Origin of the sequence: Pseudofrankia coriaricola (assembly GCF_032027725.1) — a bacterium.
Lineage (GTDB): Bacteria > Actinomycetota > Actinomycetes > Frankiales > Frankiaceae > Pseudofrankia.
Genome location: NZ_JASNFO010000027.1, coordinates 1 through 57,671 on the forward strand (window position 1 = coordinate 1; position 57,671 = coordinate 57,671).

At 73.2% G+C, this 57,671-nt stretch carries 41 protein-coding genes and 1 pseudogene; 22 read left to right on the forward strand and 20 right to left on the reverse strand.

What is annotated here, in order from left to right; genetic code table 11:
• The 4 genes from QOZ89_RS15170 to QOZ89_RS15185 form a co-directional block, all read left to right on the forward strand.
• Nucleotides 1-1,728: cholesterol oxidase substrate-binding domain-containing protein (locus tag QOZ89_RS15170; protein ID WP_312624073.1), on the forward strand; the 1,728-nt coding region annotated here is incomplete at its 5' end.
• Nucleotides 1,729-1,847: 119 nt separating this feature from the next.
• Nucleotides 1,848-3,107 (forward strand): DUF445 domain-containing protein, encoded by a 1,260-nt coding sequence (locus QOZ89_RS15175; RefSeq protein WP_312624074.1) that lies wholly within the window; start codon nt 1,848-1,850, stop codon nt 3,105-3,107.
• A 281-nt stretch (nt 3,108-3,388) separates the two neighbouring features.
• On the forward strand, nt 3,389-4,807 hold the full coding sequence (locus tag QOZ89_RS15180) for a glycosyltransferase 87 family protein (RefSeq protein WP_312624075.1): 1,419 nt from the start codon (nt 3,389-3,391) through the stop codon (nt 4,805-4,807).
• 520 nt (nt 4,808-5,327) lie between these two features.
• The gene (locus QOZ89_RS15185) at nt 5,328-7,067 is read left to right on the forward strand and encodes a DEAD/DEAH box helicase (protein ID WP_116271776.1); all 1,740 of its coding nucleotides are present in this window, start codon (nt 5,328-5,330) and stop codon (nt 7,065-7,067) included.
• A 102-nt stretch (nt 7,068-7,169) separates the two neighbouring features.
• On the opposite strand, the gene QOZ89_RS15190 is transcribed toward QOZ89_RS15185, so the two are convergent.
• The 3 genes from QOZ89_RS15190 to QOZ89_RS15200 all read right to left on the reverse strand — a co-directional run bounded on the left by QOZ89_RS15190 (nt 7,170) and on the right by QOZ89_RS15200 (nt 12,421).
• Nucleotides 7,170-7,406 (reverse strand): hypothetical protein, encoded by a 237-nt coding sequence (locus QOZ89_RS15190; protein ID WP_071052774.1) that lies wholly within the window; start codon nt 7,404-7,406, stop codon nt 7,170-7,172.
• A gap of 225 nt (nt 7,407-7,631) precedes the next feature.
• The gene (gene dnaE, locus QOZ89_RS15195) at nt 7,632-11,153 is read right to left on the reverse strand and encodes a DNA polymerase III subunit alpha (protein ID WP_312624076.1); all 3,522 of its coding nucleotides are present in this window, start codon (nt 11,151-11,153) and stop codon (nt 7,632-7,634) included.
• 239 nt (nt 11,154-11,392) lie between these two features.
• The gene (locus tag QOZ89_RS15200; protein WP_312624077.1) at nt 11,393-12,421 is read right to left on the reverse strand and encodes an alpha/beta fold hydrolase; all 1,029 of its coding nucleotides are present in this window, start codon (nt 12,419-12,421) and stop codon (nt 11,393-11,395) included.
• Between the two features lie 215 nt (nt 12,422-12,636).
• Here QOZ89_RS15200 and QOZ89_RS15205 point away from each other — a divergent pair, with 215 nt between their 5' ends.
• The 6 genes from QOZ89_RS15205 (at nt 12,637) to QOZ89_RS15230 (ending at nt 20,723) form a co-directional block, all read left to right on the forward strand.
• Nucleotides 12,637-12,810: a hypothetical protein gene (locus QOZ89_RS15205; RefSeq protein WP_198543526.1), complete on the forward strand. Its 174-nt coding sequence runs from the start codon at nt 12,637-12,639 to the stop codon at nt 12,808-12,810.
• A 213-nt stretch (nt 12,811-13,023) separates the two neighbouring features.
• The gene (locus QOZ89_RS15210; RefSeq protein WP_232794154.1) at nt 13,024-13,239 is read left to right on the forward strand and encodes a hypothetical protein; all 216 of its coding nucleotides are present in this window, start codon (nt 13,024-13,026) and stop codon (nt 13,237-13,239) included.
• 338 nt (nt 13,240-13,577) lie between these two features.
• Nucleotides 13,578-14,468, forward strand: a complete 891-nt coding sequence (gene ypfJ / locus QOZ89_RS15215) for a KPN_02809 family neutral zinc metallopeptidase (RefSeq protein ID WP_071052772.1) — start codon at nt 13,578-13,580, stop codon at nt 14,466-14,468.
• A gap of 330 nt (nt 14,469-14,798) precedes the next feature.
• Nucleotides 14,799-16,808, forward strand: a complete 2,010-nt coding sequence (gene ftsH, locus QOZ89_RS15220) for an ATP-dependent zinc metalloprotease FtsH (protein WP_071052771.1) — start codon at nt 14,799-14,801, stop codon at nt 16,806-16,808.
• A 108-nt stretch (nt 16,809-16,916) separates the two neighbouring features.
• Nucleotides 16,917-18,836, forward strand: a complete 1,920-nt coding sequence (locus tag QOZ89_RS15225) for a RecQ family ATP-dependent DNA helicase (protein ID WP_241842248.1) — start codon at nt 16,917-16,919, stop codon at nt 18,834-18,836.
• A gap of 210 nt (nt 18,837-19,046) precedes the next feature.
• A complete protein-coding gene (locus QOZ89_RS15230; RefSeq protein WP_312624078.1) occupies nt 19,047-20,723 on the forward strand; it encodes a serine/threonine-protein kinase in 1,677 nt (558 codons plus the stop codon).
• 89 nt (nt 20,724-20,812) lie between these two features.
• Here the strand turns inward: QOZ89_RS15230 and QOZ89_RS15235 are convergent.
• Nucleotides 20,813-21,430: pseudogene (locus QOZ89_RS15235) on the reverse strand (pectate lyase); the annotation flags it as partial.
• Nucleotides 21,431-21,443: 13 nt separating this feature from the next.
• Between QOZ89_RS15235 and QOZ89_RS15240 the strand changes: the two are divergent.
• Nucleotides 21,444-21,704 carry a hypothetical protein gene (locus QOZ89_RS15240; protein ID WP_241842261.1) on the forward strand — a complete coding sequence of 87 codons (261 nt, stop codon included), beginning with the start codon at nt 21,444-21,446 and terminating at the stop codon, nt 21,702-21,704.
• Nucleotides 21,705-22,066: 362 nt separating this feature from the next.
• On the opposite strand, the gene QOZ89_RS15245 is transcribed toward QOZ89_RS15240, so the two are convergent.
• From QOZ89_RS15245 to QOZ89_RS15260, 4 genes are all read right to left on the reverse strand, one after another.
• Complete coding sequence (locus tag QOZ89_RS15245; RefSeq protein WP_312624079.1) at nt 22,067-23,626, reverse strand: aldehyde dehydrogenase family protein; 1,560 nt, start codon at nt 23,624-23,626, stop codon at nt 22,067-22,069.
• A gap of 2 nt (nt 23,627-23,628) precedes the next feature.
• Nucleotides 23,629-25,194: an L-lysine 6-transaminase gene (gene lat, locus QOZ89_RS15250; RefSeq protein WP_397428778.1), complete on the reverse strand. Its 1,566-nt coding sequence runs from the start codon at nt 25,192-25,194 to the stop codon at nt 23,629-23,631.
• A gap of 225 nt (nt 25,195-25,419) precedes the next feature.
• Entirely contained in the window at nt 25,420-27,195 is a 1,776-nt protein-coding gene (locus QOZ89_RS15255) for a serine/threonine-protein kinase (RefSeq protein WP_071052767.1), read from the reverse strand.
• Between the two features lie 357 nt (nt 27,196-27,552).
• Entirely contained in the window at nt 27,553-29,379 is a 1,827-nt protein-coding gene (locus QOZ89_RS15260) for a protein kinase domain-containing protein (protein ID WP_071052766.1), read from the reverse strand.
• Nucleotides 29,380-29,860: 481 nt separating this feature from the next.
• Here QOZ89_RS15260 and QOZ89_RS15265 point away from each other — a divergent pair, with 481 nt between their 5' ends.
• Nucleotides 29,861-30,550, forward strand: a complete 690-nt coding sequence (locus tag QOZ89_RS15265; RefSeq protein ID WP_071052765.1) for a hypothetical protein — start codon at nt 29,861-29,863, stop codon at nt 30,548-30,550.
• Nucleotides 30,551-30,554: 4 nt separating this feature from the next.
• A complete protein-coding gene (locus QOZ89_RS15270) occupies nt 30,555-35,498 on the forward strand; it encodes a helicase HerA domain-containing protein (protein WP_312624080.1) in 4,944 nt (1,647 codons plus the stop codon).
• Between the two features lie 345 nt (nt 35,499-35,843).
• Here the strand turns inward: QOZ89_RS15270 and QOZ89_RS15275 are convergent, their stop codons facing one another.
• Entirely contained in the window at nt 35,844-37,496 is a 1,653-nt protein-coding gene (locus tag QOZ89_RS15275) for an HNH endonuclease signature motif containing protein (protein ID WP_312624081.1), read from the reverse strand.
• Nucleotides 37,497-38,347: 851 nt separating this feature from the next.
• Here QOZ89_RS15275 and QOZ89_RS15280 point away from each other — a divergent pair.
• Together QOZ89_RS15280 and QOZ89_RS15285 are read left to right on the forward strand one after the other, a co-directional pair.
• Complete coding sequence (locus QOZ89_RS15280; RefSeq protein ID WP_071052683.1) at nt 38,348-38,797, forward strand: SRPBCC family protein; 450 nt, start codon at nt 38,348-38,350, stop codon at nt 38,795-38,797.
• A 178-nt stretch (nt 38,798-38,975) separates the two neighbouring features.
• A complete protein-coding gene (locus QOZ89_RS15285; RefSeq protein WP_071052682.1) occupies nt 38,976-39,416 on the forward strand; it encodes a MarR family winged helix-turn-helix transcriptional regulator in 441 nt (146 codons plus the stop codon).
• 185 nt (nt 39,417-39,601) lie between these two features.
• Here QOZ89_RS15285 and QOZ89_RS15290 read toward each other — a convergent pair whose 3' ends face one another.
• Together QOZ89_RS15290 and QOZ89_RS15295 are read right to left on the reverse strand one after the other, a co-directional pair.
• Nucleotides 39,602-40,381: a MerR family transcriptional regulator gene (locus QOZ89_RS15290; RefSeq protein WP_312624082.1), complete on the reverse strand. Its 780-nt coding sequence runs from the start codon at nt 40,379-40,381 to the stop codon at nt 39,602-39,604.
• A 217-nt stretch (nt 40,382-40,598) separates the two neighbouring features.
• Nucleotides 40,599-41,360 (reverse strand): SDR family NAD(P)-dependent oxidoreductase, encoded by a 762-nt coding sequence (locus tag QOZ89_RS15295; protein WP_071052681.1) that lies wholly within the window; start codon nt 41,358-41,360, stop codon nt 40,599-40,601.
• On the opposite strand from QOZ89_RS15295, the gene QOZ89_RS15300 reads away from it, so the two are divergent.
• The gene (locus QOZ89_RS15300) at nt 41,359-42,333 is read left to right on the forward strand and encodes an MmyB family transcriptional regulator (RefSeq protein WP_312624083.1); all 975 of its coding nucleotides are present in this window, start codon (nt 41,359-41,361) and stop codon (nt 42,331-42,333) included. The genes QOZ89_RS15295 and QOZ89_RS15300 overlap by 2 nt on opposite strands.
• Nucleotides 42,334-42,410: 77 nt before the next feature.
• Here QOZ89_RS15300 and QOZ89_RS15305 read toward each other — a convergent pair whose 3' ends face one another.
• Both QOZ89_RS15305 and QOZ89_RS15310 read right to left on the reverse strand, forming a co-directional pair.
• Entirely contained in the window at nt 42,411-44,993 is a 2,583-nt protein-coding gene (locus tag QOZ89_RS15305) for an ABC transporter permease (protein ID WP_312624084.1), read from the reverse strand.
• Nucleotides 44,990-45,679: an ATP-binding cassette domain-containing protein gene (locus tag QOZ89_RS15310; protein ID WP_312624085.1), complete on the reverse strand. Its 690-nt coding sequence runs from the start codon at nt 45,677-45,679 to the stop codon at nt 44,990-44,992. Before QOZ89_RS15310 ends, QOZ89_RS15305 begins: the two co-directional genes overlap by 4 nt.
• 219 nt (nt 45,680-45,898) lie before the next feature.
• On the opposite strand from QOZ89_RS15310, the gene QOZ89_RS15315 reads away from it, so the two are divergent.
• Nucleotides 45,899-47,386, forward strand: coding sequence for a sensor histidine kinase (locus QOZ89_RS15315; protein WP_241842232.1), 1,488 nt, complete (start codon nt 45,899-45,901; stop codon nt 47,384-47,386).
• The gene (locus tag QOZ89_RS15320; protein WP_071052677.1) at nt 47,383-48,099 is read left to right on the forward strand and encodes a response regulator; all 717 of its coding nucleotides are present in this window, start codon (nt 47,383-47,385) and stop codon (nt 48,097-48,099) included. Before QOZ89_RS15315 ends, QOZ89_RS15320 begins: the two co-directional genes overlap by 4 nt.
• Nucleotides 48,100-48,148: 49 nt before the next feature.
• On the opposite strand, the gene QOZ89_RS15325 is transcribed toward QOZ89_RS15320, so the two are convergent.
• Nucleotides 48,149-48,712 (reverse strand): NADPH-dependent FMN reductase, encoded by a 564-nt coding sequence (locus QOZ89_RS15325; protein ID WP_071052676.1) that lies wholly within the window; start codon nt 48,710-48,712, stop codon nt 48,149-48,151.
• 294 nt (nt 48,713-49,006) lie between these two features.
• Here QOZ89_RS15325 and QOZ89_RS15330 point away from each other — a divergent pair, with 294 nt between their 5' ends.
• Complete coding sequence (locus QOZ89_RS15330) at nt 49,007-49,966, forward strand: expansin EXLX1 family cellulose-binding protein (RefSeq protein ID WP_071052675.1); 960 nt, start codon at nt 49,007-49,009, stop codon at nt 49,964-49,966.
• 88 nt (nt 49,967-50,054) lie between these two features.
• On the opposite strand, the gene QOZ89_RS15335 is transcribed toward QOZ89_RS15330, so the two are convergent.
• Nucleotides 50,055-50,777 carry a Clp protease N-terminal domain-containing protein gene (locus tag QOZ89_RS15335; RefSeq protein WP_071052674.1) on the reverse strand — a complete coding sequence of 241 codons (723 nt, stop codon included), beginning with the start codon at nt 50,775-50,777 and terminating at the stop codon, nt 50,055-50,057.
• 179 nt (nt 50,778-50,956) lie between these two features.
• Here QOZ89_RS15335 and QOZ89_RS15340 point away from each other — a divergent pair, with 179 nt between their 5' ends.
• Nucleotides 50,957-51,859, forward strand: coding sequence for an SCO6745 family protein (locus tag QOZ89_RS15340; protein WP_071052687.1), 903 nt, complete (start codon nt 50,957-50,959; stop codon nt 51,857-51,859).
• A gap of 179 nt (nt 51,860-52,038) precedes the next feature.
• Here QOZ89_RS15340 and QOZ89_RS15345 read toward each other — a convergent pair whose 3' ends face one another.
• The 3 genes from QOZ89_RS15345 to QOZ89_RS15355 form a co-directional block, all read right to left on the reverse strand.
• The gene (locus QOZ89_RS15345) at nt 52,039-53,514 is read right to left on the reverse strand and encodes an acyltransferase family protein (RefSeq protein ID WP_312624086.1); all 1,476 of its coding nucleotides are present in this window, start codon (nt 53,512-53,514) and stop codon (nt 52,039-52,041) included.
• An 808-nt stretch (nt 53,515-54,322) separates the two neighbouring features.
• Entirely contained in the window at nt 54,323-54,568 is a 246-nt protein-coding gene (locus QOZ89_RS15350; RefSeq protein ID WP_312624087.1) for a hypothetical protein, read from the reverse strand.
• A gap of 55 nt (nt 54,569-54,623) precedes the next feature.
• Nucleotides 54,624-54,929 (reverse strand): hypothetical protein, encoded by a 306-nt coding sequence (locus tag QOZ89_RS15355; protein ID WP_312624088.1) that lies wholly within the window; start codon nt 54,927-54,929, stop codon nt 54,624-54,626.
• On the opposite strand from QOZ89_RS15355, the gene QOZ89_RS15360 reads away from it, so the two are divergent.
• Nucleotides 54,922-55,866 carry an LLM class flavin-dependent oxidoreductase gene (locus QOZ89_RS15360; protein WP_312624089.1) on the forward strand — a complete coding sequence of 315 codons (945 nt, stop codon included), beginning with the start codon at nt 54,922-54,924 and terminating at the stop codon, nt 55,864-55,866. The two genes, QOZ89_RS15355 and QOZ89_RS15360, sit on opposite strands and share 8 nt — an antisense overlap.
• A gap of 2 nt (nt 55,867-55,868) precedes the next feature.
• Here QOZ89_RS15360 and QOZ89_RS15365 read toward each other — a convergent pair whose 3' ends face one another.
• Entirely contained in the window at nt 55,869-56,189 is a 321-nt protein-coding gene (locus QOZ89_RS15365) for an MBL fold metallo-hydrolase (RefSeq protein WP_312624134.1), read from the reverse strand.
• A 33-nt stretch (nt 56,190-56,222) separates the two neighbouring features.
• Here QOZ89_RS15365 and QOZ89_RS15370 point away from each other — a divergent pair, with 33 nt between their 5' ends.
• A complete protein-coding gene (locus tag QOZ89_RS15370) occupies nt 56,223-56,414 on the forward strand; it encodes a winged helix-turn-helix transcriptional regulator (protein ID WP_312624090.1) in 192 nt (63 codons plus the stop codon).
• A 35-nt stretch (nt 56,415-56,449) separates the two neighbouring features.
• On the opposite strand, the gene QOZ89_RS15375 is transcribed toward QOZ89_RS15370, so the two are convergent.
• The gene (locus QOZ89_RS15375; RefSeq protein WP_312624091.1) at nt 56,450-57,589 is read right to left on the reverse strand and encodes a Fic family protein; all 1,140 of its coding nucleotides are present in this window, start codon (nt 57,587-57,589) and stop codon (nt 56,450-56,452) included.
• Nucleotides 57,590-57,671: the final 82 nt, after the last annotated feature.

Genomic DNA, 57,671 nt, shown 5'->3' on the forward strand with positions numbered 1-57,671 from the left:
GGCGGCGGGACCCGGCGCACGGTCCTGGCGGGGGCGCTCGGTGCGGCGGCGGTGACCGCCGTCGGCTGGACGCCGGTCGCGCGGGTGGCCGTGGCCCACGCCGACCCGCCGGCGCCGCCGAACTTCCCGGCGTCGATCCCGCTGTACCGGCAGACATTCCAGAACTGGTCGCGGGAGATCAACGTCACCGGCGTGTGGACCTGCGCGCCGGCGACGCCCGCGGACGTGGTGACCCTCGCCAACTGGGCGCGGGCGAACAACTACAAGATCCGTCCCCGCGGCATGGCGCACGGCTGGTCACCACTGAGCGTCGCCGTCGGGTCGTCCGGCAACAACGTCATCTTCGTCGACACCACCCAGCACCTCACCGCCGTCACGATCACCGGGCCGTCCGGGTCGACCCCGGCGACCGTCCGGGCGCAGACCGGCGTGACGATGGACAGCCTGCTCACCCAGCTGCAGGCCGCTGGCTACGGCCTGACCGCCACCCCCGCTCCCGGTGACCTCACCGTCGGCGGCGTGCTCGCGATCGACGCGCACGGCACCGCCGTCCCCGCCAGTGGCGAGACCCGGGTCCCCGGCACCACCTACGGGTCGCTGTCGAACCTGATCACGTCACTGACGGCCGTCGTCTGGGACTCCGCCACCAGTCAGTACGTGCTGCGCACGTTCAGCCGGTCCGATGCGGCGTCGAAGGCGTTCCTGGCACACCTGGGCCGCGCTTTCCTCACCGAGGTGACGCTGCAGGTCGGCGCCAACCAGCGGCTGCGCTGCCAGAGCTGGTTCAACGTTCCCTGGACGGAGCTGTTCGCGACGCAGGGCTCCAGCGGGCGCACGTTCGCCAGCTACGTCAACTCCGCCGGCCGGGTCGAGGCGATCTGGTTCCCGTTCACCGACACCCCGTGGCTGAAGGTGTGGAGCCGCAGCCCGAACAAGCCACTGCTGTCGCGGCAGGTCTCCAGCCCCTACAACTACTCGTTCTCCGACAGCCTGCCGTCGTCGATCACCGACCTGGTCGGCCAGATCTCGGCCGGCCATCCCGAGCTCGCCCCGACGCTCGGCGGGACGCAGATCGCCGTCGTCGGCGCAGGCCTGATCACCACCTCGACCTGGGACATATGGGGCTGGTCGAAGGACCTGCTCCTCTATGTCCGGCCGACGACGCTGCGCGTCACCGCCAACGGCTACGCGATCCTGACCAGCCGGTCGAACATCCAGCGCGTCATCAACGAGTTCTGCACGTACTACAACAACAAGCTGAACACGTACCGGAACAACGGCCAGTACCCGATGAACGGGCCCGTCGAGATCCGGGTCACCGGGCTCGACGCCGCCGGCGACGTCGGCGTCCCGAGCGCCGGTTCGCCGCAGCTGTCCGCGCTGCGGCCACGGCCCGACCATCCGGAATGGGACGTCGCGGTCTGGCTGGACATTCTCACCGTGCCCGGTACGCCGTACGCGAACCAGTTCTACCGTGAGGTCGAGGCCTGGGTCTTCTCGAACTATTCCGGCAGCTATGCCTCGGCCCGGGTGGAATGGTCCAAGGGCTGGGGCTACACGAACAGCGCCGCATGGGCCGACAGCACCGCCATCGGCACGACGGTGCCGAACTCGCTGCGGACCGGCCAGCCGGGCGGGGACAACTTCGACACGGCGGTCGCGACCCTGAACACCTACGACCCGAACCGCGTCTTCTCCAGCCCCCTGCTCGACGCCCTTCTGCCCTGAGCCAGCCGCCGTGACGGACGCGCCGCGTCCGTCACGGCGACCGCCGTATCGTGGCCCGAGACGACCATGGTGTCCGGCGCGGCGCATCCAGCGGCCGCGGGGGACGAGCTGGGGGGCGAGTGGACGGCGGGCCGGACGACCGGGAGCAGGCGGCGCTGCGCTCCGGGCTGCGCCGGATGCGGACGGTCGCCACCTGCCTGCTGGCGTTCGCCGTCGCGGTCTACATCGCGACCTCGCTGTGGCGTGACGCGCCCTCCTCGGTGGGCTACGTGCGCGCCGCCGCCGAGGCGGGCACGGTCGGCGCGCTGGCCGACTGGTTCGCGGTGACGGCCCTGTTCCGCCACCCGTTGGGCCTGCCCATCCCGCACACCGCGATCATCCGCAAGCGCAAGGACGACCTCGGCCGCGGCCTGCAGTCGTTCGTCTCCACCCATTTCCTCACCGAGGCCATCGTCCGCGACAAGGTCAACCAGATCGAGGTCGCGAACCGGGTGGGCGCCTGGCTGTGCCAGCCCGATCACGCCGACCGGGTCAGCGCCGAGGTCGCCGGCCGGCTCGCGTCCGTCCTGCGCAAGGCGAACGACGAGCTGATCGTCGAGCTGGTCGAGAAGTCGGTCGTGCCCCGGCTGGTGAACGTGCCGCTGGCGCCGGTGCTCGGCGTCCTGCTCGAGCGGGCGCTGGAGGACGGGCTGCAGCACCGCGCCGTCGACGTGCTCCTGGAACAGGCCGAGGACTGGCTGATCAAGAACCCGCATGCGGTGCACGAGGCCGTGCTCGACCGCGCCCCCGGCTTCGCGCCGAAGTGGCTCAACGAGGCGGTCGCGGCCAAGGTCTACGCCGAGGCGGTGAAGCTCGTCGGCGCGCTGCGCGCGGACCGTGACCACCGGATGCGCCAGAGCCTCGACAGCTTCCTCGCCGACCTGGCCGGCAAGCTCAGGTCCGACCCGGACCTGCGTGCCAGGGTCGAGGACCTCAAGGCGCGGGCGCTCGCCTCCCCCGTCGCCGGCGACGCGATCTCCCGGATGTGGGAGACGGCGAAGGGCCTCCTGCTGGACCTGACCACCGACGAGCGCGGCGTGGCCCGCCGCGCGGCGACCACGCACCTGGCCAGCCTCGGCTTCAAGCTCACGGCCGACCCGGAGCTGGCGACCTCCGTCAACCGGACGGCCGCGGACCTCGCGACGCGGGCCGTCGCCCGGTACAAGGGCGACATCGCGGCCATCATCGGCGACACCGTCGCCCGCTGGGAGCCGGCCGAGGCGTCCCGGCGCATCGAGCTGCAGGTCGGCCGTGACCTGCAGTTCATCCGGATCAACGGCACCGTCGTCGGCGCGCTCGCCGGTGTCCTGATTCATCTCATCACCGAGCTCGCCCTGTAGGGCGGTCGGCTCAAGGTCGCTGGCGCGACCCGGACCTCCCAGATCGCTTCGCGATCCGGCAGGTCCGGGAGCTTGCGTAGCCGATCTGGGAGGTCCGGGGCGCGGGGCGCCCTCCCCCCGCCTAGTCTCGGGCTGAGGCATATGACGGTGGTCGGTCGATCTCGGACCATCGAGGTGGCCAGGTTGACACCGCGCCGTCACCAACACCACCAACAGTCGCGACTGGCCGCTCCGGGAGGTGGCCGAGTCACCGCGCGGGCCGTCTGGCAGCATGAGCACGCGTGACGACCGAGCAGGCGCCGGCCGCGTCGTCGCGACGGATCCCGCCGGTCCTCGCCCGGCGGGTGGTACCGGCGGGGTGGCCGGCCTTCGCGCCGGTGGCGCTGGCCGGGCTGGTCGCGGTCATCTGGGTGGCCTACGTCCATCCGCTGGTCCATTTCGACATCGACGTGTTCCTGCGGGCCGGCACCGCCGTCGCCGCCGGGCGCGACCCCTACCCGCGGCCCGGCACCGCGGACGTCTACTCCGGGTTCGCGTTCGTCTACCCGTACCTGGTGGCGTTCCCGTTCGCCCTGCTCGCCTGGCTGCCACGGGGCGGCGCGGCGGCGCTGTTCATCGGGCTGTCGGTGCTGGCGGTGCTCGCCGGCTGCCGGCTGGCCGGGGCGCGACGCTTCCGCCTGTACGCACTGGTGCTGGCGGCGTCGTGCACGATCATCGGGCTGCAGATGGGCACGCTGAACGCGGCGCTGTTCGCCGGGCTCGCGGCACTGTGGCGGCTGCGGGACCGGCCGGTGGCCGCCGGCGGGCTCGCGGCGCTGCTCGTCTACAGCAAGCTCTTCCTGGTACCGCTGCCGCTGTGGCTGCTGCTCACCGGGCGTTGGCGAGCCGCGGCGGTCGCCGCCTGCGCGCTCGGCGCGCTGTTCGGCGTCGGCGAGCTGGCCAGCCCGGTGGACATCGCGGCCTACAGCGACATGCTGGGCGTTCTCGCCCGCGCGGAGGCACCCGCCGGCCTGGGCCTGACCGGGCTGCTGATGAACGTGGGCCTGGGCCTCACGCCGGCGACCTGGGTGGCACGCGCGGTGGCCGCCGCGCTGCTGGCCTCCTGCTGGGCCGTCGGGCGGTGCGCGGCGCGGGCGCAGGCGCGGGCCTGGGGCGCGGGCGACGACGGGCTGCTGTTCGCCGCCACGGTCGCGGCGGCGCTGCTCGCGTCGCCGATCGTGTGGAGCCACTACCTGCTGCTGCTCGCGGCGCCGCTGCTGGTGCTCGAGGGCGGCGAGCGGGCCGGGGCGCTGGCCACGGCGACCGTGGTGAGCTGGCTGCTGGTCACCCCGCACCTGAGCACCCCGCCGGACCTCGTCGTGTCGGCCCTCGTCCTGGCCGCGCTCGCCGCCCGCCCCCTCGCGGGCGCCGCCCGCCGGGCCGCGGGCGAACGCGGGATCGGCCGGCTGGCCACGCTCGCGGTACCCGCGGCGGCGATCGCGGTGCCCGCGTTGGCCGGGCTGGAGCTGTGCTGGGCGCTGGCGCGCGCGCACCACGGTGGCGACGCGGTGACCGGCGCCTACCTGGTGACGCTCGGCCTGCTCGCGCTGCCCGCCTGGGGTGCCCGCCAGGTCCACGGCCGGCCCACGTCCCCGTCGCGGGATCCGCGGACGCCGTACCTAGCCGTAAGCGGGGTCGAGCCGCAAGTGGACGACGAATAGCTCACGGTCGCGCCACCCATCCGGCGCAAGGCCGGTCGGGCATGTACGGTGATAACCCTGACGGCCTCTCACGCCGTCATACGTCCGCGCCACCCGCGAGCCACGCGGTCCCGGCCGGGCGTTAGGTCGGTGCGAGCACGCGCTGGCTCATCCTGTTCGCTGGCCCTTCGGGTCAGCTTCCCGGAGGCCGCGATGTCTGCCCGGGGGGACGACCCCCCGGACCCCCCGATGTCGAGCTTCGCTCGACCGGGGACACAGGCAGCGCGGATCACCGAGAAGCCGACCATTCGGGCCAGCTTCCTGGCAGTCACGAAGTCTTGCCTCGTCCCGTCTGGCGGAGTCCGTCGAACGGGTGGGGAGGGCGGAGTGGTCGGCCGGCGCGGTCCCTGACGGGTCGGCGCCTGGGTGGGTGGTGCGGTCGGCCCGGGGGGTTCCCTCGGTTTCTCTCGCGATGCCGGCCTGCGCGCACACCGGCCGCCGGCACGTGTTGACACATGGGCAGGTGGCCCCGACCTGATCGGTGGATCCACTGTCTCACCCCAGCAACTCCAAAGCTTCTTCCACATACACCACGAGCTCCTCCGCGGGCTCGTTCGGCGGTTCGGCGACGGGTGCCCGGCCGGCCCGGTCGGGCGGACGGTCCCGTTCCGGCGGCGGCTATAGCGGCCATGGCCGCCCGAGCGGCCCGCGCCGTGGTGGCAATGGCGGTGGCGGCGGTATCGGGCGTCGCCCGGCGCCGGTCCGCCCGGCACTGCCGACCCGCGAGCCGCGCCCGCCGGTCGAGTCGTTCGAGGCCGCCGGCCTGCCGGCCCGGCTCGTCCGGGCGCTGGCCGAACGCGGCATCGCCTCGCCGTTCCCGGTCCAGGCAGCGGCGCTGCCGGACGTCCTGGCCGGCGAGAACGTGCTCGGCCGGGCCAAGACCGGCTCCGGCAAGACCCTCGGCTTCGGCCTGCCGATGCTGACCAAGCTCGCCGGGCGCGGCGCCGCCACCCCGCTGCGCCCCCGGGGCCTGATCCTCGTCCCGACCAGGGAGCTCGCCCAGCAGGTCAGCGACGCGCTCGACCCGCTGTCGCGGGCGGTCGGCCTGTGGCTTCGCCCGGTCTACGGAGGAACGTCGATCTCCCGGCAGATCTCCGCCATGCGCCGCGGGGTCCACATCGTCGTCGCCACCCCGGGCCGGCTGCTGGACCTGGTCGAGCGCGGCGCCTGCCAGCTCGACGACGTCGAGATCACGGTCCTCGACGAGGCCGACTACATGTGCGACCTGGGCTTCCTGCCGGCGGTCCGGCAGATCCTGGACGCCACCTCCCCCAACGGCCAGCGGCTGATGTTCAGCGCCACGCTGGACCGCGAGGTCGAGGTGCTCGTCCGGGACTACCTGCCCGATCCGGTGCTGGTCGCCGTCGACCCGGAGAGCAGCCAGGTCACGACGCTGACCCGGCACGCTCTGGAGGCCTCCGACAAGACGAGCCAGCTGGAGGTCGTCACGGCGCTCGCCGGCGGACAGGGCCGCACCCTGGTCTTCGTCCGCACCCAGCGCGACGCCGACCATGTCGCCAGGGACCTGACCCGCGCCGGCGTGCCCGCCGAGCCGATCCACGGTGGCCTGCCGCAGGGCGCGCGCACCCGGGCGCTCGCCGGCTTCGCCGACGGCACCCGCCGGGTGCTGGTCGCCACCGACGTCGCCGCCCGCGGCATCCACGTCGACGACGTCCGCCTGGTCGTGCATCTCGGCCCGCCGGAGGACGCCAAGACCTACCAGCACCGCGGCGGGCGCACCGCCCGGGCCGGCGCCGACGGCGCGGACGTGCTCGTCACCGTCGCCGCCGACCGCGGCAAGGTCCGCGCGATGCTGCGCACGGCTGGCGTCGACGCCCACGTCACACCGGTCGGTGCTGGCGACCCGCTGGTCGCCGAGATCGCCGGCCCGCCGGCGCCCAGGATCGAGCCGGGCTCGATCCCGCCGCCGCGGCAGGCGGTCGACGGCCGACGCCGCGACGGCCGCCCCGGTGAGGGTCGGCAGGGCGAGGGCCGCCAGGGCGCCAGCCGGCAGGCGGGCACCCGCTTCGGCGAGGGCCGGGGCGGCGGTGACCATGCGGGCCGCGCCGGCTTCGGCGGCTATCGCGGTACGGCCGGAAGCGGCCGGACGTCCCGCGACGGCCGCGGCGCCCCCCGCCGAGGCCCCCGCCTCGACCGGCCCCACCACACCGACCACCCCACGCGCGACAGCGGCCCCACCTCCGACACCGCGGCGTCCTGACCTCGCGGCGTCCTGATCTCGCGGCGCCCCGGCAACGGGGCGTCCCGAGGACCAGGCGCTGACGACGTCCTGGTAGGCCGCCGGCTCCGGGAGACCGGCGGCCTACCAGGCTTTGCGCTTCGCTCCCGGCATCGAGCGCTTGCCGCGCAGTGCGGCGCTGATCCTGGCATCCAGGCGCTGCTGGCTGTGGCCGACGTGCCACAGCCCGCACACGCACAGGTAGGCGACAAGATCCGACGAACCGTCGCGACGGAAGCGAAGGTCGTTGCGATGGCGCAGCGCGGCCTGCTCGGTCGGGTACGCCTGCTTTTCCGGACGTGGGCACTTCTTCAAGGTCATGTCCGTTCCCCCCGGCGGATACGCCCAGACGGCCGCCCAACCGGCAAAGCCGCGAATCAAGCGTAGCCGTGCCCGTTCGGCACGAATCCGCCGCGGTTGCGTCGATGACCGGGCAGCGTCGCCGTCCGCAGCGCGCAGTCATTCATCGCCACGCCCGGTCAACCGGCGTGTGGCGCGCGGCAAGCCGCGGCGCCGCACGCCATCGCTCGCTCGCGCGAGCTGGGGCTAGGCGACGGCTGACGCGCCGAGCAGGGCCTTGAGGTCGCCCATGAGGGCGGGGGTGCGGCGGACCTTGTAGGAGTCGTCGAGGCGCAGCAGGGTCGTGCGGTGCGGTGACTGCAGGTGCAGGTGCACCTCCGTCGTGCCGGGGTGGGTGGCGAGCACCTCGCGCAGGCGGTCGACCGTCGGCGCGTTGACGCGCGACGTCGGCAACGTGATCACGATCGGTGGGGTGAGCGCGTGCTCGGACAGGTCGGGCACGGACAGCTCGGAGGCGACCAGGCGGGGCGCGTCCTCCCGCTTGTCGAGCCTGCCCTTGACGATGACGATCGCGTCCTCGGACAGCTGGGTCGCGCAGGTCTCGTAGGTCTGGGGGAAGAACATGACCTCGAGGCCGCCCTCCAGGTCCTCGATGGTCGTGAGCGCCCAGACCTTGCCCTGCTTGGTGACCTTGCGCTGCAGGCTGGAGATGATCCCGCCGATCGTGACGACGGCGCCGTCCGGATAGTCGGCGAGGGCGGGGACTGTGCAGTCCGCCTTCGCCGTCAGGATGTGCGCGACCTCGGACAGCGGGTGGTCGGAGACGTAGAGGCCGAGCATGTCGCGCTCGTGCGCGAGCTTGACGGTCTTCTCCCACTCCTTGTCGGAGAACTCCATGGCGCCGAAGGCGGACGTGGTCGGGTCGTCCTCTACCTCGCCGAACAGGCTCTCCTGGCCCAGGGCGCTCTGCTTCTTCGCCGCCATCACGGCGTCGACCGCCTGCTCGTGCCGCTCGACCAGCCCGCGGCGGGTGTGCCCGAAGCTGTCGAACGCGCCCGCCTTGATCAGCGACTCGATCGTCCTCTTGTTGCAGACGACGGCCTCGACCTTCTCGAGGAAGTCGGGGAACGAGGTGAAGTCGCCCTTCGTCCCGCGGGTGCGCGTGATCGACTCGACGACGTTCGCGCCGACGTTGCGGATCGCGGCCAGCCCGACTCGGATCTCGCTGTCGCCGTGGGGGGTGTAGTCGGCGTCGGAATAGTTCACGTCGGGCGGTAGCACCTTGATGCCCATCCGGCGGCACTCGTTCAGGTAGACCGCGCTCTTGTCCTTGTCGTCGCGCACGGACGTCAGCAGCGCTGACATGTACTCGGCCGGGTAGTTCGCCTTCAGGTAGCCGGTCCAGTAGGACACCAGCCCGTAGGCGGCGCTGTGCGCCTTGTTGAACGCGTAGTCGGAGAACGGGACGAGGATGTCCCACAGCGTCTTGATCGCCGCGTCCGAGTATCCGTTCGCCTTCATCCCCGCGGAGAAGGGGGCGAACTCCTTGTCGAGGATCTCCTTCTTCTTCTTGCCCATCGCGCGGCGCAGCAGGTCGGCCTGGCCGAGCGTGTACCCGCCGACCGCCTGCGCGATCGCCATGACCTGCTCCTGGTAGACGATCAGGCCGTAGGTCGTGCCGAGGATCTCGTCGAGCGAGGTGCCGAGGTCCGGATGGATCGGGGTGATCTCCTGCTGGCCGTTCTTGCGCAGCGCGTAGTTGGTGTGCGAGTTCGCGCCCATCGGGCCGGGCCGGTAGAGCGCGATGACGGCGGAGATGTCCTCGAAGTTGTCCGGGCGCATGAGCCGCAGCAGCGACCGCAGCGGCCCGCCGTCGAGCTGGAACACCCCGAGCGTGTCACCGCGGGCGAGCAGCTCGTAGGTGGTCTTGTCGTCGAGCCCCAGCCCGAGCAGGTCGATCGTGATCCCGCGGTTGCGCTCGACGTTGCGGACGGCGTCGTCCATGACCGTCAGGTTGCGCAGCCCGAGGAAGTCCATCTTCAGCAGGCCGAGGTTCTCGCAGGTCGGGTAGTCGAACTGCGTGATGATCGACCCGTCGGCGTCCCGGCGCCACACCGGGATGTGGTCGATGATCGGCTCGGCCGACATGATGACGCCGGCGGCATGCACGCCGGCCTGGCGGATCAGCCCCTCCAGGCCCTTGGCCGTGTCGATGACCTTGCGGACGTCCGCGTCGGACTCGTAGAGCGACCGGATCTCGCCGGCCTCGCTGTAGCGCTGGTGATTCGGGTCGAAGATCCCGGACAGCGGGATGTCCTTGCCCATCACCATCGGCGGCATGGCCTTGGTGATCCGGTCGCCGACGGCGTACGGGTAGCCGAGGACCCGGGCCGAGTCCTTGATGGCGGCCTTCGCCTTGATCGTGCCGTAGGTGACGATCTGGGCGATCCGGTCGTCGCCCCACTTCTCCGTCACGTACCGGATGACGTCCGAGCGGCGACGGTCGTCGAAGTCGATGTCGATGTCCGGCATCGACACGCGGTCGGGGTTCAGGAACCGTTCGAAGATCAGGCCGTGCGGGAGCGGGTCAAGGTCGGTGATGCCGAGCGCGTAGGCGATCAGCGAGCCGGCGGCGCTGCCGCGGCCCGGGCCGACCGCGATGCCGTTGCGCTTCGCCCACATGATGAAGTCCGCGACGACCAGGAAGTACGACGGGAACCCCATCTGGAGGATCACGCCGATCTCGTACTCGACCTGCTTGCGGTGCCGCTCGTCGATGCCGTCCGGGAAGCGGCGCTCCATCCCCCGCAGCACCTCGGCGCGGAAGAACGACTCCTCGGTCTCACCATCCGGGACCGGGAACAGCGGCATGAGGTTGTGCTTCTTGAACATGCCGGACGTGTCGACCCGCTCGGCGATGAGCAGGGTGGTGTCGCACCCCTCGAGCCAGGCGTCGCTGGTGTCGATCGCCCGCATCTGGTCGGCGCTCTTGAGGAAGTAGCCCGAGCCCTCGAACTGGAACGACGGGTTCGCCACCGTCGAGGCGGTCTGTACGCACAGCAGGGCCGAGTGCGTCTCCCGCTCGGACTCGTAGGTGTAGTGCGAGTCGTTCGTCACGACGAGCTTCATGTTCAGCTTGCGGGCGATGTCGATCAGCCCGTCGCGGACCCGGCGCTCGATCTCGATGCCGTGGTCCATGATCTCGCAGAAGTAGTTCTCCGGGCCGAAGATCTCCTGGTAGGTGGCCGCGGCCTTCAGCGCGAGGTCGGGGTGGCCCAGGCGCAGCCGGGTCTGCACCTCGCCGGACGGGCAGCCGGTCGTCGCCATCAGGCCGGCCGAGTGCTCGGCGATGATGTCCCGGTCCATCCGGGGCCACTTGATGTAGTGGCCCTCGATCGAGGCCCGCGAGTTCAGCCGGAACAGGTTGTGCAGCCCCTCGGCGTTGCGCGCCCACATGGTCATGTGGGTGTAGGAGCCACCACCGGAGACGTCGTCGCTCTTCTGGTGCGGCTCGCCCCAGCGGACCCGCTGCTTGAGCAGCCGGGACTCGGGGGCGACGTAGGCCTCACAGCCGATGATCGGCTTGACGCCCGCGGCGGTCGCCTGCTTGTGGAAGTCGTACGCCCCGTACATGTAGCCGTGGTCCGTGATCGCCACAGCGGGCATCTTCTGCCGCCCGACCTCGGCGAACATGTCCTTGAGCCGGGCGGCCCCGTCGAGCATCGAGTACTCGGTGTGGACATGCAGGTGCACGAACGAGTCGGACACGGCGGGCCTTCCATCCGAGGTCCGGGCCATGGGCCAGGGCGCGGGCCGAGGGCGGGTACGGGACGAGGCACACAGCAGACAGGACACCCAACGCGGGCATCATGCTGATGTCCGGCGATCGGGGTGATGTCGGGGCGGTGCCAGCAGCCTAGCCCCCGGGTCTGACAACCCCGCGGCCGACACGAACACCAGTTCATGATCACCTCGGCCCGGCCGGCCAGGGGGCGTCAGCGGGCCCGTCAGGACAGGGCGAGCTCGCCGTCGTCGCGCGCGGCGGGCACCGTGACCTCGGTGTCCCCGACGCCTCCGGCGGCCCCGGCGCTCCCGGCCCGCGCGGCCGTCGCGGCGGCGGCGCCTGGGCCGTCGAGCCAGCTGTCGATCAGCGCGGTGGTCTGGTCGACCGCCTCCAGCTGCGGCAGGTGGCCGCAGTCGTCGAGCAGCTCCACCTGCCAGTCGGGCCGGCGGGCGGCCGCGTGCCGGGCGGCCGCGACCGGCACCAGCCGGTCCTGGCGCCCGTGGACGAGCAGCGTCGGCGCGGCCACGGCCGCCACCGCCGCGGCCAGCCGCCCGGGCCGCGCGATCTGGCCGATGACCGACCGGGTGGCCGCGACCAGCGCCGTGTCGCTCGCCAGGCCCGCACCGGGCGCCGCCGCCCGTTCGGCCGACAGCGCCACCATCGCCGCGACCGCGTCCGCCGGCACCCGCCGCGGGTCGACGGTCGTGCGTTTCAACGCCTGGCCGACCAGCTCCTCGGTCGTGTAGCGGACCCGCCGCCGCGCGAGCACCAGCGAGCCGACCTTGGGCAGCACCATCCCGGTGAACATCCCGAGGATCGAGGGGTCCGGCGGCCTCAGCCGCGGGATCGGCAACGCCGGCGAGATCAGCACCAGCCCGGCGACCGAGCCTGGGTCGGCCGCGGCCTGCAGGACGCTGATCATCCCGCCCATCGAGTTGCCGACCAGCAGCGTCGGCGCGCCGCCGGACACCGCGGCGAGGAACCCGGCCAGCAGCCGGGTGTTGGCCGCGACATCGCTTCCCCGCTCCCCCACCGGCGTGCGGCCGAAGCCGGCGAGGTCCAGCGCGAGCACCCTGGACCGCTTCGCCAGCCGCGGCGCGAGCGACCACCAGCTGGTGTGCGAGGCACCCAGCCCGTGCACGCAGACCACCAGGGGCCCGTCCGCCGGCCCGCCGAAGTCGGCGTAGTGAACCGGCCCATCCACGTCCGCCCAGCGTGCCTCGCGCCCGGCGGCCTGATCGATATCCTTCATCGGCCCTCCCGCTGCCCGCCCAACCCGCGCCCTCCTGCCTAGCAAAGGACGACGGCGGCGGCCCCGACTGTGACGCAGCTATCTCCCGCCCCGGACATCCGGGGCTCGGCCTCGCCACGCCCGCTCGATACCGTTTTGGCACGGACGTCATGACGCGTCCGTATCGGCACGACCTGCGCGGTACTGATTGTCAGCGAACAGAGGGGGTCTCGCGGATGGAACTGAACGAAGCGGCCGTGTCGGCCGGCGCGTGGGCGCCGCCGGGCCAGCGCGACGCCGGCGCCGAGCAGGTACCGGCCGAGACCGCCCCGGCCGAGTCGGACGTCATCGCGGTGGGCCCCGTGGCCAACCCGAAGCGCCTGCGTCTGGGAGTGCCCGCCTCGGCCTGACCCCTGGCTGACCCTCAGCCAAGGGCCTCAGGCCAGCCGAGGCGCACGCCCGCGGGACGTGCTCGGCCCGCTCCGGTCGCCGGAGCGGGCCGTCGTGCTTTCCGGGACCGGCGCCCGCCGCGTGACCAGCGGCGGCCCCGTAGTGGGGTTCTCTGGACGAGACCACGGCCAGCCCCATTGGCAGGGTGTCGAGAGCACCTTAAGTTTTTGATCATGAGACCCGCTGGGCGCCGCCAGGGCGACATGAGGTTCGGCCGCGAGGAGAAGCGCGGCGGCGCCAAGTACGGTCCCCCTCCCGAGGACGAGCACTCCGACCAGGGGCCGCTCACCTGCGGCGGCTGCGGCGGCACCGGCTACGTCCAGCGCGAGCACCGCGGCGCGCACGCCGTCGACGTCTGTGTCTCCTGCGACGGCCGGGGCCGGATATGAGCGGCCACGACCAGCACGCGCCCCGGGCCCCGCGCCAGACCTGCGCCCGCCCCCGAGAGCAGCCGCCCGCGGCCGCCGGGCCGGCGCCGAGCGACGGGCGGTCCTCCGGCCAGCGCTGCGCCGCCTGGACGCACGGTGACACCGGCGCGGCCCGCCACCAGCCCGGCACGCGGTCCCGCGGCACCGAGCCGCCCGTGTAGATCGATCCAAGGCGGATACGTCCGCCGCCTGTCGGTTTCACCAGCTTCGCGCGGCCATCGGCCGGGTTGGCACAATCGGTGCTCCGGCCGAGCCCAGTGCCGACGCAGGGTCGGGACGGGCGGCGCGAGAGGCAGGCCATGGATTTCGACGACGATCGGGTCGACACCTCCCAGCTCGAGGACCAACGCGGCGGGCGCGGCGCTGGCGGCAAGATCGCGCTGGGTGGCGGGGGCGCCGGCGTCATCGGCGTGGTCATCTACCTGCTGGTGACGCTCCTCGGCGGCGGCGACGGCACGTCGTCCCCCGCGGGCGGGACGGGCGGCGGCGGGACCGAGGCCGGTGCCTCGGCCGCGGCCGACCTGGCCGCCCGCTGCAACGCCTCGGGCGCGATCGACCAGTACGACGACTGCTTCGTGCTGAAGGTCTTCAACGAAGTCAACGAGGTCTGGACCGGCTATTTCCAGCAGCAGGGCCAGACCTACACGCGCCCGACGCTGGTCTACTTCGAGCAGGCCGTCTCGACCGGCTGCGGACAGGCCTCGTCGGAGGTCGGCCCGTTCTACTGCCCGAACGGCCAGCGGGTGTACATCGACCTCGGGTTCCTGCGCCAGCTGCAGGACCAGTTCGGCGCCCAGGGCCGCTACGCGCAGGCCTACATCGTCGCGCACGAGGTCGGCCATCACATCCAGACGCTCACCGGCACGGAGGAGCGGCTGCGCGAGGCACAGCAGGCCGACCCCTCGCAGGAGAACGCGCTGTCGGTGCAGCTGGAGCTGCAGGCCGACTGCTACGCCGGAGTCTGGAGCACGCTGGCCAACAAGGCCGGCAACGTCACCATCGGCCCGTCCGACCTCGACGAGGCGCTGAACGCCGCCGAGGCCGTCGGCGACGACCGCATCGAGCAGAAGGCCGGCGTCGACGTCAACCCGGAGACCTGGACCCACGGCTCCGCCGAGCAGCGCAGGACCGCGTTCCAGACCGGCTCGAGCGGCGCGACCCTCGAGTCCTGCGGCACCGTCCCGCACTGACCTTCGACAGCGCCGCCGGGCGCGTGGCCTCGCCGCCGTCGCGCGCCCGGCCTGTCCGGTGCGGTGCGGGCGTACCGGTCGCAGTCACCTGACTGATGGCGCCCGGGGCCGCCGCGGAAATGATCGGACCGCCGGGGCGCGCCCGCCGGGGCGCGCCCCGGCGGGGCTTGCCGGGCCGGGTGCGCGGGAAGTGCTCGGGCCGCACGGCTGTCATACCGCCTCATTACTCTGAAGTACGTGCTGGCCCGCGGAAGTTCCGCGGGCACCGGAGCGCGCCGGTGCCAGATGCCGCGCGGGCCGGGGCCGCGGCCGCTGTGACGGGAGTCTGACGTGATCTCACGAGTCCGCCTGCCGGGCGTGCACCACTCGGCGCCGGCGAGGTCCGGGCCGCCGCGGGACCCGGCGCCCAAGCCCGCGCCGCCGAAGCCGCCGTTCTGGCGGAGCTGGCTGCTGCCGCTCGGGCTGCTGATCACGGCGCTGCTGCTGTTCGTCCCCAGCATGTCCGGCGGCGGCACGAAGTCGTTCGACTACTCGGACATGCTGGGGCGCGTCAACGCCGGGACCGTCGCCTCGGTGACGATCAACGACAAGGGCGCCGTCGACGGAAAGCTGAAGGACGGCACCGAGTTCACCAGCCAGATCCCCACCGCGCTGGACACGACCGTCCTCTCCACCCAGCTTCAGTCCAAGGGCGTGGCGGTCAAGGGCACGCAGACGGGCGGCTCCTGGATCTCGGTCCTGCTGAGCTTCCTGCCGCTGCTGCTGCTCGTCGGCTTCTTCGTCTGGACGGGACGGCAGGCACGACGGCAGCTGTCCGGCGGCGGTCCTCTCGGCGCCATCGGCCGGTCCAAGGCAAAGATCACCGACTCGGAGCGCCCGGAGACCCGGTTCGCCGACGTCGCCGGCTACGAGGGCGCCAAGCAGGAGATCAGCGAGGTCGTGGACTTCCTGCGGCACCCTGACCGCTACCACCGAGCCGGCGCGAAGGGCCCACGCGGGGTGCTGATGGTCGGCCCTCCCGGCACCGGCAAGACGCTGCTCGCCCGGGCCGTCGCCGGCGAGGCCGAGGTGCCTTTCCTGTCGATCTCCGGCTCCGGCTTCGTCGAGATGTTCGTCGGCGTCGGCGCCTCCCGGGTGCGCGACCTGTTCGCCGAGGCCCGCAAGCGGTCGCCGTCGATCATCTTCATCGACGAGATCGACTCGATCGGTGGCCGGCGCGGCGGCTCGGTGATCGGCGGCGCGAACGACGAGCGGGAGCAGACGCTCAACCAGTTGCTCGCCGAGATGGACGGCTTCGACTCCAGCAGCGGCGTCGTGGTGCTCGCCGCGACCAACCGCCCGGAGACGCTCGACGCGGCGCTGCTGCGCGCCGGCCGGTTCGACCGGCAGGTGACCGTCCCGCTGCCGACCCAGGCGGAGCGGGCGGCGATCCTCGCGGTGCACGCCCGCGGCAAGCAGCTCGGCGACGACGTCGACTTCGACGTCGTCGCCCGCGGCACCCCCGGCTTCTCCGGCGCGGATCTCGCGAACCTGGTGAACGAGGCCGCGATCCACGCGGTGCGCGGCGGCCGGGACATCGTCACCGCCGCCGACCTGGACGCCGCCCGCGACCGGATCCTGCTCGGCCAGCGGGACGCGTCGAACGCGCTGCTGCCCGACGAGAAGCGCTCGGTCGCCTACCACGAGTCCGGGCACGCGCTGGTCGCGGCGCTGTCCGAGCATGCCGACCCGGTCGCGAAGGTGACGATCCTGCCGTCCGGAATGGCGCTCGGCGTCACCCAACAGCTACCCGAGGCGGAACGCCACCTCTACACCGAGGCCTACCTGCTCGACAGCCTGGCCGTCCGCCTCGGCGGCCGGGCGGCGGAACTGGTCGCCTTCGGCTACGGCTCCACCGGCGCGTCCAGCGACCTGGCCGGGGCGACGCAGCTGGCGACGCGGATGGTGCGCGAGTTCGGTCTCTCCCCCGCGCTCGGGCCAGTCGGCTACGGCGGGCGCGAGCAGCAGTTCCTAGGCGGCGAGGAGCTCGTCAGCCGGCCCTACTCGGAAGGCACCCAGCGCGTCGTCGACGACGAGGTCGCCCGCCTGCTGCGCGAGGCAGAGGCCCGGGCCGTCGACCTCCTGCGCACGCACCACGACGCCCTCGACCACCTCGCCGCGCTCCTCCTGGAGAAGGAGACCGTGGACGGCGCCGCCGTCACCGACATCCTGCGCCTGACCTCTCCTCTCCCCCAGAGCGTGGCGGTCGAGGCCGACGGCGAGCCGAGCCTGGTCCTGGCCCAGCAGGCCACGAGTACCTCCGCGGATCTGCCCGCGCAGCAGGCGGCCCCCCAGGCCTGACCGGTTCATCCGCCCATCCCGATGACGATCCCCGAGGGGACGCGGACCCGGCCTAACGGCCGTGATCGCGAGACGGTACGAACAAAATGGACAAAAGGGACGGTAAGAGTGCGGCTCGGACGGCTGTTGTGGTGGCGTCGCGGCGGTGGGACCGCTGGGACGGTGACGCCCGGCGCGCCGTCTCGGGTGCCCGCGCCACGGGCGGCGGGGACAGCGCCAGGGGCATCAGCGCCGGCGCCGCGGACACCGGCACCCGTCGAGAGCGCCGCCGGTGAGGCGGCTGACGAGACCGACGACCTGCTCGACGCGGTGGCCTCGGCCGCGTTCGGGTTCAACGCCCTGCGCCCCGGGCAGCGCGCGGCGATGCGCACGATCGTCGACCGCCGCGACACCCTGTGCGTGCTGCCGACCGGTGCCGGCAAGTCAGCCGTCTACCAGATCCCGGCACTGCTGCTCGAAGGGCCGACGATCGTCGTCTCGCCACTGATCGCCTTGCAGCGCGACCAGGTCCGCGGGCTGACGGAACGTCTGGGCGGGCTCGACGCCTTCGGCGGTGGGAACGGGAAGCCCGGCTCTCCGGGCGCCGCGGTGGTGGCGAACTCGCAGGTCGGCACGCGGGCGCTGGCCCAGGCGTTCGGCGCGATCCGGCACGGCGCCAGCGAGTTCCTCTTCCTCGCCCCGGAACAACTGGCCAAGCCCGAGGTCCGGACGCTGCTACGCGAAGCCGCGCCTTCCCTGTTCGTGATCGACGAGGCGCACTGCATCTCGTCCTGGGGACACGACTTCCGCCCTGACTACCTGCGCCTCGGCGAGGTCATCGACGACCTGGGGCACCCGACCGTCGTCGCCCTCACCGCGACCGCCGCGCCACCGGTGCGCCGCGAGATCATCGAACGGCTGCGGATGCGCGACCCGGCCGAGACCGTCTCGGGTTTCGACCGGCCGAACATCCATCTCGCCGTCCGGACCTTCACCGACGACGCCGACAAGCGCGCCGCGCTCGTCGAGTACGCGGCCGTCGAGGCCAAGCCGGGCATCGTCTACGCGGCCACCCGTCGCGCCACCGAGGAGATCGCCACCGAGATTGCCGCGCTGGGGCTGTCGGCCGAGCCCTACCACGCCGGGCTGGGCGGGGCCCGGCGGCGCCAGACCGAGACGGCGTTCCTCGCGGGCGACCTGGACGTCGTCGTCGCGACCACCGCGTTCGGCATGGGCATCGACAAGCCCGACGTCCGCTTCGTCGCGCACGCCGACGTCGCCGACTCCCTCGACTCCTACTACCAGGAGATCGGGCGGGCGGGCCGGGACGGCGACCAGGCCAACGCGTGCCTGTTCTTCCGCCCCGAGGATCTGGGCCTGCGCCGGTTCTTCATTGCCGGCCCACCCGACCCGGTCCAGGTGCGCCGGGTCGCGGTACTGATGTCGCACGCCGATGGGCCGGTCGCCCTGTCCCGGCTCGCCCAGGAGGCGGATCTCAGCGAGTCGGCGCTGATCCGGCTCGTCGACCTGCTCGCGGCGGCCGGCGCGCTGGCCGTGAACGACGACGGCAGCGTCGAACAACGTCCCGACGCCCCGGACGCGGCGACCGCCGCGGACCGCGCCGCCGCGCGCGCCGAGGCCCGCCGCACGGTCGACAGGTCCCGGGTCGACGAGATCCGCGGCTTCGCCGAGAGCCGTGGGTGCCGCCGCCGCTACCTGCTGACCTACTTCGGCGAGCCCTATGAAGCCGACTGCGGCAACTGCGACCGCTGTGAGGCCGCCGCGGCGGCCCGGCCGGACGGACCGCCGAGTCCGGAGACGGCCGCGCGCGCGGCGGCCGAGCAGGCAATGGCCGGGCACGCGTTCCCGGTCAGCACCAAGGTCCGCCACCAGCAGTGGGGCACCGGTCAGGTCGTCCGGGACGAGGGCGACCGCCTCACCGTCCTGTTCGACGACGCCGGCTACCGCACCCTCGCCCTGGCCGCCATCCTGGCCCGCGACCTCCTCGTCCCCCTCGACCAGGACGGCGTGCCGGCGGCGAACAACTGAGCGGATGCGCGGATGGTCCGCTCCGCACCCGATCGGGTCACCGATCATCCGACTGTGCGCCGTGGCGGTGACGCGGTATGGTCGGACGGCTGGGAATGCCGGGCGTTCGACGGTTCGCGGAGGACGACGGTTCGCGGAGGACGTCGGTGCAGTGGGTGAAGCGCCTGCCAATGCCAGGCCGGCGGCGGCCTGGGCGGGTCGGGCCGCTCGGTGCTGAAGCCGCTCCTGCCGCATGATCCGATGCGGATCGGCCAGTTCGCTCTGGAGGGCCGGCTCGGCGCAGGCGGTATGGGGGCCGTCTACCTCGGCCGGTCCCTGAGCGGACGCGCGGCGGTCAAGGTCATCCTTTCGGAGTACGCGGATAATCCCGCCTTCCGGGAAATGTTCGAGCACGAGGTCCGCCTCGCGCGGCGGGTGGCGGGCATCGGCACCGTACGAGTACTCGACTCCGGTAACGACGCCGGCCGGTTGTACTACGCCACCGAGTTCATCGACGGTCCCACGCTCGAGGAGGAGATTCGCCGCAACGGCCCGATGGAGCCGGCGCGGCTGGAACGGCTCGCGGTCGCCGTGGCAACCGCGCTGACAGCGATTCACCAGGCCCGGACGGTGCATCTGGACCTGAAGCCATCCAACGTACTGCTGTCCGCCGAAGGCCCGCTCGTCATCGACTTCGGCATCGCACGCTCGTTCACCACACTGGACGTCGCCCGTCCGAAGCCGGGGACGCCCGCCTTCATGGCCCCGGAACAGGCACGAGGCAACGCCGCCGAACCGGTCGGCTCGGCGACGGACATCTTCGCCTGGGGCGGACTGGTGATCTACGCGGCCACGGGCCGCCCACCCTTCGGCGACGGCAGCACCCGGGCGCAGGTCTACCGCGTGGTCCACGAGGTACCCGACTGCGCCGGTGTCCCCGAGCCACTGCGCTCGCTCGTCGCCGCCGCCATGGACAAGGATCCGCACCGCCGGCCGTCCGCCACGCAGCTGTACGGCAGTCTGATCGCGACGGCGGGATCCCGAGCAGTCACCGGCGAGGAGGATGACGACAGGGCCGCATCCCGTCTCGACGCATGGCCGCCGATGGCCGAACTGGACCGACCGCGGGACGTCTCCGGACCAGTCGAGGCAGCATCGCCCGACGGTCTCGCCGAGCGCCAGCCCGAGCTGACGCCCCCGCCGTCAGGCAGCGACAAGGTCGCTCGGGGCATGGGGCAGGAGCAGCCGTCATCGCCTGTTCCTTCAGCGGCGGTAACGGTTTCGCGACCACCGCGGCTGGGCGGCCGAGAGGCGCGCGGCCACGGGCGGCCGCCCCGCTGGCTGCTCGCGCTCGCGGGAGTCGTCGTCCTGCTCGCGGTGACGATCATGGCGGTGTTGCTGAGCGCCTCGAACGGCGGGACGCCCGACGAGAAGGGAGCGCCCGGGCCGGGCGCAGCCGCCTTGACGAGCGGAGCCACTCCGACAGCCACACCGACGGCAACGGCAACGGCAAGCCAACCGTCGGAGGAGGTGTGGGCGACGACGCTCGCCGACCTGGACGCGGCCAGGGGACGGGCCTTCGAGCGGGTCGACGAGTCCGCGCTCGCGGATGTCTACGAGGTTGGCAGCGCGGTCTACGCCGCCGACCTCGCCCTGCTGCGCCAGGTCGCCAGCGGGGGCGGGCACGTCCCGGACCTGTCGTACCACTTCCTCGACGTCCAGATCCGCGAGCAGATCCAGGACCGGGTCGTGCTACGGGTCACCTACCAGCTGAACGCCTACGAAATCCTGGACGCGAGCGGCAATGTGCTCGTTCACCAGGACCAGGCCGCACCAGAACACGTCGACATCACGCTGGTCCGGACACCGGCCGGCTGGCGCATCTCCCAGCGAGTCCCGGCCTCCTGATGCGGGCTACCGACGGCCCGGCAACCGCACCGTTCCTGGCCGGCCCAGGGCCGAGTGGACCTCGGCGCCGGACCGGCCCCGCTGCGGGCTTAGCGGTAGGTGAGGTCCGATGGCGAGTAGCGGCAGTAGGTCCCGTCGGCGCCGGTGCCAAGCTTCACCGGTTCGTCGCCGACGTCGTTGCCCTCGTACCGGTCACAGATGCTGATCTTCTTCTTGGTGTCGCCGACAATCGTGATTCCGGAAAGCGTCGCGGTGTCGCCGTAGTTCGAGTTGATTCCGGCGAGCGTCTTCCCCGGCGCGGTGACGGTGACGTTCTGGATGACGACAGCGCGCTGGTACTGGGCCTTGCAGTTCCCGCACGACCGGTACAGCTTCCCGAAGTCCTCCACCTGGAAGTTCCGGATGACCATGGTGCCTGGCCCGTTGTGCTGGAACACCTTGTCGGCCGCGTGCCGGGCGCCGCCGCCGTCGATCGTCATCGTCTGCGCCGCGGACGTGCCCTTGAAGGTCGCCGCGTCCTCGCCGACGTCCTCCCACCAGACGTTGCGCAAGGTGCACGTCCCCAGGCAGTGGATGCCGTCGCCCGCCGGCGTACCGATGATCACGTTCTGCACGGTGCCGCCGTTCGCCACCTCGAACATGGCCGGCTGGCTCTCCCCCTGCCCACCGTCGCCGACGCCGCGATAGCGCCGAAGCCCACCGTCGAAGGTGCCGGAGACCTTGGTGGTGGTGCTGGAGCTGACCTCGCCGGTGGCCTTCGGCCACGCCGCGAGCGCGCCGGTGGTGGAGGTCGCCGCGGCTGACGCCGCCGGCGCCGGCGGCCTCGTGGTGCCGACGGTCGTGGTCGCGGCCGGGGTGGTCCTCACGGGGGTCGAGGACGCGCTGGTCGTCGCCGTCGTGCCGGGTGACGTGCCGGATGGGCCGGTTGGAGGGGCCACCACCGTGCCACCGCCGGTACCCGTCGTGGGTGTGACCGGCTGACACCCTGTCAGGAGGGCGGCTCCACCCAACACGGCCAGGGCGGCGAGCGCCACCGCGCCCTTCGACGCGTTCCGCGTGCGGGCAGGTCCCGCCAGGAGGGCACCCGCCAGGCGAGGCTCGGAGTGCCGGAGCAGATGATCTTTCAGTCGTCGTTGCAAGGCTGACCTCTCGGTCGGCGACCGGCCGATCCCCTCATACTCCCGACCGGCCGCGACGGATCCCCTCCCGCCTATTAGTCGTATTTGCGTGCCGATTGGTTGCCTCTGCGTCGATCTGCGTGGAATCGGCGCGCAGAACCTGGGCGTTCCGTGCCGCTGCTGGCCGGCCGGTGGTCGGCGCGTATCTCACCGAGACTCCGGCGATCAGCCGTTCAGGCGGAATCCCAGGTCGGCGTCGGGGATGGTGGTGTCCATCTGGGCCTTCTGGAGGCGGCCGGAGTAATCCCAGTTCACGGACTGCCAGCGGGTGACCTGGTCCAGGACCCAGCGGCCGGACTGGCGGGAGCCGTTGCCGGAGCGGCCGTTTCCCCCGAAGGGCAGATGGGCCTCGGCGCCGGAGGTGGAGTTGTTGACGCTGACCATGCCGGCGGACACGCCGCGGCGGAACCTGAAGACCGTCGCCGGGTCATTGGTGTAGATCGCGCTCGACAGGCCGTAACCGGGGAGGTTGGCCAGCTCGATGGCCTCCTCCAGGGTGCGGTAGGTGGTCAGGCCGACGATCGGGCCGAACGTCTCCTCGCGGAACAGCTCGTCGTCGGGAAGCAGGCCGTCGACGACGACCGGGTGGTAATAGAGACCCTCGGCCGGGTCTCCGACGAACCCGCGCCGCGGGGCGCCGACGCTGATCCGGCCGACGGCGGTCGAGCCGAATGTCGAGTGGTGGCCGCGGACCAGTTCCAGGTGGCGCTCGTAGCCGGTGGCGAACCTGGTGTCGAGCAGCGGGCCGTACAGGACATCGCGGGTGGGGTCGCCGATCCTCGCGTTCTCGACGGCGGCGGCGAGCCGGCGGCGGAAACCCACGTAGACGGACTCGTGGACGATCAGCGTGCCGAGCGACGTGCACCGCTGCCCGGCGGTCCCGAACCCGCCGAACAGGGCGCCGTCCACGGTCAGGTCGATGTCGGCGTCCGGCGCGACGACCATCGGGTTCTTACCGCCGAGCTCCAGGCACGGCGTCTGCAGGTGCCGGCCGCACAGCTCGCCGATCTGGCGGCCGACCGCCGTCGAGCCGGTGAAGCCAACCTTGTCGACGACCCCGGCCTCGAGCGCCCGCGCGAGGCCGTCGGCGGTCGCCTCCCCGGAGGCCGGGACCATCGAGAGCACACCCGCGGGCAGGCCGGCGTGCTGGGCGAGCTCGGTGAGCGCCCGGGCGCAGGCGGCCGCGTACTCGGCCGGCTTCCAGACGACCGCGTTGCCGCACAGCAGCGCCGGCACGATGTACCAGCTCGGCACCGCGACCGGGAAGTTCCCCGCGGTGATCACCATCATGACGCCGACCGGCTCGCGGAACGTGAACAACTGCTTGTCGGGCATCTCCGACGGCACGGTCTCGCCGTAGAGCCGCCGTCCCTCGCCCAGGAAGAACCGGCAGGTGTCGACGATCTCCTGCACCTCGCCGCGGGCCTCGCCGAGTGGCTTGCCGATCTCCCTCGTCACCAGCCGGGCGAGGGCGTCCGCGTTGTCCTCAACGAGCCGGCCGAAGTTGCCGATCACGGTGCCACGCACCGGCGCCGGCACGTCCGCCCAGCCGCGCTGGGCCACTCTCGCGACCCGCGCCGCGGCGACCAGCACCTCCGGCCCGCCGAGGCGGACCTCCGCGACAACGTCGCCGTGGCGCGCCGGGTTCGTCGACGCGACGGTCGGGCCCTCGGTCTCGATGCCCTCGATCATGGGCGCCACCAGTGGCGGGTGCACCAGGGTCATCGTCAGCTCCCGTCTCCCGTCATGTCCGCGCACGCGGCCAGCCGCCCGCCCCCACCGCCACCGTAAGCGGGCGACGACTCGGTCGCAGGCCGATGGGCCGGGGTCGCCCTGCCCGCCGCCACACCGGCCTCGCCAGCTCCACCGGCCAGGGCCGCCGCCACCCGGCCGAAGGCGGCGAGGGCCGCGCCGATCTCGTCGCCGGTGATCGTGAGCGCCGGACGCACCCGGACCGTGACGTCGCCGGCGGGCAGGGTGAGCACGTGCTCGTCGACGCGCAGCCGGCGCAGGGCCTCGTCGCGGGTGGCGCGGTCGGGCAGGTCGAACGCGCAGAGCAGGCCCAGGCCACGCGGGTTGGACAGCAGCCGAGGATGACCGGCGGCGAGCGCCGTGAGCCCGGCCAGCAGCCGCTCGCCGGCGCGCGCGGCGGCGTCGAAGAGCCGGCCGCGCTCGATGACCTCCAGCATCCGGGTCGAGCGGACCATGTCGACGAGGCCGCCGCCCCAGGTGGAGTTGATCCGGCCAGGCACCCGGAACACGTTGTCGGGCACCTCGTCGACCCGGCCGCCGGCCATCACCCCGCCGACCTGCGCCTTCTTCGCGAACGCGACGACATCGGGCCGCAGGCCCAGGCGCTGGTAGCACCAGGCAGCGCCGGTGGCGCCGACGCCGGTCTGCACCTCGTCAAGGACGAACAGGGCGTCGTGGGCATGCGCGAGCTCGCCCAGGGCGGCCAGGAACTCCGGCCGCAGGTGCCGGTCGCCGCCCTCGCACTGGATCGGCTCGGCGAGGACGCAGGCGATGTCGTGCGAGTGGCGCGCGAACGCCTCCTCGGCCTGGTCGAGGGCCCGCCGCTCGGCGGCGCGCACGGTCGCGAGGCTCGCCGCCGTCACCGGGAACGTCTGCGCCGGGCTGTCGATCCGCGGCCAGTCGAACGTGGGGAAACGGGCGGTCTTGTTCGGGTCGGTGTTGGTGACCGAGAGGGTGTAGCCGCTGCGGCCGTGGAAGGCGTGCCGCAGGTGCAGGACCCGGGTGCCGAGCTCTGGCGGGCGGCCGTGCGCCTCGTTGTGGCGGCTCTTCCAGTCGAAGGCGCATTTCAGGGCGTTCTCGACGGCGAGCGCCCCGCCCTCGACGAAGAACAGGTGCGGCAGGCGCGGGTCGCCGAGCACGCGGGCGAAGGTCGCGACGAACTCGGCGTAGGCGACGGTCGCGACGTCCGGGTTCGCCGGCTTGTTGAGCGCGGCCCGGCCGAGCTCGGCCACGACGTCGGGGTCGTCGGCCAGCTCCGGCGGGTTGACGCCGAGCGGGGCGGAGGCGAAGAAGCTGTACAGGTCGAGGTAGCGCTCGCCGGTGCGGGCGTCGACGAGCGTGCGCCCGCGGCTGGCGGCCAGGTCGACGACCAGGTCCAGACCGTCCACCAGCACGTGGCGCCCCAGCACCGCCGGCACGTCCCGCGGCGCCACGATCACCCGGCCCGTCCCGGTCACACCCGTGCCGCCGCCGTCCGACGAGCGCGGCGCGACGGGCTCGCGGCGGACAGCGCTACCAGTCACGAACGCGGGCACGGCCACGGGACCTCCCCGGATCGCAGAATCGCGAACTCGGCGATACGGCGTCGGGCCCGCAATGCGGGATATCCGCCGCTGCATCCGCCGCTACACAGGAGATCCTTATTCAGATCACCAATTTTGACAAATTTTTTGCGCCGCACGCCCTCGAGTACCCAGCCGCGACCGTGATGGACGGCCCGCCGCCGGGCGGCGGGGCGGCACGGGCACCAGTGCCAGGGGCGGGGGCTACGGGGTCGGGGTGACCCCGGTGGTCGGGGACGAGCCAGGTGTGGTGGGCGCGGTGGCCGTGTCGGTGATCTTCGGCGTGGTCGGCGTCGTCGGGGGCGTCTGGGTGTCGGTGACCGGGGAGGTCGGGGTGGTCGGCGGGTTGCTGGTGGGACGCTGGGAGGGGGGTCGGGTGGTGCGCCGCGGTGACGGCTTGGCGGAGGTGGGTTCGGCGGACGCGGACGCGGACGGGGAAGCGGACGCGGACGCGGACGGGGAGGATGAGTCGGGCGCGGACGTGGCGACGGCGGGCGAGGTCTCGCTGACCGACAGGCCAGGGTCGCCGTCGCCGCCGCCGGCGTTGGCCAGGAGCAGGGCGATGGCGACGCCGCCGCCGAGGAGCAGCACCACCATGGTCGCCAGCAGCGCCTTCATCGTCGTCGACGGCCCGGTCCGCCTCACGTCGCCCGGCCGTCCCCGCCCGTCAGACCAGCCCGCGCCCTCCCCGGCGGCCGCCCCGAAGGCGTCCGTTCCGGCCCCGCCGCGCCCACGGGGCAGGGGACCTGTGGGAGGGCGTACGTAGGTCGGCACGTCGGACCCATCGGTCCAGTCGTCACCCTGGCGGCCCGGCCCGCCGCCGGCCGGCAACGGGCCGGTGACATAGCCCGGGCGGGCGCCGTCACGGCCGGCGGGAGGGTACCGGTCGCCGCGTGGCGGCCCCGACGGCTCACCCGGGCGGCCTGGCCGCGGCTGGCCAGCGAGTCCCTGGGTGGATCGCAGGTTCAACGTCTGCCCGGCAGAGGTCCCCCTGAGCGCGTCCGCCTCCGCGGCCGCCCGCGAGCGGGCCGACGGGGCAGACGGGGCGGACGGGGCGGACGACTTGGACGGCGGCAGGGCCAGGGGCGGCGCCGGGGTCGGCGGCTGCTCGACCCACGTCACCAGCGCGGTCTCGACCGCCTGGTCCGACTCCAGGGGAGTGCGGATCTCACGGTGCAGCAGGCCGCTGACGAGAACCGTCGCGGACGGACGCGCTCGCGGGTCCTTCGCCAGCGCCGCCCGCACCAAGTCGACCAGCTCGGGCGGGACGCCGGCGAGGTCCGGCTCGGCGTGCTGGATGAGCCCGACGGCCTCGAGCGGGCGCGAGCCACGGAACGGCGAATGCCCGGTGGTGGCGTAGGTGACGCAGGCGCCCCAGGCGAACACGTCCGCCGGCGGGCCGACCGCCTCGCCGCGCAGCTGCTCGGGCGCCATCCAGACGAGGGTGCCGATGCGTTGGCCGAACTGGGTCTTGGCCTGGGTGAGGTCGGGGTCGGAGTCAGTGGTCGAGCCGCCTAGCAGGGGCTGGGTGGTCAGCGCGACCCCGAAGTCGATGATCTTCGGCCCTTCCCAGCCGAGGATCACGTTGGCCGGCTTGAGGTCGCGGTGCACGACGCCGACCGCGTGCATCGCGACCAGCCCGTCGGCGAGGCCGGCGGCGAAGCCCACGACGAGCCTCGGCGCGAGCGGCCCGCGGCCGGCGACCGCGTCGAGGAGGGTCGCGCCCTCGACGTACTCGGTGGCCAGCCACGGCGACTCGGCCTCGGTGTCCGCGGCGACGACGGTCGCAACCGAGCTGCTGCCGATCATCCGGACCGCGTCGACCTCACGCCGGAAGCGTGCGCGGAACCGCGGGTCGCCGGCGAGCTCGGGCGTGGGGACCTTCACCGCGACCGGGCGGTCGTCCGGCCCGAACCCGAGGTAGACCGTGCCCATGCCGCCCGAGCCGAGCCGGCCGGTCATCCGGAACGGGCCGATCATGCGCGGATCGGCGTCGCCAAGTGGTGCCAGCACAATTCCCCCAAGCCCCGAGGTGGCGCCGCGTCCGAATCAGAGCCGCCGCCGACCTCAGGAAGGTGGCACCACCAGTGCCCATCACCCTCTCAACAGTCGACCCGCCGCGCCGCACCTTTGCCCGACATCACAGATGTCGGTGTTGGGACACACCCATCCGTGCCAGCGGGGCCCGGTGGAGAAGGCGCCGCACGGCGCCGTGAATCCGTGCGCTGTGAATCCGTGACGCCGTGACGCCGTGCGCCAGCGAATCCGTGCCACCGCGAATCCGTGCCGCCGTGACACCGTGCCGCCGTGACGGCCTGACGGCCTGACGCCGCGAGGTCAGCGGCGGCTGCCGTCGACGCTGGGGTCGGAGGTCGGGATGTCGGACTCGTTCTGGGGGCGGAAGGACTTGCCGTCCCAGTTGTAGCGAATCTGGACGGTGCTGCTCGGGCAGCAGTCGCCGTCGGGGACGTCGTAGACGCCGTACTCGAGGACGACGTAGCTGGGCGTCTGCTGGACCACCTCGATGTGGCGGCTGGGGTCTTTCAAATCGGTGCCGATGTACTCGCCATTCGCGAAGACAAACGCGAGCTGCTCCGTCGTGTCGTTCCCGTTGACGTCGCCGCCGGGCACGTCCCTGGTGCCGATGACGACGTTGAGGTCGCGGTTCCGGTCGAAGGTGTTCATTTCGGCCCGGTAGCCCTCGCCGTCGACGATCCCGCTGACCTCCTGCGCGGTCAGCAGATGACGGGTCGGGGACGGGCCGCCGGGCGTCGTGCCCTGCCCGCCCGTGGACGGCCCGCCGCTCGTCGACGGCCCGGTGGGCGCGCCCGAGTCCGCCGGGGTGGTGACACCGGCCGTGGAGGCGGACACGTCCGGCGAGCCGCCGTCGCCGCGGTTCGCGAGCGCCAGGGCGACGGCGGCCGCGCCACCGAGCAGCAGGACGAACGCGACCACGAGCACGACGGTGCCGGCGGACCGGCGGCGCGGCGGCGGCACGGGAGCGGGCCGGGCCGGCTGCCGGGCCCAGCTGCCCGCCGGCGCGCCGCCGGCCGGGTAGCCGGGGTCGCGATACCCCGACCCCCCATAGCCACCGCCATACCCGCTGGTGCCGTAGCCGGCGCCGGGCGGTCCGCCATAGGCCGGCGGCGGGGTCGACGGGCCATAGGCCGGCCGCGGCGGCGGCGAATGCTGGTACCCAGCCAGCGGGTACGGGCCGGGCGGGGTCTGGTACGGCGCGCCGGGCTGTCCGGGCGGTGGGCTGGGCTGGCCAGGCGGCGGGCTCGGGAGCTCCCAGAGCCTGGCGAGCGCGGTCGCGTAGCGGTCGTCGCCGACGGCTCTGGTCGCCGTGTCGGCGGCGGCGACGCCGCGCAGCAGCCGGTCGCGCAGCTCGGCGGCCGACGGCCGGCTCGCCGCGTTCTTGTCCAGCGCGGCGCGCACCATCGGCAGCAGCGACGCGGGCACGCCGGACAGGTCCGGCGGCTCGTTCATGATCTTGAGGGCGATCGCCTGCGGGTTGTCGGCGTGGAACGGCGCCCGGCCGGCCGCCGCGTAGGCGACGCAGGCACCCCAGGCGAAGATGTCGGCCGCGGGGCCTGCGCGCTCGCCGCGCAGCTGTTCGGGGGCCATCCAGACGATCGTGCCGACGAGCATGCCGGTGCTGGTGTGCTGCGTCGCCCCGCTGGCGCTCGCGACCCCGAAGTCGATGACGCGGGGGCCGTCCCAGGACAGCAGAATGTTGGCCGGCTTGAGGTCGCGGTGGACGACACCGGCGGCGTGGATCGCGACCAGCGCCTCCGCGAGGCCGACGGCGAGCCCAGCGACGAGCCGCTCGTCGAGGCGGCCCCGGCCGGCGACCGCCTCGGCCAGGCTCGCGCCCTCGACGTACTCCGTCGCCATCCAGGGACGCTCGTCGTCGGTATCAGCGTCGAGGACGGCGGCGACGGCGCGGCCGTGCACCCGGCGGGCGGCGTCGACCTCGCGGCGGAACCGGCCGCGGAACTCGTCGTCGCGCGCCAACGCCGGCGAGGGCACCTTCACCGCGACCGCCTTGTCGGCGGGTGAGAACCCGAGGTAGACGGCGCCCATGCCGCCTCTGCCGATCAGACTCTGGATGCGGTAGGGCCCGATCTCGCTCGGGTCGTCCCTGCCCAGCGGCGTCAGCACGCGTGCTCGTCTCCTCCCCGGAACGCTCGGTCGCGCGGCGCCCGGTGCCTTCGGCGCGCCCCGCGCTCTCCCGGCTCCGGCGGTTCGGCGGTGGTGTCATGTCGTGAGGTCGGTGCGGTGGTACCCAGGTGGTGCCTATGTGGTGGTTCCTCGACATCGGGTGCGGTATGCCTCCCCACGGGCACGCCGGCGGGTCGCCAGCGCGCACGGCCGGTCACCCGGACACGTCGCCTTCGTATGCATTCTCGCCTGACGCCGGATTCGCCTGCCTCGAAGGTCTGGCCGACAGTGGAGGGCGCGGCCGGCGCCCCCGTGGCGATGTGCCAACCTAGAACGCTGAAGTGGCGTTTCGCGCCCCTCGACCGCGCCCCGCACCGGGTGCACCCGCCGGCCACGCTCGCACGCGCCCGGCGCGGGGCTGGCACTCCGGTGTAGGGACGGGCTGGGGCGCGGGTCGAGGCACGCAGAGAGGGTCTGGCGGATGTCGGGGGAGAAGCCGGTCGAGCGCGACGGCGGGCGGCCCGGTGACCAGCTCACGGGCGGCCAGGTTGGCATCCTGCTTACACTCATGGCCGAGGCCCGGCCCGTGCCCAACCCGGAGCTGGCCGCCCGTTTCCGGCTCTCGCTCGACGGTGCCGACCGCCGCCGGCTGAACGGCCTCGGGCTCGTCACCAGCCGCCGGGCGGGCCGGTCCTACGTCCACGAGCTGACCGCCGCCGGCTGGGCCCGCTGCCGCCGCGAGCTCGCCACACCGCCGGCCGGGCGAGCCGGGAGCATCCCATCTGGAGCCGTCCACGCGCTGCTCGCCGCGCTCGCCGGCCACCTCGACCGCACCGGCCTCACCCTGGCGGACCTCTTCCGCCCCCCGCCGGCCGGTGGGGCCGAGGCTGGGGCCGGCGAGGCCGGGCATGAGGTCGACCAGCGGATCAGGACGGTGTACGGGACGCTTGCCCGGTGGCCAGGGGACTGGGTGCGGCTCGCGGACCTGCGGCCGCGCCTCGGCGCGGATCTCACCCGCGCCGACGTCGACGCCGCGCTGCGGCGGATGAACCGCGGGCCGGGAGTGACCGTCGCGCCGGACGAGGACCAGAAGGCGCTGACGGGTGCCGACCAGCGTGAGGCAGTCGAGATCGGCGGCCAGGCCAAGCATCTGATCATGGTCGAGGGCTGAGCGTATGCCGGCACCCACCGAGCGCGACGCCTTCGCCGCCCTCAACCTGAACTGGATCCGCACCGCCGACGGGGTGTGGACGCCGTCACCCGTGCATGTGGACGGGCTGCACGCGGACACCGTCCGTTCGCTGCTCGACGCGATCCGCGACGCCGCGGCGAGTCCCGAGGACAACCCGCCGGGCCTCGTCGTCCAGGGGCAGGCGGGCGCGGGCAAGACGCACCTGCTCGGCTGGGTCCGTGAGCAGGTGCACGAGGCCGGTGGCTACTTCTTCCTCGTCGGCCCGCTGGGTGGCGCGGCGCCGTTCTGGGAGAGCGTCATCGGTGCGATCGTCGACGGCCTGACCCGCCCAGCCGAGGGCGGCCAGACCCAGCTGCGGCTGTTCCTGCGTCGCCTCGCCGACGTCGTCGGTGCCTCGCCCTCGATCGTCGGCGCGGTCACCGGCCGGATCCCGCTGGAACCTGTCCACCTGAAGGACTTCGTCGTGGCGCTGCGCAGCTACGACCGCCGCCTCGGCGGCGACTGCCAGGACACGCTGCGGGCGCTGGTGCTCTTCGGCTCGGACGACCTCGACGACGAGGACGTCGGGCGCGGCTACCTGCAGTCGATGGAGGAGCAGTTCCCGAACGAGCGCGCCGAGCGCGGCATGCGCTCGCCCGCCAAGCCCGCCACCGAGATCGTCCGCGAGTTGTCCCGGCTGCTCGCGATCACCGGCCCGACCGTCATCGCCGTCGACCAGATCGACACCGCCACCGCCGAGACCCACCTCCCCCACGACCACCCCGACCCCGCCGACGCGCCGAACGACGACGCGCCCGGTCCACGCGGACCGGGCGGACCGGGCAGTCAGGGCGGTCAGGGCGCACTGAGTGGTCAGGGAGGGCCGGGCGGCCCCTGGGTCAGCCCGATCGTCAACGAGGTCGCCGACGGCCTGCTGGGTCTGCGCGACCTGACCACCAGGACGCTGTGCCTGCTCGCCTGCCTGCCGATCACCTGGGACCTGGTGGCTACCCAGGCGGTCCGCTCGGTGCGCGACCGGTTCCGGGTGGTCAGCCCGCTCGGCGTCATCGGCGCGGGAGAACTCGCCGAGCAGCTCGTCGCCCGCCGGTTCGACCAGCGCTACCGGACGATCGGGTTCACCCCGCCGTACCCGACCTGGCCGGTGCGCCCGGAGGCGCTGCTCACCGCGGGCGATTACACCCCGCGGGCGCTGCTACAGCGCATTGACGCCCACGTGCGCGCCTGCCTCGCCTCGGGCACCCACACCGAGCTGCGCTCCTTCGACGACGTCGCCGTCGAGGATGCCATCGGCGTGCCCGTCCTTGGCGCGGCGCCCACGGCCGGGGCGCGGGCGGCCGGCGGGGGGCCGATCTCCGTCGGCGGCGGCACGATCATGGTCAACGGCGCGGCCGAGGAGGAGGAGTTCGACCTCGACGGGCCGGCCGGTCGGCGGCTGGTCGTCGGCTTCGCCGAGCTGGACGTGGCCTGGGCCCGGCTGCGCGCCGGCGCGCCGGGGCTCGAGGCGCTGGCCGACCGCGACGAGGACGACGCCGTCCCGGACCTGCTCGCCGCCGGCCTGGACGCCTGGATCGCCGAACTCGGCCCGGCCGGCCGCGCGTTCAGCCGGGACGCGCGGCCGAGCGCCAAACCAGCGCTGCACGCCCGGCTGCGCCGCGTCCTCGATGAGACGACCGGCGACGAGGCGCACTGGTCGTTCCGGGCGATCCTGACCACCCACCCGGGCACGGCGCTGACCAGGCTGAACAACGCCTGCACGATGGCCGGGATCGCCACCGGGATCGGCGCGGGCGAGGGCGGCCGCATCCGCCGCCGCGACCGGGGCCTCGCCGGGCTCGACGGCGCCGCGGCGGCCGGGCGGCGGGCGCTGGTGGTGCTGCGCTCCGCCGAGTGGAGCAAGGGCGTGAAGACGCAGGACGCCCTCGAGGCGTTCGAGCGGGCCGGCGGCATCACCCACTTCCTCTCCGACGAGGACCTGCGGACGTTCGCCGCGCTGCGCCAGCTGCTCGACGGCCGGCACCCGACGCTTCAGACCTGGCTGCTCGCCCGCCGCCCGGCGAGCTCCACTCCCCTGCTCACGGCGGCGCTCGACGCCGTCTACCGCGAGCTTGCTCCCGAGCCGGGCCACTACCCCCCGGTGGTCGCCGCCCCGGCGACCCCACCCGCCCCGAACCCGTTCGTGGTGATGACCGCCCAGCCGCCCCGCCGCACGCCCTTCGCTCCCGTTCCCGCCCCGGTCCCGACGACGCTCGTCCTCGCGTCCCTACCCCGGACCGCCGATGCCGCCGCCACGCACCCGCGGCCGGCCGTCTCACCGGCGCAGGGTTCCGCGCCAGCGCGGGTCCAGGCGCCGGCGCCGACCACGGTGACGCCGTCGGCCCTTCCGGTGACGTCGTCGGCCCCCCTTGCTCCGCGGTCACCCGCGGTGCCGGTTCCAGTGCCTGTGTCTACGCCGACGCCGACGCGCGACCCGGCGAGACCGCCGTCCCCCTGGGCGCCGCTGCCGCCGCCGGCCGCGCGGCGGGCGGAGTCGTCGGAACCGGCCGTGGCATCGCCGGAACCGCCAACGGCGCCGCCTGTTCCATCCGTCCCGGCGCCCGCTCCGCTCCCGCCAGCCCTGCCGGACCCGCCAGCCCCGTCAACGGCGCCCGCGGTCGCGGGGGCGGAACTGACGCCGCCGGTCCCGCCCGTCACTCCGGTGCGCCCGATGCTGTCGGCATGGTCAGCGTCGGCCGAGCCGCCGACCGCCGTGCTGGCTCCCTTGGCGCCCCTGGCCCCGCCTGCCCCAGCCCCGCCGCCTCCCGCTCTCGCGCCGTCCTCCCCGTCGACGGCGCCGACGGCGGAACTGGTGCCACTGGCGCCGTCCGGACCGGCTGTACCGGCCACACCGCCCGTCCTCCCGGCGTTCTCACCGCCACTCGCGCCGGCGGCGTCGATGACGTGGCCGGACCCGCTGACGACGCCGCTCGCCCCCGTGGACCCGCCGGTGCCAGTGGCACCGGCGAATCCACCGACGGTCCACGTCGCGGCGGCACCGCAGGCATGGACCGCGCCGGCACCCCTGGGCGCACCCTCCTCACGGCCAGTTCGACCGGGTGAGACGTCACCCGCCGAGCCAGGGCAGCCGACGCCCGCCGGGCCGGAGGCACCCAGGTCGGCGGCACCCAGGCCGGAGACAGCCAGGCCGGAGACAGCCAGGCCGGAGACAGCCGGGCCAGAGTCAGCCGAGCCGGCGGAGGCAGCTGGCTGGCCGCGGGCCTCGCGGCCGTCCTCGCCGAGGACGCCCTGGGGGGCCGGCCCGGACGACGATGTCCACGACGTGACCTCCTCACCGCTGCTGGTGCCGGTGTTCGTCCCCGGCGCGCCGGCGCGCTCCCAGCCGGCTCCGCCGCCGCCCGCGACGACGGCGGACACCGCTCCCGACGCGCCCCTGCTGGTGCCGGTGGCGCTGCCGGGAATGCCCGCGGCGGCGACGCACTCCGGCAACGCCGACCCGCCGCCGGTACCCCCGCCGCCGGCGACGGCGGCCTCGCCCAACGGGGCGCATGCATCGCCAGCGGCGGCGAATGCCCAGTCTCCGGCCGCTTTCGACCCGGTTACCTCCCCGGCAGGGGTCGCCCTGTTGGTTCCGGTCACGAGCCCCGGGGCCGGCGTCCCCAAGGCGCCGGTCGACCCGGCGCCTTCCCCGGCGCCACCCGAGGTGTCCCTGCGCTCCCCTCTCCCCTCCCCGGCGGCACCAGCCCCGGCTCAGATGCCCCAGCTCGTGCCGGTCACGCTGACGCTGACCGCCGGCGGCGACGGGTCGGCCGGTCATGACGAACGGGCCACTCTTCGTGCCGACGCCGCCCGGCTTCCACCGGTCGCCGCTCCGGCGGCGCTTCAGCCGCTGGCTCCGGCTCTACCGGCCCCGGCTGTTCCGGCCCCGGCCAAACCAGCTCCGGCCGTACCGGCACGGGCTGTACCTACACAGGCTGTACCTGCACAGGCGGTCGAGGAGCCGGGCGAGCTGGTGACGCTCGGGGCGGCGGCGGGGACGCGGGCAGCGGTGGAGCTCCGGCTGGCGGCGCTACGCCGGCACACGGTGGTCTTCGCCGGGTCCGGCTCGGGGAAGACGGTGCTGGTGCGCAGGCTGGTCGAGGAGTGCGCGCTGCGCGGCGTCTCGTCGGTCGTGCTGGATCCAGCGGGCGAGCTGGCGCGCCTGGGCGACGCCTGGCCGTCGCCGCCCGGGCACGGCCGGAGCCGCGGCGACGCGGAGCTGGCCCGCGAGTATCTGGCGGCCACCGATGTCGTCGTGTGGACGCCGAACCTCGACGACGGCCGGCCGCTGCGCCTGACCGCGGGCGGCGACGGTCCCGCGACCGACCCGGGTGAGCTGCTCACCCCGGCGCCGGGGCGGCGCGCCCGGGTGTCGGTGGTCAGCCTGATGGGGCTGCCGACGGTCGAGGGGCGGCAGGCCTTCGTCAGCGAGCTCCAGCGGGCGCTGCTCGCCTGGACGGGCGGACGCCCGGCGGCGGGCCGGCCTCTCGCCGGCCTGCTCGTGCTCGACGAGGCGCAGACGTTCGCGCCGGCCGGGCAGGCGACGCCGTATACGGACAGCACGCTCGCGCTGCTCGACCAGGCCGGCGATCACGGGCTGGGCCTGGTCTTCGCGACCCAGTCCCCCAAGGGGCTGGACCCGCGGGTGTCGGCGGGCGCTGCCACGCACTTCCTCGGCCGGTTGAATGTCCCGGTACAGATCGACGCGGCCCGCGCGCTGGCGACGGCGCTCGGCGGCGAGGCCCCGGAGATCGGCCGTCTCGGCGTCGGCGAGTTCTACGCCGCGAGCGCCGGCCTCCCCATCCAGCGGGTGAACACCCCGCTCTGTCTCACCCATCACCCCGGCTGGCCGCTGCCTCTGGCCGACGTCCTGGCGCGCGCCCGCCGCCGCTGACCGCCGCGTCGACCACGCCGTCGCGCGGGACTCCCACGCCCGGTGCCCGATCGGGGCACGGGGCACGGTCCGACGTCGGACCGACGATTGGTCACCGGCGGCCCGACCGACGGACGTCCTGATCTCGACGAGCCGGTCAGGATGGCCGAGCAGGCGAGCCTTCAAGATCGAAAAAACGATCCGGACTCGTCAACGGCGTGGACCACGCGGTGGGTACCCGCTGCCGGGCAGGAGCAAGGGACCGCGATGCCTCCAGCCTCCACAGAGCTGAGCCATCGGCTCGGGTGACCGACAGACTTCCGAAGGTGGTGGAGGACGTCGCCGGCGGTACAGGCGGCCGGACGGCTACCGGTCACGCTGGGGGTCCGTCCGCACGGAGCGCGCGCTCGTCCGCGCCCGGTCTTCCTCGCCTGACACAGGGTGGCTGGTTGGCGGGCCGGCGCGGCCGGTCGCCGGGAGGTCGTGGTCCTGGTCCTGGTAGTCCTCGTCGTCCTCGTCGAAGAGGGGGTCGGAGCAGTCACCGGGTTGGGTCGGCTCGGGGTCGGCGGCCGCGTCGCTGGCACGGCAGTCGTCGATGGGCGGGCGGACCGGGTTGTCGCCGTGTCGAGTGTCGTCCGCGCGGGCTGGGGGTTCCCAGATTCCGGTGTAAAGATGGTCGAGGCCGCGGTGTAGGGGATTTCGGCGGGGCTTGCGTTGGGGATCGACGGAGTAGGGCGGGACGAAGTATGGGTGACCGTCCGGCCCCATAACGACGGCCCATTCTCCTCGGTGCACGGTCCGGTGGTGGAAACCGCACAGCAGGGCGAGGTTGTCGAGGTTTGTCTCGCCACCGGAAAGCCAGTGATCAATGTGATGCGCGTCTGTCCATGTCGCGTTCTTCTGGCAGCCAGGAAACACGCACCCTCCGTCGCGGGCGGCCAGGGCGCGGCGTAGCGATGGTGGGACGAGGCGACGGGTGCGGCCGAGTTCGAGGGGCGTTCCTTCCCGGGAGAGCAGGATATGCGTGAGGTGGGCGTCGCAGCTGATTCTTTCCAGGGCGGCATGCGACAGTGGCAGGTCGTGGCCGGTGGTGGCCGGGGTGGCCCCGTGTCGACCGAGCAGTGCGTCGATCGTCGTGGTGACGGTGAGGTGGGGCCGGGTGCCGCGGGAGATCGGCAGGGTGCCGGTGCCCAGGACGCGTTCGGTGATCTCGATGAGGGCGTCGGCGCGTCGTTGAGGGATGGTGCGGTGATCTTCCGGGTTCTCGCCGAGGGGTCTGGGCTTGGCGAGGGGTTCGAGGGCGGCGCGCAGGGCCGCGGCGCCGTCGGCGTCGAGGGTGCCGTGGATGCGGGTGGTGCCGTCAGGCTGGTCGGTCAGGTGTAGCTCGCGGCGTCGTGCCTGGTCGCCGTCGTCGTGGGGGTCCGAGCCGGGCGGGTGTAGCTGGTCCTGTAGGCGGGCGCGGATCGTCTTGCCGAGGGCGGCGAGGTCGCCGGCGTCGAGGGTTTCTGCCTGGGTGAGCAGGAACTGTTCGGCCCAGTCGCGCTGCTCGGATGGGGTGTCCGCCGGGAGTGCTCGCAGCGCTGTGACGATGACGGTGGCCTGGTCGCGGCTGATCGCCGTACTGGCCAGGGCGTGGCCGGTGCGTGGGTAGGTGAGGTCGAGGTCGCGGGCCAGGTCGACGGTGCGCCGGGCGTCGGCGGGGCGGATCTTCAGTTGCCAGCGCAGGAGTTCCGCCGTCGAGGGCAGGTCCTCCTCGCCGAACACGCCGCGCAGGTCCCGGCCGCCCAGGTCCCGGACCGCAGAGAACAGGACCGAGGCCAGCAGCCGGCCGGCCCGCTCCGCGGCGTCAAGGAATTCCAGCGCCTCCGGGTGGGACAGCGCCCACAGGTTCGCTCCGGCCAGCGTCTTCAGCCCGCCGACGACCCCGTCCAGCTCGGCCAGCACATGATGCCGCCCGCCAAACCCGGCACCGCCCCCGCAGTTAGCGGTGTCGAAAACATGGTTTTCGGATACCGCCACGTAGTTCTCGTGCCCATTTTCCGCGGCGCCACCTCGGTTGGTGTCAGACGGAGCCTGAGGGATTCCGGTGTCCGGCCCGGCCCACACCTGGGCGGGCCGGCCATCCGGTTCCTCGGGAACAGGCGGCGCGAGCATGCCTCAACGGAACCACGCATTCGAACATATGTCCAGTTCTTGTCATTCGGGGGTGTACACCCCCGAATTTTTGGAAGTCGATGAGCAATTATCGGAAGTGCGACGCGGCGACGCTGAAGAATAAGCGGCTGGCGGCGACGCTGCGGCCAATGGAGCCGGAAATCGGGCCGCCTCCCGGCTGCGCGGGCGATGGACGACTCATCCGCCGCATCGCCGCCCCAGGCTCGCTTAGTTCGACCCGCCACGCCCTCCGGACCCGCAGTGGGCTCGTATCGCTACCTGAAAAGGCCGACGTCCGGCTGCCAGTCCCCGAAAGGGTCCCGCGGTAGACCTTCCCGTTCCGCCTCACCTACCACCCCGGCTGACCGCCGCTCCCCCGGCGACACCTGACCCGCTCCTGCCACCACGGACCGCCCGCCGGTCAGCACAGCCTGGCCCGGGGCTCACGGCGGGGTACGGGCCGCGCTGGTCGCCGGCGCGTCCAGCGCCCCGGGCTCGGTGCCGACGACCGTCCCTCGGCGACCCGGCGCACCACCCCGCGTCCGGCAAGATCAGAAAGATGGTGAAGGCTCGTCAACGGCGTGGACCACATGGTGGGTCACCGGCCGGCCAGGCGGGAGCCGACCCGCTCGCGGGAATGCGGCGACCCCCAATGAGCCCCGGCCTTTTAGGATGCGCGAAGATAGTCTTCGCGTAACCTATCGAGAGGACGGGGCATGTGGAGCTATGAGCACAGCGTCGCGACGACGGCGGAGGCCGGCGCGGTGTGGCGGCTGTGGGTGGACGTGGCGGGCTGGGGGGCCTGGAACGCGGATATCGAGCAGATCGAGGTCAGCGGGCCGTTCGCCGTGGGAAGCGAGATCGTCATGAACCCGCACGGCGAGAACCCGGTGCGGCTGCGGCTGGCCGAGGTCGCCGAACCCGAGCGGTTCGTCGACGAGGCCGACCTCGGCGACGTCCTCGTGCGCACCACCCATCGCGTCGACCCGGTCGACGGCGAGCGCAACAGGGTGACCTACCGGATGGAGATCAGCGGCCCGGCGGCCGACGAGCTCGGACCCCGGGTCGGTCCGATGATCACAGCGGATTTCCCGGAGACGATCGCCGCGCTGGTCCGCCTCGCCGAGTCCACCGAGCCGGCGGCGGCACGGTTCGACGCACCCTAGCCAGAGGCGCCCTGGCCAGTCGAGGCGCCCAGCCCAGGGCCGCGCGACAATGGCCAGGGCCGCGCGACAATGGCCAGGGCCGCGCGACAATGGCCAGGGCCGCGCGACAATGGCCAGGCCCGTGCGGCCGGAAGGCGGAGCCAGCCGGCGGAGGTGACGGAGGGCTGAACGGTCGAGCGTGGCGCTGCATCCGAGTGAGAGCCCCGGCTTCCTGCTGTGGCACGCGACGCTGCGCTGGCAGCGCGCCGTCGCAGCCGCGCTGGCGCCGCTCGGCCTGACGCACGTCCAGTTCGTGCTGCTCGCCTCCGTTTGGTGGCTGAACGCGCAAGGCGAGCGTCCCAACCAGTTGGCGGTCGCCGCGTACGCCGGCACCGACGTGAAGATGACCTCCCAGGTGCTGCGCGCGCTGGAACGCAACGGCTTGGTCGAGCGAGAGACCGACCCGGATGACACCCGGGCGAAGCTGCTGCGGATCACCGAGCGGGGCGGTGAGCTGGCGCCGCGCGCGGTTGCGGCTGTCGAGCAGGTCGACGCCGCGTTCTTCCGCCCTGTGCGTGGCGACGAGGCGATCTACCTGCTGCGCCGGCTGACGGAGCGGGACGGCGGACCGGGCGGCTGACGCCCGCTCGGGCGGCGGCACCTCACCACTCGTCTTCGAAGCCTGGGAACGCGCCTGGTACCCGCAACGCCCGCCTGGCGCTAGTGGACGCCTCCGCTCTCCCCCGCGCCGCCGCCGAACCGGATCCACGCCAACCTTCGCCGAGCGGTGGCACTCGACAGCCCGCGTCGCCTGGGTCGCCTGGGTCAGGTGCGGGCGGGGGCGTTGGCGAGGATGGCGTCGTGGACGTACCGGGCGAGGCCTGGGGCGACGATCTCGTAGACCTGGGTGAAACGCTCGTCGGCGAGATACATCTCAGCGAGACCGACGTGGATGTCGTAGCCGCAGTCGTAGAACCACCGGGTGATGTGCTGGCGGTGTTCCTCGGCCAACGCCGTTGTCTCGGGACCGTCCGCAGGTAGACCGGACAGCAGCGCCTCGCGCCAGGCACGCAACGCCGCGTCGCTCTCGGCCTTCAGGCGCGCCCAGTCGTCCTTCGTGTAGGACGCGGCCCGGCGCTGGGACTCCTGGTAGGCGTCGGTCTCGCCGAACCGGTGCTCAGCCTCGTCGGCCCACTCACCGCCGACCTTGTCGGTGCCGAAGACCTCGAGTTGTTCCTCGGGGGTCAGTCGCATGCCCATGGCGCGTGCCTCCAGATGCCTGTCGAGCGCGGCCCCCAAGGCCGCGAGCCGCTCGCCGCGTTCCACCAGCAGCCCGCGCTGCCGGCGGAGGTGGGCAGCGGTGTCCACGCCCGGGTCGCTCACCAGTGCCCGGATCTCCTCCAGTGGGAAGCCGAGCTCGCGGTAGACGAGCACCTGCCGCAGCCGCTCGAGATCCGCCGGGCTGTACACCCGGTAGCCGGCCGCCGTACGTCCGGACGGGCAGACCAGCCCGATCTGGTCGTAGTGATGAAGCGTCCGCACGGTGACCCCGGACAACCCGGCCACCCGCCCGACGGTCAGCTCCTCGGCGCTCTCACCCTCCACATCTCGACTCTGCGCCCTGACGTCGCGGCAGGGTCAAGCTCGCCGGACGCGCCGGCGGAGGCGCTCGCCCGACGCTTCGCCGGACGCACGGCGGAGGCGCACGGCGGAGGCGCACGGCGGAGGCGCACGGCGGAGGCGCACGGCGGAGGCGCACGGCGGACCGGCCGCGGCGCGGCATCAGGTCGGACGAGAGGGCCGGCATCACCAGGGGCCGGCATCACCAGGGGTAGGTACCGCCGTTCTCGTTCAGGAACACTCCCGAGCCCTCGTCGTGCCTGGCGAGCACCTGGGCCGCGATGCGGGCGCCGCCCTCCTCGGCGCTGTCCCAACCGGTGTGGCCGTTGAGGTCGGTAGCGCAGTAGCCCGGGGAGAGCGCGTTGACGGTGATGCCGAACGGGCGGAGCTCGTGCGCGTAGATCAGCGTGATGGCGTTCAGCGCCGCCTTGGACGAGTTGTAGCCGAGCAGCTGCGCGTATCTTCCCAGCGTCGGATCGGGATCGGCCAGGAAAGCGAAGGTGCCCAGGCCGCTGGAGACGTTGCCGATGACCGCGCCGGGTGACCGGCGCAGCAGACCGATCAGGGCGTTCGTGACGGCCACGACGCCGAAGACGTTGGTCTCGTAGACCTCGCGCAGCGCGGCGACCGGCAGCGTGGAGGGCGTGCGCCCCTGGTCGCGGGTGATGCCGGCGTTGTTGACGAGGATGTCCAGCCGGCCGTGCCGGGCGTCGATGACCGCGGCCGCGTGCGCGATCGTCGCCTCGTCCGTGACGTCCAGGTGGAGAAACGCGGCGTCCAGTCCCTGCTGGGCGAGCGCCGCGGCCGCCGCCTCGCCCAGTTCGGGGCTGCGCGCGCCGAGCAGCACGGTGTGGCCCTGCCTGGCGACGGCCGCCGCCGTGGCGAGACCGATTCCCTTGTTCGCGCCGGTGACGAGCACGATCTTGCGAAGGGAGGCCTGGGAAGCGGGTTCGTGGGAGGTCATGAGTTTCACCGTCACGTCGGGGACCGGCCATGAGGAGAGCAGTCCCGAGGCTGGTATCGGCGGTCCCATGGTTCGCGGACCCGCGCGGGTACACCCTCGTGTCATGGACCAGGCCGGCCGCGACGAGATGGCGGCCTTCCTGCGCGGGCGGCGCGCCCGGGTACAGCCGGCGGACGTGGGCCTGCCGGCCGGGCCGCGCCGCCGTACGCCGGGGCTGCGCCGCCAGGAGGTCGCCCAGCTGGCCGGCATGTCGGTCGACTACTACGTCCGCCTCGAACAGGGCCGCGGGCCACGCCCGTCCGGTCAGATCCTCGGCGCCATCAGCCGGGCGCTGCGGCTCTCCGACGCCGAACGCGCCTACCTGCACCATCTGTCCGGCGAGCAGCCGCCCACCGCGTCCGTCCTGTCGTCCGACGTCAGTCCAGGGGTCCTGCACCTGCTGGACCGCTTCGACGACGCGCCCGCCCTGGTCTGCGACGCCAAGTACGACATCCTGGCGTGGAACCCGATGGGCGCGGCGCTGCTCGGCGACCTCTCGGCCCTCCCACCGGCCGAACGCAACGTCATCTGGCGTTTCTTCACCCGGGCCGGCGCTCGGGAACGGCACGACCCGACCAGCGTGGAGCGGTTCGCCCGCGAGTCGGTGGCGGACCTGCGCGCCGCCACGGCCCGCTATCCCCGCGATCCGGGCATCCGCGACCTGGTCCGGCGACTGCTCGACGTCAGCGAGGAGTTCCGCCGGCTGTGGGCCGAGCGCGACCTCCAGGTGCGCCGCTCGACCCACAAACGCATCCGGCATCCCGAGGTCGGCTGGCTCGACCTCGACTGCGACGCGCTGCACGACCCCGAGCGCGACCACTGGATCATCCTGTACACGGCCGCCCCCGGGACGCCCACCCACCGGGCGCTCCAGCTGCTCAAGGTCCTCGGGACGCAGTGGTCGACGGCGCCGGGGACGTCGCCCACGGCCTGAGGCAGCCCGCACGGGCGGTGAACGTACCGATGGGAGATCCGGCATGGTCGGGGGCCGGATCTCCCACCGGCTGCTGGCTACTCGGTTCGCAGCGCGACAGTTGCTCGGGTTCTCGCCGCCCAGCTGGCGGGCAGCAGCGCGCCCGCCACCGCGATGACCAGCCCGCCCAGAGCCAGCGGGACCACCACGCCCGGGTGGTAGACAGCGATGTCGGCGTGCGGGATTCCTGTGCCGACCGCGTGGCCCATCATCGGAACCACCGCGTGGTGCAGCGCGATCCCGACGGGCACGCCGACGAGGCCCGCGACCGCCCCGAGGCCGGCAATCGAGGCGATGACCATGCCGACGGTCTGTCGAGGCGTCATACCGAGCGCCTTGAGGACGCCCAGGTCATGGGCGCGCTCCCGGGTGTCGAGCACGACCGTGTTGAGGACGCCGAGGGCCGCCACGACGCTGAGCCCGAGGGTGAGCATCGCGATCAGCGCCTCCATCGTGGCGATCACGTCGGAACTCCCGGTGGTGGTGGCCTGGGCCGATGCTCCGATCGGTGCCACCGCGGTGTCGAGCGTTCGGATGTACCCCGCCAGGTCGGTCCCGGGCTTCAGGTCGACGTGGAACTCGTCCGGCCGCGCGTCGAGGCCGAGGCCGGTGAGGGTGGAGATGTCGGTCAGCAGGGTCATGCCGTCGTTGTGGAGGTCGAGGGCCTCGCCCACGATCCGGAGCCGGACGCTGTGCCCCTGGTCCGTGGCGGTCACGGTGTCCCCGACCCGGATCCCGGCGGCATGCAGGAACCGGGTGCCGACGACGGCCTGACCGGGCCCGCTGAACCAGGTTCCTGAGATCATCTGGTAAGCCGCCCAGGACGAGTCACCCTGGTACGCCGCGACGGTGGTCGCTCCGGTGATCCCGGAGACACTCACCTGGGCCTCCGTGCGGCCGTAGAAGTGGCGTGTTCCCGGCTGCGCGGTGATCGCGGCGGCGACAGCCGTCGGGTCTGGAGCGGTCGCCGTCGGGTCAGGGGCGCCGAGTGCCGGGGCGGAGGCGGCCGGTGGGCCACCGCCAGCGCGCGGGCCTGGCGGGCCCGCGTTCTCCCTGTCGGGCGGCCCCATGGTGAACACCGTTACCGGCCCGACCGCGTCGCGGTTGCCCGCGGCCTGTATGTCGCCCAGGCTGATTCCCAGGCCGACGGCGAAGGTGACCCCGATGGCGCCGAAGCCGACCGCGGCGGCGAGCACCGCCGACCGAGCGGGGCGGGCGAACGGATGGGCGAGACCGATCCCCAGGGCGCGCGGCACCGGCATCCGACCGGTCAGCCGCGCCACCGGGCGCCCATGACCGGCCCGGGGTGCCCGGCCAGCGCTGATCGCCTCGACGGTGCTCAGACGTCCGGCGCGCAGCGCGGGCGCGAGGGCGGCGCCGGCGACCACCGCGAGCGCGGCGGCGGCGACGGCGATGTCGACCCAGACGGGAATCGACGGGGCCGTGCTGCCGTAGGCGTCCGCCTGCTCGCGCAGCACCGGGACCGCCAGCAGGTTCCCGCCCAGCACACCGAGGACGACGCCCACCGACGCGGGGATCAGCGCCTGCCCGAGGTAGGCGCGCACGACCTGCGCCGGGGTGAAGCCGAGCGACTTGAGGATCCCGATGCGCCGGGTGGCGGCGCCGACCGCGCCGCTGACGACGATCCCGATGATCAGAGCGGACATGGCCAGCCCGAGGACGCCGAAGGCCGCCACGAACGGCACGAACGCGGCGGAGTTCGCGTTCGCGGTCTGCCGGACGGCCAGATAGGACTGCGCGCCGGTCAGCGCGCCGGGCGGGACCGCCGACGCGATCGCGGCCCGGCCGGCCGTGATCTGGCCGTCGGTGGCGGCGGCGGCGAATCGGTACAGCATCTGGTAGCCCGCCGTCGTGCCGGTGGCGGTCAGCGCCGGGATCTGCGCGGGGACGACCCAGGCGTCGGCGGTGTGGCTGACCGACCGGGCTGTGCCGACCACCGTCAGCGTCGGGCTGCCCGCCAGCCCGGGGAACCGCAGGCCGGCTCCCAGCGGCAGCGATGGTACGCCGTCGGCACCGGCGTCGAGCACGATCTGCCCGGGGCCGGTGGCCCACCGGCCCGTCAGCAGGGTGACGTGGTCGACCGGCCCACCGGGGTCGGCCCGACCGACGACGGTCAACGGCGGCAGGTCGATGTCCGGCGGTAGGTTCCCCCCGTCCGTTCCCCCGTCCGTGGTGGTCCGCGGCCGTGCCGGCACCGTCGGGAACGGCCCGGCCGCGGCCGTGACGCCGGTCAGGCGCGCGGTGGCTGCGAGCTGAGCGCCGGTGACCTTCGTGCCGTCGAACTGCCCGGCCAGGTGAGCGCCATGCTGCCCGGCGAACGCGCGGTCGAACGGCGCGTCGGAGGCCACCAGCAGCCCGGCGGCCAGAACCGACGCGGTCACCGCCACGAGGACGGTCAGCGTCATCACCACGGTCCGCACCCGGTGCCGGCCGACGCCGGCGCGCACCACCGCGCCCAGCGGGCCGGTCAGCCGGCGGCCCCCTGGCCGGCCACCCGACCGACCCTCAGGCCCGCGGCCAGGCTCGCGGCCAGGCGTCCCGTCGGGGCGACCGCCGGGCGGGACGCTCTGCGTACCCACCGCACCGGGGCTCGCGGTCATCGGGCCGCCGCCGTGACGTCCCGGGTGATCGCGCCGTCGACCAGCTCGATGGTCCGGCTCGCGCAGGACTCGGCGAGCGCGACGTCGTGGGTGACCAGCAGGATTGTCTGCCCGTCCTCGTGCAGCTCGGTCAGCAGCCGGGTGACCTCTACGCCGGAGGCGCGGTCGAGCGCGCCGGTCGGCTCGTCGGCCAGCAGCAGGGCGGGCCGGTTGATCAGTGCCCGGGCGACGGCGACGCGCTGGCGCTCGCCGCCGGACAGCCGGCCCGGGTAGGCGTGGGTGTGCCGGCGCAGGCCGAGGTAGTCCAGCAGCTCGGCCGCCCGGGCACGGGCCTTCGCGCGGGGCATCCCGGCGAGCTGGGCGGGCAGCAGGACGTTGTCGAAGACGGTCAGGTCGTCCAGCAGGTTGAAGAACTGGAAGACCATGCCGATCCGGGCGCGCCGGTACTTCGCCGAGGCGGCCTCGCTCAGCGCGTCCACGCGGACGCCGTCGACCGTGATGCTGCCGGTGCTCGGCCTGTCCAGACCGGCGATCATGTTCAGCAGCGTCGATTTGCCGCTGCCGGACGGCCCGAGGACGGCCAGCGCCTCGCCCGCGCGCACGGTCAGCGACAGGTCGGCCAGGGCCGCCGTCCCGCCGGCATACTTCTTCGTCACGTCACGGATCTCCATCATCGGCGCGTCCACGCGTCCCCCATCGGGTTGGGTCGGGAAAGGTCGGGTCGGGCAAGGTCCGGACGGACGCTAGATCGACTGCCCCGGTGTGCACGTCGGCCGCGATGGCGACGTTGGCTACCCCAGCCAGGTGATCCGGAACGGGGTCATCCCTGCGATGTAGGCGCACGATGTAGCGCCCTGCTCACCTGGGTGGATGTCGCGGGTGCCCGGCCTTGCCACACTGATGCGGTGAACCGGACAGCGAGCACCCAGGGCCGGCGCGAGGAGGACGCGAGACCGCCGCGGGCCGCGGGCCACCGGCCGCGCGTCGCCTCCTGGCACCGGTTCGCCGGGACGGCCCCCGCCGGATCGGGGCGATGGACGGCGATCGCGGGCCGCCTGCGTGGCGGCGCCGCGGAACTACGCGGGACCACCGTCCAGCGGCCGTCCCTCTCCCCCTGGGCCTGGCTCGCCGATGTGATCCTGGCGCTCGCCCTGGCCACGGCGACGGCCGCGGCCGCGAGGAAGTACCGGGGCGACGGGCTGGTCATCGTGCCAGGCAGGCTCATACCGCCGGACAGGCTCGCGCCGCTGTTGCCCCCCGACGCGCCGCTGCTGCCCCCCGACCCGCCGGCGCCGCCCGCCGCGCCCGGCGGCGACTACTCCGTGGTCACCCTCGTGACGCACGACGGTGGCCACGTCTGGTGGCTGGTCCTGGCGGCGGCCCTGACCGCGGCGCCGCTGGTCGTCCGCCGCCGCTACCCGCTGGCGGCGTTCGGCGCCACGATCGGCTCGGTGCTGCTGTTCCGCCTGTACGCGGGTGACCAGATGGCGGGCGAGTTCCTGTTCGCCTCCTGCGTCATCGCCGGCTACAGCGCCGCGCGGTACAGCCCTTACCGAGCGGGCGCGCTGGCTGCCGTGGCAGTGTGCGCGACTTTGATCGCCCCGCTCGAGTTCCGCGGTTTCCTGGAAATCAGGTCGATCTATTTTCCGCTTCTCGTGCTGGTGCCGATTGGTATCGCGGCCAACACCATCCATACCTGGAGGCAGCGGCTCGTCGCCCTGGAAGCCGAGCAGGAGGCGACGACCCGGCTGGCGGTGGAGCGGGAGCGTTCCCGGATCGCCCGCGAGCTCCACGACGTGGTGACCCACAATGTCAGCGTGATGGTGGTGCAGGCCGGCGCGGCCCGCAAGGTGCTCGAGGCGGCGCCCGGCGAGGCCCGGGAGGCGCTGCTGGCGGTCGAGGCCGGCGGCCGCGCCGCGATGGCCGAGCTGCGCCATGTGATGGGCCTGCTCACCATGGCGGGCGACGGGCCGGACCCGGCGGGCACGGCGGACCTCGCGCCACAGCCCGGTCTCGACCAGGTAGCGGCGCTCGCCAGCCGGGTCCGCGACACCGGCGTGCCCGTCGAGCTGACCGTGACCGGAGCTCCGGTTCCGCTGCCGGTGGGTGTGGACCTGGCCGCCTACCGGGTCGTGCAGGAGGCGCTGACCAACACGGTCAAGCACGCCGCCGGCGCCCACGTCGCGATCACCATCGCCTACGCGGCCGACGCCCTGCGGGTCGAGGTGACCGACACCGGCGGCGTCGCCACGGCGCCGGCCGGGACGGGCAGCGGCCGCGGGCTGATCGGCCTGCGCGAGCGGCTCGCCGTCTACGGGGGCACCCTTCGGGCGGGGAAACGCCCCACCGGCGGCTACCGGGTCCGGGCCGTGATTCCGGTGGAGGAGGGGTGACCGGGCCGCCGCGGGTCGTCGTCGCGGACGACCAGGCACTGGTCCGCTCCGGGTTCAGGATGATCCTCGCCGCCGACGGGATCGACGTCGTCGCGGCGGTCGCCGACGGCGCACAGGCCGTCGACGCGGTCCGCCGCACCCGCCCCGACGTCGTGCTCATGGACATCCGGATGCCGCAGATGGACGGGCTGGAAGCCACCCGGCGGATCCTCGCCGGCCGACCGACCGATCCGGCAACCGACCCTGCGACCACCCCGGCAACCGCCCCGCGGGTCATCATGCTCACCACGTTCGATCTCGACCGCTACGTCTACGCGGCGCTGACCGCCGGGGCCAGCGGCTTCCTGCTCAAGGACGTGAGCCCCGAGCATCTGGTCGCCGCGGTCCGGCTGGTCCGCTCGGGCGACGCCCTGCTCGCCCCCGCCATCACGCGCCGCCTCGTCGAGCGCTTCGCCTCCCGGGACGACCGGGCCGTGGGCCTGCACCGCGACCTGGCCGCGCTCACCCGCCGCGAGCTCGAGGTCCTCGAGCTCCTGGCCAGGGGCCTGAGCAACGCCGAGCTCGCCGTACGGTTCCAGCTCAGCGAGGCGACCGTGAAGACCCATGTGGCGCGCATCCTGTCCAAGCTCCAGGTACGCGACCGCGCGCAGGCCGTCATCGTGGCCTACGAGACGGGACTGATCACCCCAGGCGTCGGCCGCGCCGACTCGTGACGCCGATCCTCCGAGAACCCGCGCGGTTCGCCCCGGCCACGCCGCCAGGTCAGACACCCGTCCCGGACGCGCTGGCACCCGGCGCCTTCCCGGCGACCTGCTCGAGCACCTCCCGCAGCGCGGCCCGTACGGACTCGTCGCCGATCAGCCCGTCCGGCCCCACCGCGTCCCGCGGCACGAAGATCCGCACCGGGCCCGGCGCCACGACGGCCGCGCCGACATAGCCCAACACGGTGGCGAGCGTGGCGTCCGCCCCGCCCCCTCGGCCCTCGGCGGCCACGTTGACCCAGGCGACCGGCTTGCCATAGAGCTCGCCGCCGCCGACCGTCCAGTCGAGGAGGTTCTTCAGGCCGCCCGGCAGCGATCCCGCGTACTCCGGGGTGCAGAACAGCACCGCGTCCGCCGCGCCGACGCGCCGCCGCAGCTCGGTCACAGCCGGGTGGGCCGCCTCGTCACCGTCGGGGACGAAGGCCGGCAGCCCCGCCAGGCCCTGGTAGAGATCCGCAACGACGCCGGCGGGAGCGACCGCCTGGGCGGTGCGCAGCGCGGCGGTGTTCGTCGAGCCGTCGCGCGTGCTCCCGGACACGAGCAGGATCCTCGTCTCGACACCCACCGCCACGCTCCTTCGCCTTCGCCGCCTCTGGTGCAAGGTTCTCCCTCGTACGGCCAACACGAGCCCCGATCTCGTTACTCCGGTTCTCGGCGCGGGCCTCGGGCACGTCGAGCGCGGGAGACAAGCCACACCAGCGGCACTCCGCCGGAACATGTTTTCCCTACTCGCCGGCATGTGTTCGCCATTCCGGCCGCTGACGCTCGACGGCCGTTCCAGCTCCGGTTAATCTCCAATTTCAGGAGGGGATCCTTAGCGCCGGCTGTTTGCGGCGTTCTGGCCAGGAAGGCATTTCTGGTGTCCCCTTTTTCTGCCGCCACCGCGCCGTTGCGGCGCGCACTGCTGGGCGCCGCGACGGCGACGGCCATCGCCGCGGCCATCGCGGGCTGCCAGCTCCCTTTCGCAGGCGGGCCGGCCCAGCCAGCGCCGCCGGCCCGGACCAGCGCCGCCACCGCGGCACCGGTACCGACGGCCACCACCGCCCAGCCGTCTACCGGTGACGCGACGTTCACGGCGGCACCATCGCCGTCGGCCAGCCCGTCGGCGACGACGCCGACCTCGCAGACAAGGCCCGCCACGTCCACGCGTCCCGCGGCGCCGCCCGCCACCAGCCCGGCCTCGCGCCCGGCACCCGTACCGGTGGGGGCGGGGCGCATCAGGCCCGGCGTCGTCTACTCCGGCCCGGCGACGCACTACGACGCGGACGGCGGCGGCAACTGCATGTTCGACCGGCTGAACGATCCCGCCATGCCGGTGGTCGCGATGAACGAGCTGGACTACGAGAACGCCCGCGCCTGCGGCGCCTACATCGAGGTCAAGGGGCCGGGCGGGAGCACCGTTGTGAAGGTCACCGACCGGTGCCCGGAATGCGGCGCCGGTCATGTCGACCTGAGCCCGCAGGCGTTCGAGCGGATCGCGGGCGGCGTCCCGGGGCAGGTCAACGTCACCTGGCGGCTGGTCAGCCCGGCCAGCCTCGGCCCCGTGCAGTACCAGATCAAGGACGGATCGTCGGCATACTGGCTGGCCATCCAGGTCCGCGACCACCGCAACCCGGTCGTCTCGCTCGAGGTGCGTGTGAACGGGTCGTGGGTCGCCCTCGGACGCGAGATGTGGAACTACTTCGTCGCGCCCCAGGGACTCGGCCCGGGGCCGTTCACCGTAAGGATCACCGATCTGTACGGCGAGCAGCTCGTCCATACGGTGAACCTGGCGCCCTCGGCCGTGCAGACGACCAACAGTCAGTTCGCCCAGCACTGAGCACGGTCACCGCGCGGCCGTCACCGGGACGACAGGTCCTCACCGCGCGCAGAGCTCGGGCACGACTCTCGCGCGGGGCTCATGCAAGCTACTGAGGCGGATCGGACGGCGGTGGGACCCGGCTGTCAGGCCTGGGGCCCACGGTCGGCTGACCGTCGGGCCCGAAACTGACGACCAGTCGGGCGCGTTCCGCGAGCAGGGCCTTCTCCCGTTCGCGCATCGCGGTCGCGCCGGCGAAGTCGCCGGCGTCGAGGGCGGCGTCCTTCGCCGCCCTCGCCTGGTTGAGCTGTGCGGCGATCCTCCGCGCCTTCATGTTGGCCTCGGCCAAGACGGACTGTGGCGTGATGGTTGCCGGGGCCGGCGCCACTTCCGCCGGCGCGGCGACGATGGCGTCGAGAGCGCGGCGGCGGGCCTCCTCGAGGTCGATGCCGACGCGGTAGAGGACCTCGGCGGCGACACCCGAGCGCTCGGCCAGCAGCCCGAGCAGGAGGTGCCCGGAGTCGACGTAGGTGTGGCTGAGCAGCAGGGACTCACGCAGCGAGGTCTCCAGGACGTGCTTCGCGCGGGGGGTGAACGGGATGTGCGTCATCGACGCGGGCTCGGTCACTCCGACGACCGCCTCGACCGCGGCCCGGGCGTCGGCCAGTGTCAGGCCGAACGAGGCCAGGGCGACGCCCCCGGGCCCGGCCTCCTCGTGCACCAGGCCGAGCAGCAGGTGCTCCGTGCCGATCCTGTCGTGGCCGAGCGCCTTTGACTCCTCCTGCGCGAGGACGACGGCACGCCGGGCACTGTCGGTGAATCTCTCGAACATCGGCGGTCCCCTAGACGTATCCGTATTCCCCCCGTTCCAGGTTAGATCGTCACGCCAGACGGCGCTGGCGTGGTCAATGAGGCGCAGGAACAGCTGGGTGACACCCGGTTCTCAGCGGAACCTCCTGGGAGAGCCCAGCTGGGCTTGACCTCGGTCGATGAGCGGAATTGTGTGTGGTCATGGTCGAGACAAACGTGGCTCAACGGATGTGGCGGCTGTTCGAGCCGGTGCACGCCGTCACCTACTTCGCGCCAGCCAGCCTGGCGGCGTGGGAGGACGCCGGGCTGCGGGGCTACTGGCGCGGGTACTTCGCCGGCCGGACGGCACCGCTGGGGCCGGTCGAGGCGGGGCCGGTCGTCGGCGCCTTCTTCGGGTTCGCGCCCGCCATGGTCGCCAGGGCGCTGCCGGACGTCTGGACCCGGATCTCCCCGGAGAAGGCGCTGGCCGTCCGGCTCGACGGCGCCCGCGCTGCGCTCAGCCCGCTGGTCGCCGGGACCGGCGCGGACGACCTCGCGGAGCTGGCCGCGCTGCTGCGGTCCACGGTCGACCGGACGCCCGTCGCCGGCCGGGTGCTCGGCGCCGCGAACGCCGCGCTGCCCTGGCCCGACGACCCACTCGGCGCCATCTGGCACGCCGCCACCATCCTGCGGGAGCACCGCGGCGACGGGCACGTCGCCGCCCTGGTCACCGCCGGTCTCGACGGCCCCGAGAGCCTCGTCTGGCGCGTCAGCATGGGCGGCACCGACCGCGCCTTCTACCAGCAGATCCGCGGCTGGACCGACGACGAGTGGGACGCCGCGGCCGACCGGCTGCGGGCTCGCGGCTGGCTGACGACCTCTCAGATCGCCGATCCGAGAGGGACCCCGGCCGCCGGCGCGCCGACCGAGGCCGCGCTGGCCGCCGCCCGCGATCTGGAGGCGACGACGGATCGCCTCGCGAGCCCGGCCTGGGACGCGCTCGGCCCTGCCGCCGTCGACCGCGCCGCCGCGCTGCTGGCCCCGGTCGCCCAGGCCGCGGCCACACTGCTGATGTGGCCCAACCCCGTCGGCGTCCCCGACCCGCGTGCCGCCAATGTCCACTGACACGCACAGGTGTCGGCCGACACGCCACATCACCGTCATCGGCTGACGTCGTCCGGGAACTGATGTCGCGCGTCCCGGCACCGGCACGAACGGCGGAAGCCCCGGAATCGGCGCGACGCTCCGCTGAGACCGACGAGCGCGGCGCGGCGGGACCAGGCCCGCGCCGCGAGGCTCCGGTCTCAGCAGGCCTCGCGGACCCTTGCCTCCGGCGACCGATCGCTGTCGCGGGTGCCCGCGACAGCCGCCGGCGCGGCCGGGCGGCGATGCGGACTCACGCTGGGTGGCCGCCGCCGTCCCGCGGGGCGGCGGCGCTGAACGGGCCGTTCGAGCAGGTAGTACGACGCGGCCGCGAGTGCCACCGAGATGGCGCCGACGACCAGGATCGCCGGCCACCGGCCGAGTGCGCCGGTCAGGTCGTCGCCCCAGTGGGCGACCACCGGAAAGTGCCAGAGATAGAAACCGTAGGAAATCCGGCCGAGCCAGGCCAGCGGCCGCGCGGCGAGGGCGCGGAACAGCCAGCTCGCCGTCGTCCCCTGCTCCACCGCGAGGATGACGGCGCCGGCAAGCAGCGCGACGACGGTGTAGCCGCCGTAGGACAGCGAAGTCGGCCGTGGGCCCCAGCCGTTCGGCGCGGTCACCGTCGCCACGGCCAGCAGCACGAGCGCGGCCGGGCCGACCACGGGCAGGACGGTCCTGACGCGGTCAAGGCGACGCTGCCACGCGAGCACCGCGACCGCGCCGCCCTCCCCGTCCACGCCGCGCCGGGCCGCTCGCAGCCAGGCGGCCAGCGCGCAGCCGACCAGCAGCGCGTCCGCGCGGGTGTCCAGCGCGAAGTACGTCCGTGTACCGGACGCTCCGAACGCGATCAGAACGTCGCGCCACACCATGACGGCGGCCACCCCGCCCAGCAGGACCATGGGCAGCCGGCGGGCGAGCCGCGGCCGGCGGCACAGGGCGAGCAGCGCCAGCGGCCAGAGCAGATAGAACTGCTCCTCCAGCGACAGCGACCAGGTGTGCCCAAGCCAGCCGGCCCCCGTGCTCTGGCTCACCACCTGGGAGTAGTCGTTCACATACAGCATCGAAGCGGCCAGGCTGTGGAGAAACTCGGACCGCTCGCCCGCCGTGCCGATGCCCAGGAGCACGACCACCGTGACGCCCACGAGGGCCAGGAGCCAGAACGCGGGCATCAGCCGGTAGGCGCGCCGGACGTAGAACCGCGCGAGGGACACCCCGCCGGTCCGGTCCCGTTCGGTCAGCAGCTGTCCGGTGATCAGGAATCCGCTGAGCACGAAGAACACGTCGACGCCCAGGTAGCCGCCGGGCAGCGAGTCCATGTGGAACACGAGCACGCAGAGCACCGCGAGCGCCCGGATGCCGTCCAGCGCGGGGTTGTAACCGCCAGTCCTGACGCCGCCCCGCTCGCGGGCTCCGGCTGTCCGAACGGCCTGCCCACGGGGGCCGGCTGGGCTGGTCGGACCGGCTGGCTGGAGGCCCGGGCGCGACTGGTGGGGCAGCCTCGACTGGCCGGGCAGCCGCGGCGGCGCCGGGCCGGCCAGCAGGGTCCCCGCCCGGGTGTCCTCGGCCGCCGGGCGGCTGCGCGCCACCGCGTTCACGCGGCGCTGCCCGCGTTCCGAGTCGTGTCCGTGCTCCGCCATCCGCACTCCCCTCAGAACTGTCGGACTGCCCACTTACTGGCCGTTTGTACCCTTCTATCCCGCTAGCCTTGGGGTCGCCTGTCAGGCGGGCCTGGCGTCCGCGACGGCGGCACTGACCGTGGGCAACCGAGACGCTACTCAAAGGACTCGTCGATGCCCGCCCACCGATGTGGGCCGAGCCGCCATGGATCACACCGATCCCTCGCCCTCGATCAACCGACGACGCGGGCAGCCGATGACGCGGCGATCAGTCGGGCACCAGGTAGGCGGCGCTGGCGGGGCTCTTCCGGACTCGGCCTACCAGCGGGCGAACGAATCGCCAGAGCTGGCCTGGGGCGGCTGCTGCCGGCGGAGACAGGGAGCCTGGTCGTAACGACGCGCGACGCCCACGCCGACGCCGACGCCCCAATCCCAGGCGGGCTGTGACATTGGGCGGCGAAGGAGATGCGCAACCGTCGGCGGTCTCGCCCACGGAGCCACCGACCGGGAGCGCCACGGGCAAACGATCTCGGTACCCGTGGATACGCCGTCGCGAGGTCACCGCCCGGCACTGGAACTCACGGCGCGTTCATTCGCGTGACCGCGCTCGCGTCGAGAGCCTCGGCCTCGTCCAGGAGGCGAGCATGGCGATGTTCAACATCGCCCGGTCCCGCACGCCGCCGGCCGCGCGACCGTCGCCAGCACCAGGCAACCCCGCTCATGGCAGCGTCGGCTGGTCGGCGCGGTGTCCACGGGTCGGGCATCGCCCGTGGTCGCCTTACCTCGGCTCGGATATCCGCACCTCGGATATCCGAGCCATATCTCCCGGTTAGCCCCGGATGACGTCCTCAACGGTGGTCGCCGTGACCGCACGACGGAGCCACAGGTCCAGCTGGTCCGTGTCGGCGCAGGCCAGGATCCGCTCGCGGATCGCGTCGGGCACCGGCACGGCGCGGCTCTCCAGAACCAGCAGCACGGACCTCGCCTCGCCGCGAGCCTCGCCGCGAGCCTCGCCGCGAGCGTCGGCCTCGTTGAGCATCTCGTCGTTGTACCGCTTGCCGACAGCCGTGGTCATGACAAACGCCTCCCATCGGGCCCGGGCCGGTTCGGGCAGACTGCCCACGGTCACGTTATGGTAAAAGATCTTCGCGCTCGGTTCCAACGTCACCGTCGCCAAGCAGTTCGTTCTGCACCCAGTCGGGCAGGGACTGGTCGAGCCGGAGCAGCTCGAGCGGCGTCTCGTGGGCGGAGGTGGGCATACCGCCACCATGCCTGATGGGTCCGACAGGTCTGGTTCGGGTGGTGAACCCCCCGATTGACCCCGCGGCGGCCACCAGCGCGAAAAACAGTGGCCCACGCCGGCGGCGGTGCCCGACCATTCCCTGGCAGGAATTGTCGCTGTCCGCGCCGGTCGTGAGCATCAGCCGCATGGACATCGGTGTGCTGCTTCCGACCGGGGCCGCCCAGTGGGGCGCGGACGGCGACCCTCGAGAACTCGTCGCCTTCGGCCGCCAGGCCGAACGCCTGGGATTCTCCTCGCTCTTCGTCAACGACTCCCTGATCAGCCCGCGCATCGAGGCGCTGACGATGCTGGCCGCGCTCGCCCCGGCGACCGAGACCGTGACCCTGGGAACAGGCGCGTTGCTGCCGTTCCTTCGCAGGCCGATCCAGGCCGCACAGTCCCTGGCGTCGATCGACCTGCTGTCCAGCGGGCGGCTCACGGTGGCCGTGGGGGCGGGCTTCCCCGGCCGTTTCGGGCGACTGTTCTACACCCTGTCCGAGGTGCCGTGGGGACGGCGCTTCGCCCGGCTGGACGAGACGGTCGCGTTGTGGCGGGCGCTGTGGAACGGCGCCAGCTCCTTCCACGGCGAAATCCTCAGGTTCGACGACCTCCCGCCCGCGACCAGGCCGTTCCAGGCAGGCGGCCCGCCGATCTGGCTCGGCGGCGCGACCCCGGCCGCGCTGGCCCGCGCCGGCCAGATGTACGACGGGTGGCTGCCCTATCCGCCGGACCCGGCCGACTACGCGTCCGGGCTGCGGGATGTTCGCGCGGCGGCGGCCGACGCCGGCCGTGCCGCCGAGGACATCACACCCGCGCTGTTCGTCTCGGTACGGATCGACGAGGACGTCGAGAGCGGCCGCCGGACCCTGGACGACTACGCGCGGGCCACCTACGGGATGCCGCTGGCGGAGTTGGAAAAGATCCAGGCGGTGGTCACCGGCTCCGCCGACCAGGTTCTGGCGGGCCTGGCCCGGTACGTCGCCGCTGGCGCGCGCCACATCGTCGCCCGCCTGGGTGCCCTGGACCTGCGCTCCCAGCTCGACCAGCTCGAGCGGATCGGCGCCCTGATCCCCGCCATTGCGCGGTCCTGAGCTCAGCGCGGCGCGAACCTGTCGCCGTCGCGGCTGATGCGCATGGCCCGCTCGCCGCCGAAATGGGCGGGGATGACCAGGGCGTTCCCGTCGGCGGCCTGGCCGAGAACCCGCTGACGGGTCCGCGCCGCCTGCCGCGGGTCGTGGCAGAAGCAGCTGGACACCCGCGGCTCCCAGAACTGGGCGGGGCTGTGCACGAGATCCCCGGCGAGGATCGCCCGCTCGCCGGCCGACTCCACGCTGACGATCCCGGTGCCGGGGGTGTGACCGGGCGCGAGGTCGATGCGCAGGTTCTCGTCGATGGTGTGGCTGTTGTCCCAGATCTCGGCCTGGCCGGCTAGGGGATCAGCCGCCGCGTGCTGACCAGGACCCTGCGCGTCCTGGAGGCCGAGAGATACATCCTTCGCGCGACGCTCGGAGACAGGCCCGTCCGGGTCGAGTACTCCCTGACCGAGCGCGGGCTCTCCCTGCGCGAACAACTCCTCCTGCTCGGCCGGTGGGCCGTCGACCGCCACGAGAGTGACGCGCGCACGGCCGCTCAGAGATAGCTCCTCGGCCCGAAACGACCCGGTTCAGGCGACCCTCAGCGTGCGTTTGAGACGTAGGGGTCGCGCAGCGGCTGCGAGGTGTGGGCGGTGCGGATCGTCCGTTCGGCCTCGGCCGCGGAGCCCGCGGCGACGTAACGCTGGGTACGGCCGTGTCCGATCTCCTCGATCAGTCCGGCGGCTTTGAGGCCCTGTAGGTCTCGTATCGCCTGGTCACGAGTCAGTCCCTCGTCACGGGCGTATGTCGCCCGGCGAGCGCCTTCTGGGCGGGTCGCGGCGTAGAGGGCGGCGACCGACCGCTCTCCCAACCTGGCCGCGGCGACCTGGTCGGCCAGGATTCGCCAGACCTCGGCCGCCAGGTCGAGCCGCCGCTGGACGAGTTGTGCCCGCAGATGATGTGCGCGCAGGCAGAACCGGACCCAGCCGTGGGCGTCCCGCCCCGGCAGGTAGCTTCCACCCTGTGTTTCGGTCAACGCCACGTAGTACATCGCCGTGTTGTGCGGCGACGAGCCGAGCCATTCCTCGATGCTGGCGAACTCGGGAGCCAGGATCAGCTCTCGCGTGAGCACCAGCGTCTGCAGGCAGCGTGCCATCCGGCCGTTGCCGTCGCGCCACGGATGAATGCTGACCAGGTTCAGATGCGCCATCGCCGCTCGGACAACAGCCGGGGCGTCAGGGTCGCCTTCCTGAAGCCAGGCGCAGAACTCGTCCATCAGCTCCGGAACCTGCGCCGCGTCCGGCCCGGTGTAGACGGGCGGGTTGTCCGGCGCGCCGGCGACCCAGACCGGGCCGAGTCGGTACCGGCCGGGCGACCGGTCGAGCTCGCCACGAAGCATCATGAAATGTAGCGCCGACAGCAGCATGGGGTGATAGCTGAACACCTCGAACCTTGCCGTCTGGAGCACATAGGTCAGGGCGTCCGCGTAACCCGTGACGGCTTCCCGGGTCTGCCGGTCGTGCGGGTTCGGCATCTCCTCGCCGGCCACGACGGCCTCCGCGTCGGCAACCTCGACGGTGTAGCCCTCGATCGTGTTCGAGCCCCGGATCGCCCCCGCTATCAGGCTCCGCCGCAGCTGCCCCAGCCAGCGCCTCGGCTCGCCTACCTGATGGCGCAGATCGACGCGGAACCGCTCGAGCTCTGTGAGGACCCGCTCATCGGCCGCGTCGATCTCTGGCACGCGAAACAACATACGACGATGCTACGCGCCTCGTAGCATCGTCCGCCGCATCTGACTCTGGTCACCGAGCTACCGCGCCGCA

Coding starts and splice junctions, on each gene's coding strand:
- QOZ89_RS15190 (WP_071052774.1), bottom strand. CDS start 7,406: ATGACCTTGAAGAAGTGCCCACGTCCGGAAAAGCAGGCGTACCCGACC.
- QOZ89_RS15200 (WP_312624077.1), bottom strand. CDS start 12,421: ATGAAGGATATCGATCAGGCCGCCGGGCGCGAGGCACGCTGGGCGGAC.
- QOZ89_RS15205 (WP_198543526.1), top strand. CDS start 12,637: ATGGAACTGAACGAAGCGGCCGTGTCGGCCGGCGCGTGGGCGCCGCCG.
- QOZ89_RS15210 (WP_232794154.1), top strand. CDS start 13,024: ATGAGACCCGCTGGGCGCCGCCAGGGCGACATGAGGTTCGGCCGCGAG.
- ypfJ (WP_071052772.1), top strand. CDS start 13,578: ATGGATTTCGACGACGATCGGGTCGACACCTCCCAGCTCGAGGACCAA.
- QOZ89_RS15245 (WP_312624079.1), bottom strand. CDS start 23,626: ATGACCCTGGTGCACCCGCCACTGGTGGCGCCCATGATCGAGGGCATC.
- QOZ89_RS15255 (WP_071052767.1), bottom strand. CDS start 27,195: ATGATCGGCCCGTTCCGGATGACCGGCCGGCTCGGCTCGGGCGGCATG.
- QOZ89_RS15265 (WP_071052765.1), top strand. CDS start 29,861: ATGTCGGGGGAGAAGCCGGTCGAGCGCGACGGCGGGCGGCCCGGTGAC.
- QOZ89_RS15270 (WP_312624080.1), top strand. CDS start 30,555: ATGCCGGCACCCACCGAGCGCGACGCCTTCGCCGCCCTCAACCTGAAC.
- QOZ89_RS15280 (WP_071052683.1), top strand. CDS start 38,348: ATGTGGAGCTATGAGCACAGCGTCGCGACGACGGCGGAGGCCGGCGCG.
- QOZ89_RS15300 (WP_312624083.1), top strand. CDS start 41,359: ATGAGTTTCACCGTCACGTCGGGGACCGGCCATGAGGAGAGCAGTCCC.
- QOZ89_RS15295 (WP_071052681.1), bottom strand. CDS start 41,360: ATGACCTCCCACGAACCCGCTTCCCAGGCCTCCCTTCGCAAGATCGTG.
- QOZ89_RS15305 (WP_312624084.1), bottom strand. CDS start 44,993: ATGACCGCGAGCCCCGGTGCGGTGGGTACGCAGAGCGTCCCGCCCGGC.
- QOZ89_RS15335 (WP_071052674.1), bottom strand. CDS start 50,777: ATGTTCGAGAGATTCACCGACAGTGCCCGGCGTGCCGTCGTCCTCGCG.
- QOZ89_RS15340 (WP_071052687.1), top strand. CDS start 50,957: ATGGTCGAGACAAACGTGGCTCAACGGATGTGGCGGCTGTTCGAGCCG.
- QOZ89_RS15345 (WP_312624086.1), bottom strand. CDS start 53,514: ATGGCGGAGCACGGACACGACTCGGAACGCGGGCAGCGCCGCGTGAAC.
- QOZ89_RS15350 (WP_312624087.1), bottom strand. CDS start 54,568: ATGACCACGGCTGTCGGCAAGCGGTACAACGACGAGATGCTCAACGAG.
- QOZ89_RS15360 (WP_312624089.1), top strand. CDS start 54,922: ATGGACATCGGTGTGCTGCTTCCGACCGGGGCCGCCCAGTGGGGCGCG.
- QOZ89_RS15355 (WP_312624088.1), bottom strand. CDS start 54,929: ATGTCCATGCGGCTGATGCTCACGACCGGCGCGGACAGCGACAATTCC.